The organism is Enterococcus sp. AZ015 (assembly GCF_050499225.1).
GTDB classification, from domain to species: domain Bacteria; phylum Bacillota; class Bacilli; order Lactobacillales; family Enterococcaceae; genus Enterococcus_D; species Enterococcus_D entomosocium.
Window position 1 is genome coordinate 905,686 of record NZ_JBMHEX010000001.1, and the last position, 57,671, is coordinate 963,356.

Annotated in this window: 57 protein-coding genes and 1 other annotated feature (2 of these 58 only partly in view); of the genes, 38 read left to right on the plus strand and 19 right to left on the minus strand. The window is 42.8% G+C overall.

Annotated elements, in window-relative coordinates; all coding sequences use genetic code 11:
• From IGK85_RS04115 to IGK85_RS04165, 11 genes are all read left to right on the plus strand, one after another.
• Positions 1-272, plus strand: partial view of a cell division protein FtsQ/DivIB gene (locus IGK85_RS04115; RefSeq protein WP_005237280.1) — the 3' end only. The gene continues 721 nt to the left of window position 1, outside the view; only the last 272 of its 993 coding nucleotides appear in the window; its start codon lies off the left edge, out of view; the stop codon is at positions 270-272.
• Positions 273-425: 153 nt separating this feature from the next.
• Positions 426-1,748, plus strand: a complete 1,323-nt coding sequence (gene ftsA / locus IGK85_RS04120) for a cell division protein FtsA (RefSeq protein ID WP_005237279.1) — start codon at positions 426-428, stop codon at positions 1,746-1,748.
• A 31-nt stretch (positions 1,749-1,779) separates the two neighbouring features.
• Positions 1,780-3,024: a cell division protein FtsZ gene (gene ftsZ / locus IGK85_RS04125; protein WP_005237278.1), complete on the plus strand. Its 1,245-nt coding sequence runs from the start codon at positions 1,780-1,782 to the stop codon at positions 3,022-3,024.
• A 12-nt stretch (positions 3,025-3,036) separates the two neighbouring features.
• Positions 3,037-3,708, plus strand: a complete 672-nt coding sequence (locus IGK85_RS04130; RefSeq protein ID WP_008377340.1) for a YggS family pyridoxal phosphate-dependent enzyme — start codon at positions 3,037-3,039, stop codon at positions 3,706-3,708.
• Positions 3,709-3,724: 16 nt separating this feature from the next.
• A complete protein-coding gene (locus tag IGK85_RS04135) occupies positions 3,725-4,378 on the plus strand; it encodes a cell division protein SepF (protein WP_008377341.1) in 654 nt (217 codons plus the stop codon).
• A 26-nt stretch (positions 4,379-4,404) separates the two neighbouring features.
• Positions 4,405-4,668 (plus strand): YggT family protein, encoded by a 264-nt coding sequence (locus tag IGK85_RS04140; protein WP_005228822.1) that lies wholly within the window; start codon positions 4,405-4,407, stop codon positions 4,666-4,668.
• An 18-nt stretch (positions 4,669-4,686) separates the two neighbouring features.
• Complete coding sequence (locus IGK85_RS04145; protein WP_005237275.1) at positions 4,687-5,469, plus strand: RNA-binding protein; 783 nt, start codon at positions 4,687-4,689, stop codon at positions 5,467-5,469.
• A gap of 20 nt (positions 5,470-5,489) precedes the next feature.
• Entirely contained in the window at positions 5,490-6,245 is a 756-nt protein-coding gene (locus IGK85_RS04150) for a DivIVA domain-containing protein (protein ID WP_005237274.1), read from the plus strand.
• Positions 6,241-6,469: a binding site (T-box leader), on the plus strand. Its footprint overlaps the gene before it by 5 nt.
• Before the next feature lie 444 nt (positions 6,470-6,913).
• Complete coding sequence (gene ileS / locus IGK85_RS04155; RefSeq protein ID WP_008377345.1) at positions 6,914-9,709, plus strand: isoleucine--tRNA ligase; 2,796 nt, start codon at positions 6,914-6,916, stop codon at positions 9,707-9,709.
• A 365-nt stretch (positions 9,710-10,074) separates the two neighbouring features.
• Positions 10,075-14,580, plus strand: a complete 4,506-nt coding sequence (gltB, locus tag IGK85_RS04160; protein ID WP_429972141.1) for a glutamate synthase large subunit — start codon at positions 10,075-10,077, stop codon at positions 14,578-14,580.
• Position 14,581: 1 nt separating this feature from the next.
• Positions 14,582-16,021, plus strand: coding sequence for a glutamate synthase subunit beta (locus IGK85_RS04165; RefSeq protein WP_008377350.1), 1,440 nt, complete (start codon positions 14,582-14,584; stop codon positions 16,019-16,021).
• Between the two features lie 83 nt (positions 16,022-16,104).
• On the opposite strand, the gene vanS is transcribed toward IGK85_RS04165, so the two are convergent.
• From vanS to IGK85_RS04220, 11 genes are all read right to left on the minus strand, one after another.
• Positions 16,105-17,235 carry a vancomycin resistance histidine kinase VanS gene (gene vanS, locus IGK85_RS04170; RefSeq protein ID WP_035006491.1) on the minus strand — a complete coding sequence of 377 codons (1,131 nt, stop codon included), beginning with the start codon at positions 17,233-17,235 and terminating at the stop codon, positions 16,105-16,107.
• Positions 17,225-17,920 (minus strand): vancomycin resistance response regulator transcription factor VanR-C, encoded by a 696-nt coding sequence (gene vanR-C / locus IGK85_RS04175; RefSeq protein ID WP_008377354.1) that lies wholly within the window; start codon positions 17,918-17,920, stop codon positions 17,225-17,227. The genes vanS and vanR-C overlap by 11 nt, the downstream gene beginning before the upstream one ends.
• A 97-nt stretch (positions 17,921-18,017) precedes the next feature.
• The gene (gene vanT / locus IGK85_RS04180) at positions 18,018-20,120 is read right to left on the minus strand and encodes a membrane-bound serine racemase VanT (RefSeq protein WP_008377356.1); all 2,103 of its coding nucleotides are present in this window, start codon (positions 20,118-20,120) and stop codon (positions 18,018-18,020) included.
• The gene (gene vanXY / locus IGK85_RS04185; protein ID WP_008377360.1) at positions 20,117-20,689 is read right to left on the minus strand and encodes a D,D-carboxypeptidase/D,D-dipeptidase VanXY; all 573 of its coding nucleotides are present in this window, start codon (positions 20,687-20,689) and stop codon (positions 20,117-20,119) included. Before vanXY ends, vanT begins: the two co-directional genes overlap by 4 nt.
• The gene (vanC, locus tag IGK85_RS04190) at positions 20,686-21,738 is read right to left on the minus strand and encodes a D-alanine--D-serine ligase VanC (RefSeq protein ID WP_008377362.1); all 1,053 of its coding nucleotides are present in this window, start codon (positions 21,736-21,738) and stop codon (positions 20,686-20,688) included. The genes vanXY and vanC overlap by 4 nt, the downstream gene beginning before the upstream one ends.
• A 345-nt stretch (positions 21,739-22,083) precedes the next feature.
• The gene (locus IGK85_RS04195) at positions 22,084-22,629 is read right to left on the minus strand and encodes a TIGR01440 family protein (protein ID WP_008377364.1); all 546 of its coding nucleotides are present in this window, start codon (positions 22,627-22,629) and stop codon (positions 22,084-22,086) included.
• A gap of 5 nt (positions 22,630-22,634) precedes the next feature.
• Positions 22,635-23,114, minus strand: coding sequence for an ECF transporter S component (locus IGK85_RS04200; RefSeq protein WP_005237264.1), 480 nt, complete (start codon positions 23,112-23,114; stop codon positions 22,635-22,637).
• Positions 23,111-23,899, minus strand: a complete 789-nt coding sequence (gene thiD / locus IGK85_RS04205; RefSeq protein ID WP_008377367.1) for a bifunctional hydroxymethylpyrimidine kinase/phosphomethylpyrimidine kinase — start codon at positions 23,897-23,899, stop codon at positions 23,111-23,113. The genes IGK85_RS04200 and thiD overlap by 4 nt, the downstream gene beginning before the upstream one ends.
• A gap of 103 nt (positions 23,900-24,002) precedes the next feature.
• Entirely contained in the window at positions 24,003-25,529 is a 1,527-nt protein-coding gene (gene zwf / locus IGK85_RS04210) for a glucose-6-phosphate dehydrogenase (RefSeq protein ID WP_008377369.1), read from the minus strand.
• A gap of 9 nt (positions 25,530-25,538) precedes the next feature.
• Positions 25,539-26,186: a metal-dependent transcriptional regulator gene (locus IGK85_RS04215; RefSeq protein WP_008377371.1), complete on the minus strand. Its 648-nt coding sequence runs from the start codon at positions 26,184-26,186 to the stop codon at positions 25,539-25,541.
• Positions 26,187-26,328: 142 nt separating this feature from the next.
• Positions 26,329-27,564 (minus strand): aminopeptidase, encoded by a 1,236-nt coding sequence (locus IGK85_RS04220; protein WP_008377373.1) that lies wholly within the window; start codon positions 27,562-27,564, stop codon positions 26,329-26,331.
• A gap of 231 nt (positions 27,565-27,795) precedes the next feature.
• Between IGK85_RS04220 and IGK85_RS04225 the strand changes: the two genes are divergently transcribed.
• Entirely contained in the window at positions 27,796-28,371 is a 576-nt protein-coding gene (locus IGK85_RS04225; RefSeq protein WP_005228861.1) for a TetR/AcrR family transcriptional regulator, read from the plus strand.
• Positions 28,372-28,425: 54 nt separating this feature from the next.
• Here IGK85_RS04225 and IGK85_RS04230 read toward each other — a convergent pair whose 3' ends face one another.
• Positions 28,426-28,872, minus strand: coding sequence for a flavodoxin (locus IGK85_RS04230; RefSeq protein ID WP_005237258.1), 447 nt, complete (start codon positions 28,870-28,872; stop codon positions 28,426-28,428).
• A 176-nt stretch (positions 28,873-29,048) separates the two neighbouring features.
• On the opposite strand from IGK85_RS04230, the gene map reads away from it, so the two are divergent.
• The 8 genes from map to IGK85_RS04270 all read left to right on the plus strand — a co-directional run bounded on the left by map (position 29,049) and on the right by IGK85_RS04270 (position 37,237).
• Positions 29,049-29,813, plus strand: coding sequence for a type I methionyl aminopeptidase (map, locus tag IGK85_RS04235; RefSeq protein ID WP_008377375.1), 765 nt, complete (start codon positions 29,049-29,051; stop codon positions 29,811-29,813).
• A gap of 80 nt (positions 29,814-29,893) precedes the next feature.
• Positions 29,894-30,817, plus strand: a complete 924-nt coding sequence (locus tag IGK85_RS04240) for a YihY/virulence factor BrkB family protein (RefSeq protein ID WP_005237256.1) — start codon at positions 29,894-29,896, stop codon at positions 30,815-30,817.
• A 19-nt stretch (positions 30,818-30,836) separates the two neighbouring features.
• A complete protein-coding gene (locus IGK85_RS04245; protein ID WP_008377378.1) occupies positions 30,837-32,057 on the plus strand; it encodes a glycosyltransferase family 4 protein in 1,221 nt (406 codons plus the stop codon).
• A 286-nt stretch (positions 32,058-32,343) separates the two neighbouring features.
• Positions 32,344-33,330, plus strand: coding sequence for an aldose epimerase family protein (locus tag IGK85_RS04250; RefSeq protein WP_008377381.1), 987 nt, complete (start codon positions 32,344-32,346; stop codon positions 33,328-33,330).
• Positions 33,331-33,471: 141 nt separating this feature from the next.
• Positions 33,472-33,918: a CopY/TcrY family copper transport repressor gene (locus tag IGK85_RS04255; RefSeq protein ID WP_008377382.1), complete on the plus strand. Its 447-nt coding sequence runs from the start codon at positions 33,472-33,474 to the stop codon at positions 33,916-33,918.
• A 37-nt stretch (positions 33,919-33,955) separates the two neighbouring features.
• Positions 33,956-34,165 (plus strand): copper chaperone CopZ, encoded by a 210-nt coding sequence (gene copZ, locus IGK85_RS04260; protein WP_005237251.1) that lies wholly within the window; start codon positions 33,956-33,958, stop codon positions 34,163-34,165.
• Between the two features lie 118 nt (positions 34,166-34,283).
• Positions 34,284-36,608, plus strand: a complete 2,325-nt coding sequence (locus tag IGK85_RS04265) for a heavy metal translocating P-type ATPase (RefSeq protein WP_008377385.1) — start codon at positions 34,284-34,286, stop codon at positions 36,606-36,608.
• Between the two features lie 101 nt (positions 36,609-36,709).
• Positions 36,710-37,237, plus strand: a complete 528-nt coding sequence (locus tag IGK85_RS04270) for a type II toxin-antitoxin system Phd/YefM family antitoxin (RefSeq protein ID WP_005237249.1) — start codon at positions 36,710-36,712, stop codon at positions 37,235-37,237.
• Positions 37,238-37,397: 160 nt separating this feature from the next.
• On the opposite strand, the gene IGK85_RS04275 is transcribed toward IGK85_RS04270, so the two are convergent.
• Complete coding sequence (locus IGK85_RS04275; protein WP_008377387.1) at positions 37,398-38,117, minus strand: DUF2087 domain-containing protein; 720 nt, start codon at positions 38,115-38,117, stop codon at positions 37,398-37,400.
• Positions 38,118-38,294: 177 nt separating this feature from the next.
• Here IGK85_RS04275 and IGK85_RS04280 point away from each other — a divergent pair, with 177 nt between their 5' ends.
• Both IGK85_RS04280 and IGK85_RS04285 read left to right on the plus strand, forming a co-directional pair.
• Positions 38,295-39,464, plus strand: a complete 1,170-nt coding sequence (locus IGK85_RS04280; protein ID WP_008377389.1) for a pyridoxal phosphate-dependent aminotransferase — start codon at positions 38,295-38,297, stop codon at positions 39,462-39,464.
• A 186-nt stretch (positions 39,465-39,650) separates the two neighbouring features.
• Entirely contained in the window at positions 39,651-40,559 is a 909-nt protein-coding gene (locus IGK85_RS04285; RefSeq protein ID WP_008377391.1) for a phosphate ABC transporter substrate-binding protein PstS family protein, read from the plus strand.
• Between the two features lie 166 nt (positions 40,560-40,725).
• On the opposite strand, the gene pnpS is transcribed toward IGK85_RS04285, so the two are convergent.
• Together pnpS and IGK85_RS04295 are read right to left on the minus strand one after the other, a co-directional pair.
• On the minus strand, positions 40,726-42,456 hold the full coding sequence (pnpS, locus tag IGK85_RS04290) for a two-component system histidine kinase PnpS (protein ID WP_008377393.1): 1,731 nt from the start codon (positions 42,454-42,456) through the stop codon (positions 40,726-40,728).
• Entirely contained in the window at positions 42,456-43,160 is a 705-nt protein-coding gene (locus IGK85_RS04295; RefSeq protein WP_005237242.1) for a response regulator transcription factor, read from the minus strand. Before IGK85_RS04295 ends, pnpS begins: the two co-directional genes overlap by 1 nt.
• A gap of 150 nt (positions 43,161-43,310) precedes the next feature.
• On the opposite strand from IGK85_RS04295, the gene IGK85_RS04300 reads away from it, so the two are divergent.
• The 4 genes from IGK85_RS04300 (at position 43,311) to IGK85_RS04315 (ending at position 46,132) form a co-directional block, all read left to right on the plus strand.
• Entirely contained in the window at positions 43,311-43,784 is a 474-nt protein-coding gene (locus IGK85_RS04300; RefSeq protein ID WP_005237241.1) for a DUF523 domain-containing protein, read from the plus strand.
• Positions 43,774-44,112 carry a putative DNA-binding protein gene (locus IGK85_RS04305; protein WP_005228897.1) on the plus strand — a complete coding sequence of 113 codons (339 nt, stop codon included), beginning with the start codon at positions 43,774-43,776 and terminating at the stop codon, positions 44,110-44,112. The genes IGK85_RS04300 and IGK85_RS04305 overlap by 11 nt, the downstream gene beginning before the upstream one ends.
• A gap of 14 nt (positions 44,113-44,126) precedes the next feature.
• Entirely contained in the window at positions 44,127-45,545 is a 1,419-nt protein-coding gene (ffh, locus tag IGK85_RS04310; protein ID WP_005228902.1) for a signal recognition particle protein, read from the plus strand.
• Positions 45,546-45,931: 386 nt separating this feature from the next.
• Positions 45,932-46,132 (plus strand): CsbD family protein, encoded by a 201-nt coding sequence (locus IGK85_RS04315; protein WP_008377398.1) that lies wholly within the window; start codon positions 45,932-45,934, stop codon positions 46,130-46,132.
• 46 nt (positions 46,133-46,178) lie between these two features.
• Here the strand turns inward: IGK85_RS04315 and IGK85_RS04320 are convergent, their stop codons facing one another.
• Genes IGK85_RS04320 through IGK85_RS04330 form a run of 3 tightly spaced genes read right to left on the minus strand, consistent with a single transcriptional unit; the run spans position 46,179 to position 48,616 of the window.
• Positions 46,179-47,339, minus strand: coding sequence for an ABC transporter permease (locus IGK85_RS04320; protein WP_008377401.1), 1,161 nt, complete (start codon positions 47,337-47,339; stop codon positions 46,179-46,181).
• A 12-nt stretch (positions 47,340-47,351) separates the two neighbouring features.
• A complete protein-coding gene (locus tag IGK85_RS04325) occupies positions 47,352-48,233 on the minus strand; it encodes an ABC transporter ATP-binding protein (RefSeq protein WP_005237238.1) in 882 nt (293 codons plus the stop codon).
• Positions 48,230-48,616 carry a GntR family transcriptional regulator gene (locus IGK85_RS04330; protein WP_008377404.1) on the minus strand — a complete coding sequence of 129 codons (387 nt, stop codon included), beginning with the start codon at positions 48,614-48,616 and terminating at the stop codon, positions 48,230-48,232. Before IGK85_RS04330 ends, IGK85_RS04325 begins: the two co-directional genes overlap by 4 nt.
• Positions 48,617-48,716: 100 nt before the next feature.
• On the opposite strand from IGK85_RS04330, the gene IGK85_RS04335 reads away from it, so the two are divergent.
• Both IGK85_RS04335 and IGK85_RS04340 read left to right on the plus strand, forming a co-directional pair.
• Positions 48,717-49,295, plus strand: a complete 579-nt coding sequence (locus tag IGK85_RS04335; RefSeq protein ID WP_008377406.1) for a DNA-3-methyladenine glycosylase I — start codon at positions 48,717-48,719, stop codon at positions 49,293-49,295.
• Between the two features lie 6 nt (positions 49,296-49,301).
• Entirely contained in the window at positions 49,302-49,835 is a 534-nt protein-coding gene (locus tag IGK85_RS04340; protein ID WP_005237235.1) for a dihydrofolate reductase family protein, read from the plus strand.
• 83 nt (positions 49,836-49,918) lie between these two features.
• On the opposite strand, the gene IGK85_RS04345 is transcribed toward IGK85_RS04340, so the two are convergent.
• The gene (locus IGK85_RS04345; protein WP_008377409.1) at positions 49,919-50,470 is read right to left on the minus strand and encodes an NADPH-dependent FMN reductase; all 552 of its coding nucleotides are present in this window, start codon (positions 50,468-50,470) and stop codon (positions 49,919-49,921) included.
• A gap of 254 nt (positions 50,471-50,724) precedes the next feature.
• On the opposite strand from IGK85_RS04345, the gene rpsP reads away from it, so the two are divergent.
• The 10 genes from rpsP to IGK85_RS04395 form a co-directional block, all read left to right on the plus strand.
• The gene (gene rpsP / locus IGK85_RS04350) at positions 50,725-51,000 is read left to right on the plus strand and encodes a 30S ribosomal protein S16 (protein ID WP_005228917.1); all 276 of its coding nucleotides are present in this window, start codon (positions 50,725-50,727) and stop codon (positions 50,998-51,000) included.
• 11 nt (positions 51,001-51,011) lie between these two features.
• On the plus strand, positions 51,012-51,257 hold the full coding sequence (locus IGK85_RS04355; RefSeq protein ID WP_005228918.1) for a KH domain-containing protein: 246 nt from the start codon (positions 51,012-51,014) through the stop codon (positions 51,255-51,257).
• A 112-nt stretch (positions 51,258-51,369) separates the two neighbouring features.
• Positions 51,370-51,627, plus strand: coding sequence for a hypothetical protein (locus IGK85_RS04360; protein ID WP_005228919.1), 258 nt, complete (start codon positions 51,370-51,372; stop codon positions 51,625-51,627).
• Positions 51,628-51,713: 86 nt separating this feature from the next.
• A complete protein-coding gene (locus tag IGK85_RS04365; RefSeq protein ID WP_008377413.1) occupies positions 51,714-52,538 on the plus strand; it encodes a hypothetical protein in 825 nt (274 codons plus the stop codon).
• A 155-nt stretch (positions 52,539-52,693) separates the two neighbouring features.
• On the plus strand, positions 52,694-53,218 hold the full coding sequence (rimM, locus tag IGK85_RS04370) for a ribosome maturation factor RimM (RefSeq protein ID WP_008377415.1): 525 nt from the start codon (positions 52,694-52,696) through the stop codon (positions 53,216-53,218).
• Complete coding sequence (trmD, locus tag IGK85_RS04375; protein WP_005237230.1) at positions 53,208-53,954, plus strand: tRNA (guanosine(37)-N1)-methyltransferase TrmD; 747 nt, start codon at positions 53,208-53,210, stop codon at positions 53,952-53,954. Before rimM ends, trmD begins: the two co-directional genes overlap by 11 nt.
• Before the next feature lie 166 nt (positions 53,955-54,120).
• Positions 54,121-54,468 carry a 50S ribosomal protein L19 gene (rplS, locus tag IGK85_RS04380; protein WP_002357176.1) on the plus strand — a complete coding sequence of 116 codons (348 nt, stop codon included), beginning with the start codon at positions 54,121-54,123 and terminating at the stop codon, positions 54,466-54,468.
• A gap of 773 nt (positions 54,469-55,241) precedes the next feature.
• The gene (gene adhP / locus IGK85_RS04385; protein ID WP_008377614.1) at positions 55,242-56,255 is read left to right on the plus strand and encodes an alcohol dehydrogenase AdhP; all 1,014 of its coding nucleotides are present in this window, start codon (positions 55,242-55,244) and stop codon (positions 56,253-56,255) included.
• A gap of 101 nt (positions 56,256-56,356) precedes the next feature.
• Positions 56,357-57,076, plus strand: a complete 720-nt coding sequence (locus IGK85_RS04390; RefSeq protein ID WP_176285408.1) for an AraC family transcriptional regulator — start codon at positions 56,357-56,359, stop codon at positions 57,074-57,076.
• Positions 57,077-57,343: 267 nt separating this feature from the next.
• Positions 57,344-57,671, plus strand: the 5' portion of a protein-coding gene (locus IGK85_RS04395) for a VOC family protein (protein WP_005237221.1). Its footprint extends 77 nt past the window's final position; only the first 328 of its 405 coding nucleotides appear in the window; the start codon lies at positions 57,344-57,346; its stop codon lies beyond the right edge, outside the window.

The window sequence follows — 57,671 nt, forward strand, 5'->3', positions numbered from 1 at the left end:
TAAGTTCAGAAATTCGAGATGGCATTTCTCAAATCAAATACACCCCCCGTGACAGCAATGATGAACTGTTAACTCTCTTTATGAATGATGGCAATCAAGTGATTGTCAATATCTCAAATATGGTGAGTCAAATGCAGTATTATCCGCAAATTGCCAAAGATTTGACCGAGGACAGTATTGTGGATATGGAAGTTGGGATCTTTACTTATCCAATTTCAAATACACAAGAAGACGATGCAGACGAAAATCAAACAGCTGATAGTGATTCTTAGGAAAAATTCAAGAGTTTTTTTCATTAACTTGTTTCTAAAAAGCGCCATTATATGGTAGAATTGGTAGCAGTGAACAAATTATTCGAATGAACTCTAAAAACGGACTGTGATGGTTCGCTATATATCCAATTTAAGTAGGAGGGAACCCCATCCATGGCAAAAACGGGAATGTATGTTGGCCTTGATATCGGTACGACATCTGTAAAAGTTGTAGTAGCCGAATACGTTGACAGCCAAATGAATATCATTGGTGTAGGAAATGCAAAATCAGAAGGAATCAACCGTGGCATCATTGTAGATATCGATAAAACGGTACAAGCCATTCAAAGAGCAGTAAGACAAGCAGAAGAAAAAGCAGGAATTCAAATTCGCAGTGTGAGTGTTGGTGTACCAGCCAATCTTCTTGAAGTGGAAAATTGTCAAGGGATGATCGCTGTCAACAGTGAATCAAAAGAGATCACCGACGAAGACGTCCGCAATGTTGCTTCCGCAGCACTTGTACGTTCAACCCCTCCTGAAAGACAGATCATTGCTATCTTACCGCAAGAATTTACAGTGGATGGTTTTGAAGGGATCAAAGATCCTCGTGGCATGATCGGTGTTCGCCTAGAGATGTTTGGTGTGGTTTATACAGGACCAAAAACCATCATTCACAACATTCGTAAATGTGTGGAAAAATCTGGTCTGATCGTTAATGAAGTAGTCATTACGCCATTAGCACTGACAGAATCGATTTTATCTGATGGTGAAAAAGATTTTGGTACGATCGTTATCGACATCGGCGGCGGCCAAACGACGACATCAGCGATGCACGACAAGCAATTGAAATTTACCCATGTGAACCAAGAGGGTGGCGAATTTGTCACAAAAGACATTTCGACAGTTTTAAATACCTCCTTCAACAATGCAGAAGCATTAAAAATCAATTATGGGGATGCGTATCCTGAACGGACGTCCGCTAGTGAAGAATTTCCAGTGGATGTGATTGGGAAATCAGAACCTGTGAAGATCGATGAACGCTATTTGTCAGAAATCATCGAAGCACGTATGGAACAGATTTTTACCAAATCAAAAGAAGTCTTAGATGAAATTGATGGACTTGATTTGCCAGGTGGCGTGATTTTGACTGGTGGTGCTGCAAGCCTGCCGGGTGTCGTAGATTTGGCTCAAGAAGTATTCGAAACAAACGTTAAGCTTTACGTTCCTAATCATATGGGACTTAGAAATCCTGTATTCACCAATGTAATCAGTATCGTTGACTATTCAGCAAACTTAAGCGAAGTCTATCAGCTTGCCAAAAGTGCGATCACTGGTGAAAAAACAGTCGCGCAACAGCCCGTTGCCATTCAACAACAAGAAGTGCATTACGAACAATATGAAGCTCCAGAAGAAACTTATGAAGAAACAGAAGAAGAGAAAAAAGGTGAGTCGATCACAAACCGAGTAAAAGATTTCTTCTCAAATATCTTTGAATAATCTAAAACGATTCTCAGGAGGAAGATAAACTATGGAATTTTCAATTGATAATAACATCAATGACGGCGCTGTGATCAAAGTCATCGGAGTCGGCGGTGGTGGCGGCAACGCAGTCAATCGTATGATCGAAGAAAATGTCAAAGGCGTAGAATTTATTGCAGCCAACACTGACGTTCAAGCATTAAAAAATTCAAAAGCAGAAACAGTCATTCAATTAGGCCCTAAATATACCCGTGGTCTTGGTGCTGGTTCACAACCAGAAGTTGGTCAAAAAGCAGCAGAAGAAAGTGAAGATTCTATTCGTGAATCATTAGAAGGCGCAGATATGATTTTCATTACCGCTGGTATGGGTGGCGGAACCGGGACCGGTGCTGCACCGATCGTAGCTAAAATTGCCAAAGAAATCGGGGCATTGACAGTCGGCGTCGTTACTCGTCCGTTTACATTTGAAGGACCAAAACGCGGCCGTTTTGCTGCTGAAGGAATCGCTAAATTAAAAGAGAATGTCGATACCTTATTGATCATCTCAAACAACCGTTTGTTAGAAGTTGTTGACAAGAAAACGCCAATGCTTGAAGCATTCCGTGAAGCAGACAATGTCTTGCGTCAAGGGGTTCAAGGGATCTCAGACTTGATCACTGCACCTGGCTATGTCAACTTAGACTTCGCTGATGTGAAAACAGTGATGGAAAATCAAGGCACCGCTTTGATGGGAATCGGTGTTGCTAGCGGCGAAGAACGCGTGATCGAAGCAACGAAAAAAGCAATCTCTTCACCATTGCTAGAAACATCGATCGATGGTGCTGAACAAGTGCTATTGAACATCACTGGCGGATTGGACATGACTTTATTTGAAGCACAAGATGCTTCTGATATCGTCGCTCATGCGGCAACAGGTGATGTAAATATTATTTTAGGTACATCAATCAATGAAGACTTAGGCGATGAAATCCGTGTGACTGTCATTGCAACTGGCATTGACCCTTCTAAAAAAGAACGTGGGTCTCGCTCTAGCAGACAAAGTCAAAGCCAAATTCATTCTATCCCACAAAAACCAACCTTAGATATGGACCAAGCGCGTCCTGCACAAGCAGAAGAAAGCAATGGTTTTGGTGATTGGGATATCCGTAAAGAACAAAATGTACGACCTAAAGTAGAAGAAAACACATTTGAAAATGTAGAAAAGAAAGAATTCGACACCTTCAGCCGTGATGAAGTACGCTCGAATGATGACGACGAATTAAGCACACCACCATTTTTCCGTCGTAAACGCTAGGGGGCAGAGCACATGATTTCTGAGAACTTGCACAAGATCCAGCAAGAGATACAGGACTCCTGTGCTCTTGTTTCTAGAAATGCCAGTGAGGTCTGTTTGACAGCTGTGACAAAATCCGTCGATACAGAAACGACAAGAGAACTTCTAGAAAATGGTGTGCGTGATTGTGCAGAAAATCGAGTAGAAAAGCTACTTGAAAAAAAGGCAGCATTAACTGATTACCCAGATGTCCGTTGGCATTTTATTGGTAATTTACAGCGCAGAAAGGTAAAATCAGTTATAAATGAGATTGATTTTTTCCATGCGTTGGATTCAATCAAACTGGCACAAGAAATTCAAAAACGAGCAGAGCATCCGATCAACTGCTTTGTGGAAGTGAATGTTTCGCAGGAAGCAACGAAACAAGGGATTTTCGTAGAAGAGGTGGTGGCTTTTATTGAAGCACTCGCTTCGTTCGACAAAATTCGTGTTGTTGGATTGATGACGATGGCCCCGCTCACTGCTTCCAAAGACGAGCAGCATCAGATTTTCAAAGAATTAAAAAGGATTCAACAACAGATCGCTGACCTGCATCTTACACATGCCCCTTGCTTAGAAACGAGTATGGGAATGAGTAATGACTTTCCCATTGCGATTCAAGAAGGCGCAACATTTATTCGTGTAGGAACAGCATTATTTCAATAAAAAAGGAGGTTGACCGATGTCGCTCAAAGAGAAACTGACCAATTTTTTTGGATTGACTGACGAAGAAGATTATTATGAAGAAACATTTGCCACTGAAGAACCTGCACGCACGGCAGCGAAACCAGCTGTGAACCAAGGAGGAGCTTTTACCGCCCCTAGAACAACAGCGAGTACGCGTGCTTCTAGCCAAGCGGCTTCTTATACAACAAGTCAACCACAAAATCAAGCCTATCAATACAGACAGCAGCCTCAAACTGCTACCTATCAACAATCCTCAGCGGCGGCTGAACGAGTAAGATCGGTGCCTAAGACGGAAGAAAAAGTCGTTCCAATGGCGCAACAAAGAACTAATACGAGAGTCAAAGACACAAAAGCAAAAGAAACCTCTCCACAAATGGCTGGAAAAATAACGATCGTAGAACCACGCGTTTATTCAGAAGCTATGGGGATTGCGAAGCAAGTCATCAATGGAGATGCTGTACTTGTTAATTTTCATTTAATTGAAGAGTACCAAGCTCGTCGAATAGTTGATTTTTTAACAGGAACAGTGTACGCTGAAGATGGTGATATCAAGCGTGTTGGCGATGAAATTTTTCTTTGCACGCCTAAGGGTATGGAAATTGAAGGCACTGCCCAAACATTAGCAGATACCAATTTTTTTGATATCTAAAGTGAGGAGGAACGCCAATTTTATTCTTGAGATTCGTTAAATTACTGAGTGATGCTGTTTATCTGTATACCATTTTATTAGTGATCTATGCACTTTTGTCTTGGTTTCCAGGAGGGTATCAGTCCGCTTTTGGCCGTTTCTTAGCAAAAGTGTGTGAACCGTATTTGAGTTTATTTGATCGATTGAAATTAAGTTTTGCTGGTATCGATTTTACGATTGCATTTGCAATTATTGTCTTACAGCTAGCATCACAAGCATTGATATTGATCCTACAATCAATTTTATTTTAACGTAAGGGGTGGTTATCGGTGAACGCAAATGTCTATCAACATTTTCGAAACGATGAACGCCCTTTTATTGATTCCGCTCAAGGATGGATCGAACAAGTGCAAATGCAGTATGCGCCTTACTTGACTGATTTTTTAGATCCGAGACAAGCGTATATCTTAGAAAGCTTGATTCGTCAATCAACGGATTTAAGTTTCCGCTTTTTTGGTGGATATGAAGCTGCTGAGAGACGACGTTGTTTGATTTATCCCGATTACTATGAGCCCACCACCGATGAGTTTGACATGACTTTATTTACGATTCAATACCCGAAAAAATTTACGGTGTTGAGTCATGGAAAAGTTTTAGGCACATTAATGGGGACTGGAGTCAAGAGGGAATACTTTGGAGACATTCTTTCCGATGGTGAAATATGGCAAGTATTCGTTGCCACTGAAGTCAGTCATTTTATTCAACTCCAAGTGGATAAAATCGGCAACGTATCCGTTCGATTGGAAGAAACAAAATATACCGATTTGATCGTGCCTAAAGATGGCTGGACCGAGGAAAGAGAAACGGTTAGCTCATTGCGTCTTGATACAGTGATCTCTGCCGTATACAACATCTCACGCCAGCGTTCGAAACAGTTGATCGAATCAGGAAAAGTAAAAGTAAACTGGACAGAAGCATTACGACCAGATTTTGTTCTGGATTTACTGGATATCATTTCGGTAAGAGGATTTGGTCGGATTCAAATACAGGGGTTAGAAGGAACCACGAAAAAAGAAAAAGTTAGATTGTTATTAGGTGTATTACGTAAATAAATCAAAGAGGTGTATAGAATATGGCATTAACTCCATTAGACATTCAAAATAAAAACTTTTCAGTAAAAATGAGAGGCTACAACCAAGATGAAGTCGATGACTTCTTGGATATGATCGTTCGTGATTATGAAGAAGCCGTTCAACGCAATCGTGAGTTAGAAAAATCGTTGAAACACGCAGAAGAAAAACTTGAATATTTCAATGAATTGAAAGATGCCTTGAATCAATCCATTATCGTGGCTCAAGATACGGCGGATAAAGTAAAAACAAGCGCAAGCAAAGAATCAGAAGTAATCGTTACTTCTGCTCAAAACCGTGCGGATGAAATGGTTGCTACTGCAGAAAAACATGCGCATGCCTTGATGACCTCAGCGGAAGAAAAAGCCAAAGAGATTTTGACGGATGCAACCGACAATGCCCGTCAATTGGCGACAGAAACAAATGACTTGAAGAAGAAAACCAGAGTCTTCCATAACAACTTATTAGTTATGTTGCAAACGCAATTAGAACAAGTGAAGAGTCCTGAGTGGGAAGAAATTTTGGCGCCATTTTCAAGCTATGTACAAGATTCCCACCAAGTGATCAGAGAAGTTTTGTCAAAAGAACTTGACAGTGAAAATGGTTCTGGAGTAAACTCAGAAGCAGTGGAAACATTTGATGTGGACATTGTTGAATCAGATGAAAAAATCGTTGATGTAAGTGAAAGCCCTGAAGTGAAAACATTAGATGATGCGAGAAACTTATTAGACGAATTGAACAAGACAGATAATAACTAAGACACAGAACAGAAAAATTTCTTATATTTTTCAAGCGAGTTTGGGAGAGTGGAAGCCAAATAAAACCCTGTAAGAAATCAGATCATCTGTGAGTTTCGTTCTTGAAAGAGCTGACTTTTCAAAGACTCGAGTAGAGAACGACGCCTGATCCCGTTACCGATCATCAAAGAATTGTCAACCGACAATAAAATTTGGGTGGTACCACGAACACGTTCGTCCCTTACCAGGGACGGACGTGTTTTTTGCTGTGAATCACTGCGATTGGTCCGCAAAGCGGAACAGAGCAGATGATGAACAGTACTAGGCGACCATAGGGAGCGTAGTAACCGTACTAAGAATCACTATGATTGGCTTGCGAAGCAAGACAGAATAGATGATGAACAGTACTAGGCGACCATAGGGAGCGTAGTAACCGTACTAAGAATCACTATGATTGGCTTACGAAGGAAGACAGAATAGATGATGAACAGTACTAGGCGACCGTAGGGAGCGTAGTAACCAAATTAGGAATCACGCTGATCAACTGTTAACAATCAGTGAATCCTAAATGCATTGAGTTTATGGCAACCAATCCATTTGACAGGTTCAATAGAAGCAATCGGTTGATCGAGTCGATGGATTTTGAAACTATACCAAAACGTTGAGAGACGAAAAGGAGCGAAACAAGAATGAAAATGAAAGAAACACTGCATCTTGGAAAAACCGCTTTTCCAATGCGAGGCAACTTGCCGAACCGCGAAGTGGATTGGCAAAAAGAATGGGAAGAAAATCAATTGTATCAACGTCGTCAAGAATTAAATGAAGGCAAGCCAACCTTTGTCTTACACGATGGCCCTCCCTACGCGAATGGAAACATCCATATTGGACACTCATTGAACAAAATCAGTAAAGACATCATCGTACGTTCCAAATCGATGTCAGGTTTCCGTTCACCTTATGTACCTGGTTGGGATACTCATGGTTTGCCGATCGAACAAGTACTGACCAATAAAGGGATCAAGCGCAAAGAAATGAGCTTGGCAGAATATCGGAAAAAATGTGAAGAATATGCTTTGACACAAGTGGATACACAAAGAGCTGATTTCAAACGTTTAGGCGTTTCTGGTGACTGGGATCATCCATATATCACATTGACACCAGACTATGAAGCAGCAGAAATCCGCGTGTTCGGAAAAATGGCAGAAAAAGGCTACATCTACAAAGGATTGAAACCAATTTACTGGTCACCATCTAGTGAATCATCATTAGCAGAAGCTGAGATCGAATACAAAGATGTGAAATCACCATCGATCTATGTGGCTTTCCCAGTAGCAGATGGCAAAGATTTGCTTGATTCAGATACATCTTTTGTTATCTGGACGACGACGCCATGGACCTTACCAGCGAATCTAGGAATCTCTGTGAATCCAACCTTTGCCTATGTTCAAATCTTGGCCGATGGCCGCAAATTCGTCGTGGCAAAAGATTTATTAGAAACCGTGACGAATGAGATCGGTTGGGAATCTGTCGAAGTATTACAAGAATTGGCTGGCGATCAATTGGAAAAAATGACGGCAAAACATCCTTTTTATGATCGTACGTCTCTATTGATGTTAGGGGACCATGTGACATTGGATGCCGGTACTGGTTTGGTCCACACTGCACCAGGACACGGGGAAGATGACTACATCGTCAGCAAAAAATATGGTCTAGATGTCTTATCACCAGTCGATAGCCGTGGGGTCTTCACAGAAGAAGCACCAGGATTTGAAGGGGTCTTTTATGACAAAGCCAATCCAATGATCACTGAGCTTTTAGAAGAAAAAGGAGCCCTACTAAAACTAAACTTCTTTACTCACAGCTATCCACATGATTGGCGGACGAAAAAACCAGTCATCTATCGGGCAACACCACAATGGTTTGCGTCTATTGATAAGTTCCGTCAAAATATTTTGGATGAAATCGAAAAAGTAGATTGGATCATTCCATGGGGCAAAACTCGTTTATACAATATGATTCGCGACCGCGGCGACTGGGTGATCTCTCGTCAACGTGCGTGGGGCGTTCCGTTGCCAATCTTTTATGCAGAAAACGGCGAAGCCATCATTACGCCTGAAACGATCGAGCATGTGGCAAACTTGTTTGCTGAACATGGTTCAACGATTTGGTTTGAAAAAGAAGCAGAAGAATTACTGCCAGCTGGCTTCACGCATCCGGGCTCACCAAATGGCAAATTCTCGAAAGAGACTGACATCATGGATGTTTGGTTTGATTCAGGTTCTTCTCACGAAGCCGTGTTACGTCAACGTCCAGAATTGACGTTCCCAGCTGACATGTACTTGGAAGGTTCTGACCAATATCGTGGGTGGTTCAACTCAAGTATCACGACTAGTGTTGCGATCAATGAAGTCGCACCATATAAAGCCGTCTTGTCTCAAGGTTTCACCTTAGATGGCGAAGGTCGCAAGATGAGTAAATCTCTTGGTAATACCATTGCACCAGAAAAAGTGATCAATCAAATGGGTGCGGATATTTTGCGACTTTGGGTCAGCAGTGTTGACTACGAAGCGGATGTCCGAGTGTCTATGGATATCTTGAATCAAGTGTCAGAAGTCTATCGGAAGATTCGCAATACCATGCGTTTCTTATTAGCGAACACGAGTGATTTTGATCCAGCAAAAGACAGCGTACCTTTTGAAAACTTGCGTTCTGTCGATAAATACATGATGGTTCGTTTGAATCAAACGATCAAAACGATTCGGGAAGATGGCTATGAAAAATATAACTTCTTGCATATTTACCGGACAGTCATCAACTTCTTGACAGTCGATATGTCTTCCTTCTATTTGGATTTTGCAAAAGATGTCGTTTATATCGAAGCTGAAAATGATTTCCAACGCCGTGCTATGCAAACTGTCTTTTATCAAACAGCGGTTGCATTGACGAAATTATTGACACCGATCATTCCGCATACCGCAGAAGAAATCTGGTCACACTTGAAAGAAGAAGAGGAATACGTACAGTTAGCGGAGTTCCCTGGCTATGATACATTTGCTAACCAAGAAGAACTGCTCGATCTTTGGCGGGCCTTCCTTGATTTCCGTGACAATGTCTTAAAAGCATTAGAAGAAGCGCGTAATGCAAAATTGATCGGAAAGTCCTTTGAAGCGAAAGTCACTGTTTATCCAACTGAGCCAGTTGCGGCATTGCTAAAAGCTATCGATTCAGATATTGCACAACTGCTGATCATTTCACCAGATTTCTTAACGATCAAAGAAGCCGGTGAAGCAGCTCCTGAAATGGCATATCAATTTGAGGATGTGGCGATCTTAGTTGAAAAAGCCGAAGGTGAAGTATGTGAACGTTGTCGCCAAGTCCGGGTAGATGTTGGTGTAGAAGAGCAACTGCCAACACTTTGTGGGCATTGTGCAACCATCGTCAAAGAAAACTATCCCGAAGCAGTTGCAGAAGGCTTTGAAAAATAAAAGAACGAAAAAAGATGACCCCATTGCGGGTCATCTTTTTTGCGCTTGCTCATTCTTATTCCTTGAGAATGGGAGAAAAACGCACGTTTCTGACATGAATATGAGAAAATAGGTGGCAATTGATAACGATTCTCATTTGTTTGCAATAATTTTTCGACAGTTTATTGTATAATAAAAAAACCTTACTAGACGAAGTTTCTTCCTTAAGGTCTGTAGGCAATTGTTTGTTCGAGATAGAGTATTTCACTGTCAACAGAAGAAACCAACGAGCTCGGATCAAGTAAAAAAAACTTGCCAGATAGAAAAACAGGTTGTAAACTGTTAAAAATCGGAATATTCAGAATATTGAAAGAAAGTGTGATTCCATGAGTGATTTAGAGATGATGAGGAAAACGAACCAAACGATGTACGATGCCGCTTTTGAAAAAGATGCTTGTGGGATGGGGTTTATTGCACAAAAAGATGGTCGCTATTCCCGAGAACTTGTGCAAAATGCCTTAACAATGTTAGAACGGATGAACCACCGAGGGGGAACTGGCGCTGAACCTGACACAGGTGACGGAGCTGGAATTTTGATGGCGATGCCTGACCCATTTTTTCAACAGCGAGCAAAAGAGGCCGAAATCTCATTGCCTGAAAAAGGCGCCTATGCTGTTGGGATGTTTTTTTTACCGAAAGAAAAGCTCCGAGCAGCACAGGTCCAAGAAGAAGTAGTCAAAGATATTCAACAAATGGGTTTTACCGTTTTATGGCAACGGGATGTGCCTTATGATTATTATCAGTGTGGACCGGGGGCGCAAAAACTCATGCCCTCATTTGTGCAAATCTTTATTGAAAAACCTGTCGATGTAGCTGCTGGCCGTCTCTTTGAAGATCAGCTTTACCGGCTACGACGTAAACTGGAAAAAACGTATCATACCGATGAGTTGTCTATCTGCAGCTTGTCCAGTAAGACAGTTGTTTATAAAGGAATGCTGCATGCCTATCAAGTTGGCTTATTTTTCAAAGATCTTCAAAGTGCAGAAATGACTTCGAGTATTGCTTTGACCCATTCTCGCTTTTCAACGAATACCTTTCCAAGCTGGAGTCGGGCGCAACCTTTTCGTTTCTTAGCCCATAATGGCGAAATCAACACGTTACGCGGGGCAGAAAATTGGATGCATGGACATCAAATCGAAGTCTATGATGATGAAAATTCTGATTCGGCGAAACTAGAAAATTGTATGGAATATTTGTACCGTCAAGGGCGAGATATTCCTCAAGCACTGTTGATGATGGTGCCAGAAGCGTGGTCCAAAGAAGCTGGATTGTCACCGGAGCTGACGGCTTTTAATGAGTACAACGCAAGCTTTATGGCTCCTTGGGATGGACCGGCAGCTTTATGTTTTACAGATGGGGATTTGGTAGGGGCTGCACTCGATCGAAATGGGTTACGGCCATCTCGCTACTCGATCACGAAAACTGGTTTTGTGGTCGTGGCATCTGAGTCAGGCGTTGTGGATCTTCCAGCATCGGAAGTGATTGAAAAAGGGGTGCTTGGACCAGCAAATATGTTTTTGGTGGATACCAAAAAAGGAGTGATCTTACGCAATCAAGAAATCAAAGCTCATTATGCGAATGCCCATCCTTACCAGGAGTGGCTAGCGGATCACTTATTGATACCAGAGCTGCTTCCTGAGACTGAGAAGCAGGAGGAAACAGCAGATGATGCGATCCAGACCCTTTGGAAACGAAATGGTTACACGGATGAGATCATTCGCACGTTGATTTTACCAATGGCTCAAACGGGAGAAGAACCAGTGATCTCCATGGGGTTTGATTCACCCTTAGCTATTTTGAGCGAACGTCCCCAATCCTTGTTTACGTACTTCAAGCAACAATTCGCCCAAGTGACCAATCCGCCAATCGATGCGATTCGCGAAAAATTGGTGATCGGTACCGAGCTGTTTTTAGGTAGAGATGGGGATGTTTCAAAGGACATTCGAATCAATTGTAATAAGCTGAAGATTGCTAGTCCGGTGTTAAAAACGAGTGAATATGAAAAAATCAAACAGTTAGATCAAAATGGTCAAAAAGCGGCTTTACAGTCGATTCTTTATGATTATGTACCAGAAAACGGGGCAGCTTTGCAACAAGCGTTAGAAGCGCTTTTTAAAGAGACGGAGCAAAAAATCGATTCTGGGGCAACGATCGTCATTTTAAGTGATCGGGAAGTCATCCAAGCGCAAGAAGGAAAAGTGGCGATTCCGATTCTCTTGGCGGTATCAGGTCTGCACAATTACTTGGTGCGAAAAGGCAAACGTTCCTTGGCATCAATCGTTGCGGATACTGCGGAAGTCTGTGAGGTCCATCATTATGCCATGTTAGTCGGCTACGGAGTAAGTGGGGTCCACCCTTATGGGGCTTACCAGACATTGGCGCATTTTGAGCTTTCAGAGAAGATCGAAAGTTACCGTAAAGCATGTGAAAAGGGCATTGTCAAAATCATGTCACGAATGGGGATTTCAACGATCGCCGGTTACCATGGGGCGCAATTGTTTGAAGCTGTTGGTATCTCTGAGAAAGTCATCTCCGAATACTTTACCGGCACGGTTACTCGTATCGGTGGACTTTCATTAGCGCAAATCGAGCAAGAATACTTAATGCGTTATGAAGCGGCGTATGGCGAGAAACGCGTGGATTATCTTGATTCGGGTGGTAGTTTCCAATATAAAGCCGACGGGGAACATCATCTGTTCAATCCAAAAACGATCTATGGGTTTCAAAAAGCTGTTCGTACAGGCAGCTATGCGCTTTATAAAGAATATGCGGCGGAGATGAACCAAGACGCGTTAGAGAATCCAACGACCCTCCGTTCTATGTGGACTTTTGGGAACACGAGACGCAGTATTCCTTTAGCTGAGGTGGAACCTGTTGAAACGATCGTCAAACGGTTTAAAGTCGGTGCGATGTCTTACGGCTCTCTAAGTGAAGAGGCGCATCGCTGTATTGCTGAAGGGATGAATGCGATCGGTGCAAAATCCAACAGTGGAGAAGGTGGAGAAAATCGGAATCGTTTCAAACCAGTGAAGGGCATTAACTATAACAGTCGTATCAAACAAGTTGCTTCTGGCCGTTTTGGTGTCAATGCCGAATATTTAATGAGTGCGGACGAACTCCAAATCAAAATGGCCCAAGGGGCAAAACCTGGTGAAGGTGGTCAATTGCCAGGCAACAAAGTCTTCCCATGGGTAGCGGAGATTCGTGGCTCAACACCTGGTGTCCGACTGATTTCGCCGCCACCACATCACGACATTTATTCGATTGAAGATCTAGCCCAGCTGATCTATGACTTAAAAGCAATCAACCCGTATGCCCGCATCAATGTCAAATTGGTTTCTAGTACAGGTGTGGGTACGATCGCTACCGGTGTCGTCAAAGCCGGCGCAGACGTAGTCGTGATCTCAGGCTATGACGGTGGGACCGGTGCTTCTCCGAGAAATTCGATTCGGGATGCTGGCTTGCCTTGGGAGATGGGGCTTGCAGAAGCCCATCAAACGTTAGCTATGAATCATTTGCGGCAGCGAATGACCTTAGAGACAGATGGAAAATTGATGACGGGGCGTGACATCGCCATTGCTGCTCTTTTAGGAGCAGAAGAATATAGCTTTGCCTCTTTAGCGCTAGTTGCGATTGGTTGTGTCATGATGCGAGTTTGCAGTATCAATACATGTCCTGTCGGCATTGCTACACAGAACCCAGCGTTGCGCAAATTTTTCGCAGGGAAACCTGAGCACATCATCAATACGATGTACTTTTTAGCAGAAGATTTACGGGAAACGATGGCCGAGCTAGGGTTTCGCACGATTGATGAGATGGTAGGACACGCGGAAGTGTTGACACCACGCTTCGTTGCCAAAGGCAAAGCAAAGTCGTTAGACTTTTCTAGAATGATTGGGACGACGATCCCAATCGAGCGCAAAGTGACCGACCCATTCCTTGAAAAACGACAATGGCCAGAATTAGACGCTTTTGCCCAAGCAGCTATCGACAATAATCAAGAAATCGTTATGAATCATACGATCAATAATGTTCAACGTTCAGTCGGCGCTCGTTTAGGGGGCTGGATCGCAGAACGCTTTGGCAATTACGAAGTAACACCAGGCTTGTTGCAGTTTACGTACCGCGGCATTGCTGGTCAAAGTTTTGGGGCGTTTGCCACCCAGGGCATCCAGTTGAAACTGATTGGCGAGGCCAACGATTATGTAGCCAAAGGATTGAGTGGTGCCCGTTTGATCATTGTGCCGCCTGAAGATGCTGCTTACGATGCAGAGCATTCACCGATTGTCGGTAATGTTGCTTGTTTCGGGGCGAATCGTGGTGAAGGCTATTTCCGCGGCATTGCTGGCGAACGCTTTTGTGTCCGTAACAGTGGAGCCAAAGTCGTTGTCGAAGGCGTTGGTGACCATGGCTGTGAGTACATGACTGGCGGTGTCGTGGTGATTTTAGGAAAAACCGGTCGCAACTTCGGTGCTGGAATGTCCGGCGGCGTGGCGTATGTTTACGATCCCGATCAAACCTTTGCTGATAAATGCAATCGGGAAATGGTTGATTTGTACCGGATTGGTGAAAGCGGTGATGACCACCAGTTGAAGGAGATGATCCAGCAACATTTTGCCTATACGGATTCATTGAAGGCGGCTGAGATTTTAGAAGATTGGGAAAATCAGCAACAACATTTCATCAAAGTCTATCCGACAGAATACCATCAGATGATCCAAGCGACGGAGACCTTGGCTGAGCAAGGATTTATCGGGGAGGAACTTGTGACGAAAGCCTTCGAAGCTGTCGTCGGTCCACAATTGACCATCCCAGGAAAGGAGCGTGACTAATATGGCAGATCCATTTGGTTTTTTAAAGTACCCAAGAGTAGAAAATCCTACCCGACCGGTTTCAGAACGTATCGAAGACTGGCAAGAATTACAGATGCCATTGCCTGAAAATGAGCGTCAAGAGCAAGCGGCACGCTGTATGAATTGCGGGATCCCATTTTGTCATACGGGTTCTTTTTACGGCGGTCAACGGGCGGTTTCCGGTTGTCCCAATGACAACCTGATTCCTGAATGGAATGATCTGGTTTATCAAGGGCGTTTCCAAGCCGCCTTTGAGCGTCTTGCCAAAACCAATCCATTACCGGAAATGACTGGACGTGTTTGTCCAGCTCCATGTGAAAAAGGCTGTACCGAGGCACTGAATGGCTCGGGCGTCACGATCCACGACAATGAACGCTTTATTATCGATACTGCTTTTGAAAACGATTGGGTCAAAGCCTCCGGGTTGCCTCAAGAAGCGACTGGTTTCAAGGTGGCGATCGTTGGTAGCGGACCGGCTGGTTTATCTGCTGCTTGGCGCTTGAATCAACTAGGACATCAAGTGACGGTCTATGAACGCAGTGATCGCTTTGGCGGTTTACTGATGTATGGTATTCCAAATATGAAATTAGATAAAGATGTTGTGCAGCGACGTATTGACTTGATGGCAGAGCTAGGCGTGACCTTTGTCGCAAATACGGAGATCGGTCGTGACTTGTCAGCAGAAGAATTGTCCGCTCAGTATGATCGGGTCATTTTGGCAACAGGAGCTAGTGTTCCTCGTGACTTGAAGATTCCAGGTCGTGAATTGACTGGGGTGCAATTTGCAGTCGATTATCTGACGGAAGCAACCAAAGATGTCTTAAAGCATGGCAAAGCGGCAACAAGTAAAAAACTTGCTGGCAAGCACGTCGTCGTGATTGGCGGCGGCGACACTGGAAATGACTGTATTGGTTCAGCGATTCGGCAAGGAGCCGCTTCTGTGCGTCAATTGGAGATCACGCCCCAACTGCCATTGACACGTACCGACAGCAATCCCTGGCCTGAATACCCAATGACAGCCCGCACAGGATATGGGCAAGAAGAAGCGGCTGAAGTCCTGCAAACACAAGTGACGTATCATGGGGTGTCCACAACAGCCTTTATCGGCGCCGAACGCGGCCAGTTGATCGCCATCGAAACGGTCTCAGTAGATCAACAGTTTCAGCCAATCCCTGGCACAGAGCAAGTGATCAAGGCGGATTTGGTTTTGTTGGCAATGGGCTTTGTTGGTGCAGAGACCCAACTCTTCGATGCCTTTGGTGTGCGAGAAGTGTACGATGATTACACGACGAACAATGAACGAGTGTTAGTCGCAGGAGATGCTAAAAGAGGACCAAGCTTAGTGATCTGGGGGATTCGTGAAGGACGCCTAGCGGCAGAAAAAGTCGACCAAGCGTTACGATCATTGGTGTATCAATAAGCAAACAATAAAAAACAACCTGAGCAGCTCTTCCTCCCTCTGAATTAGAAGGGGAACAGCGAAATGCTCAGGTTGTTTGCCTGTTAAGCAGTTGGTTCAGATGGATGGGGCTTTGACCGCTGTTCATTTTTTTCCATTGCTGCCTTCGGTAGGCGAATCGAAAAGACGATGGTTTCGTCACGGCTTTCCGCCCAGATTTTTCCACCTAATGCTTCAACGATTTCTTTGGCGATCGGCAGCCCCAGACCGGTTCCACCAGTCGCAGTCGCTCGTGAAGCGTCCATCCGATAAAAAGGCTCAAAAATCAAGCCAATCTTTTCAGCAGGGATCGTTTTTCCATGATTGGTCAAACGAATCAGGATATCATCAGAGGCACTGATGGCTAAATGCAAGGGGGAATCGGCATAACTATAATTGATGGCATTGCGAATCAAGTTATCAAAGACGCGTTCCATCTTCTCTGTATCGACAGTCGCATAGACTTTTTTCTGTAGCTGCAGTTGCCAATGAAGGTTCTTTTCTTCTAGCAGCGGTAAAAATTCGAACGTCAACTGTTCTAGCATCAAGCTAAGATCCGTGGTTTCGGTCTGTAAGGCGATCGTTGTAAGATTAAAACGAGTGATTTCGAAAAATTCGCTGATCAATAATTCTAGCCGCTGGGCTTTTTGCAAGGCGATCTTGGTATAGCGTGCGCGTAGTTCGGAAGAAAGCTGCGGTTCTTCTTCTAGAAGTGTCAAATAGCCGATCACACTGGTCAAAGGTGTGCGTAAATCATGTGCGAGATAGACGATCAAATCATTTTTCCGCTGCTCTGCTTCTTTGGCAGCTCGTTGATCCTGTAGATTTTTTTCCCGCAACTGGTTCATTTCTTCTTGCACGTCGATCAGATTACTGGAAAGAACGATTCGCTTCGTAGGTTCAGCAATCAATTGATTCGTGGCTTGAATCGTTTCATTCAAATAGCTGATGGCTTTACTCATATAATAAATCGTTGTGCTCACCCAAATCAGCAAGGCACCGATCGCTAGACAGACGAGCCAATAATCAGCAAAAAGCCGTAATATTAGATAAATGGGCTCATAGCCGTACCAAACCCTCAATCCTGCTACAAAGCGAACAGTTAAAGGGATCAGAATCAAAAGGAGCATTAAAACACCTGTGGTGATAAAGTATTGAGTCAAAAGTTTCCGGATCAATGGACTTCTATTTTTCAATGATATAGCCGACCCCCCATACAGTTTTGATTAATTTCGGTTTGCGGGGTTGTTCGTTTAGCTTTTCCCGCAGACGGGCAATGTGTGCCATCACTGTGTTATTGTTATCTAAATATTTTTCTTTCCAGACTGCTTCAAAAAGAGTTTCCGAGGCAACGACCGATCCTTGGTGTTCAAATAAGTTAAGCAGGATTTTAAATTCGATGGGGGTCAAGAAAACCTCTTTGCCATAAAGAAAACATTGGTGACTGTTGATTTTCAACAGTAAGCCTTCCTTTTCGTATTCTTCAATCTTCTGCGGAACAGCTGACTGATTGTATCGTTGGTATCGCCGTAGTTGCGTTTTGACCCGAGCAACAACTTCTAATGGATTGAAGGGTTTAGTCACATAATCATCTGCACCTAGACTTAGACCGGTAATTTTATCCAGATCTTCTCCTTTGGCAGTGAGCATCAGTACTGGAAAAAAGTGGGTTTTGCGAATGGTCTGTAACAGCTGAAAGCCGTCGATATCCGGCAGCATCACATCTAAAACTGCCACATCGACTGTTTCTTTTTCGAGATAAGCCAAAGCACTCGTTCCATCATAAAAAGGTTCCACTTGAAAGCCTTCATTCCTTAGAAACGTCGTGACTAACTCGGCGATTTCTTTTTCATCATCAACAACAATTATTTTTTCTGCCATCCTTGATTCACTCCAACTATCTACGATCATTTTCATTTACACTACCATTTACTCTACACCCATCATACCGTAATCGGTAAGCGAATGCATTCGTTTTCTACTTTGAACTAGAGGTGATGCGGGAACCTAGGCGGCTGATCAATTCATTGGTAATGGTTTGTGCTTGATCAGCGGTAGTCGTCCAATCGCTGATTACTTCGAGCGAACTTTCGACCGCCAGTTCTGGATAGTCCGTTAAATCGATCAAGAGCATATCCATACAAACCAACCCAATCTGCGGGAGTAAAGCACCTTGATAAGAAAGCTGGAACCCTTGGTTTGATAGGGCACGTGGAACCCCGTCGCAGTAGCCGATGCTAACGATCCCGATCGTGGCTGGTCGATCAAAAACAGTGCCTAATCCATAGCCGATCGCTTCACCAGCGGCAACTGTTTTTTTGTCTACCAGTAAGGCTTTGAGTGTCAAAATCGGCTGTATGTTTATCTTCTGCTTCGTTGGTTCGTTCGGGACGCTCAATGAACCAGTTAGAAGAATACCTGGACGTACATAATCATAGTGTTTCTCTGGGTAATTCAATATTCCGTAGCTGCTTTGCAGATGTGTCAGTCCATAGGCGATATTTTTAGCGGATAAGCCAGCCAACAGATCATCAAAACAAGTGATTTGGGCTTGTGTCCGCAAGATACTTGCCGTATCCAGCTGATCTGAAGAGCCTAGATGGGAAAAAATGCCCGTGATCTTGAGAGATGGCAAGGCGTAAAGTCCAGTAACTGTCTCAACATCAGGTGCAACGCCTAAGCGGTGCATACCAGTATCTACCGCTAAATGGCATTCGATCGGAATGCTTGTTTGGGCTAAAGCATGCCCATGGGCCTCACTAACGATGGTTGGAATCAAGGAATAATGTTTCAGCTCTTTGGCACGTTGGGCAGAAGTGTACCCTAAAATCAGTAAGCGACTTTTAATGCCAGCTCGCCGTAATTCGATGGCTTCTTCTATGGTGGCAACAGCAAAAAAATCGACGCCTACTCTTTCCAAGGTACGAGCGACCAATTGCGCATCGCAACCATAGGCATCTGCTTTAACCACCGCCATCACTTTTGTTGTGGATGGAATCACTCGTTTGATTTCCTGCAAGTTGTGCAACAGGGCGGGGGCTGAGAATTCTTTGGCTGCCCGCTGCAAGTGGAGCGGCGTTTTTTTCGGAAACGGCAACAGCTTTTGCAAAGCAAAGAGACCATGCACCACCCCAATGGTCAGTCCTAAGACCACCAAGAAATTGATCAGATTGTTTTGCAGCAAGGGTAGCTTTTGACTAAGAAAATGGGTTACTGCAATGGTATAAGGATGGAGCAAATAGAGCCAAAGGGACAGACGACCCGCTTGTTTCCAGATCATGGGTGCTTGCCATTGCTGAATGATCGGAAATAAAAACAAGAGAACGAAGGGCAAAAAGACATACATGCTGTCATGTTTAGGTGTAGTAAAGTGATGCAAGAGATAACTTTCCAAAAGCAAGCAAATAAGACTAATCATCAGATAACTATAGCGATGGGGAGAAGCAGGTTTTTTGGCAAATCTTCTGGCTAGTACCCCTAAGATCAAAAATAAGGGAGCAAAAAAAATGCCGTTGCGAGTTCCATCCAATAGTTGGAAAATCAGTGAATAGAGTGGCGTGATGGGTGTTTGTGCAGCCAGGCCAGACCAACTGTCCCCACCTAAACCAACCACATACAAACCGACAGCAATGAAAAACACCTGCTTGAAAGAAAGCCGTGTCAAGAGGCCCATCACTAGTAGACCGCCGGTAATGATCGCAGGAAAATACCAAAGATGGTAAAGAATGCCGTTGACTAGCAAAGTTTGAATAAAAGTGTCTAGTGGCATGTTCAATCCTAGTATGCCGCTGTACCAAGCAAGCGGCAAAAAGAGCAGTGTGGCAATGAGATAGACTTGCAGCTGTTTTTTGATAAATAACCAGATACGTTGTCTGGCAGGATAGCTGTTTTGGGTGGCTAAATCACTGAACACATAATACCCGCTGATCATAAAAAAGAAGGGGACGGCGATTCTGAAAAGAGTCAATGTGATCAGGATATCACCATTGGGCCACAATCGATGAAGGGGCAGACAGTGGATCGCCACCACCATCATCGCTAAAATCACCCGAAACTGCTCAATTCCTTGATTCTTCTTCATGCGAACTGCCTCGCGGTTTGTTCAAGATATTGATAGTATTCTTCCAATGTCCACTGTTGACTGGCGATGATTTGACTATGAGGCAGACCGACATAACGAAAATGCCATGGTTCATAGCCAATCCCTGTAATCTCCTGTTTGTCTGCGGGATAGCGTAAAATAAATCCGTAGTTCATCATTTCCTGTGTAAATAAATCCGCCGCTGCGCTGTCACGAAACCGTGGGCAGATCAAATCACCTTGCTGGCCTTTTAAACCAACATCGATCGCTAAGCCTAACTGATGCTCGCTGCAGCCGGGCAACGCCACAAATTGTTTCGTATAGGCTAATCCATTTTCTTTTAAGGAATATTCCCATAAATGCCGTTGCTGCTTTTCGGTTCGATAGCCGTCTAATAAGCAGATCTCGTTTTCAAGTTTTAAGGCTTTGACGAGGCGTTCCCATTGTTTGGCTGCTTCAGGCTGCAAGTAAACTTCTTCTTCACTAAAAGCAGCAAGGACGAGGTGGGGCGGCTCTTGGTTTTTTTCTAATGGAAACTCTTTGCTAACTAACTGTAGATAGGGATTCATTTGCCTTCCTCCTTTGCTAAGACAAGCAGTTTTTGTAGTAGTTCTTGATAGGATAAGCCGATTGCTGCCATCATGGCAGGATAGCGGGAGTGACTAGTAAAGCCCGGCATAGTATTGATTTCATTCAAGTATAGTTCTCCTTGATCCGTGACAAAAAAGTCGATGCGAGCAAGTCCTTTAAGACCAAGACTGTGATAGAGCAGCTGAGCTTGTTCTTTGACCTTGGTTTCAATCGTTTCAGGCAATGGTGCAGGAACGGTGATCTTGGCGCTAATCAACTGGTACTTTTCTTCAAAATCGAAAAAGCCTTCTACTAATGAAATAGCGTCACAAGCACCGACAGTCAAAGAGTCGTTGCCTAAGATACCGCAACCAATCTCAACGCCAGCTATATTTTTTTGTAAGAGCACTGCGGAACAATAAGCGAATGCTTCCTTCAAGGCAGGAGCGATTTCTTCAACACAAGTTACTTTTGTGATCCCTTTTGAGGAGCCCGCTTCATTAGGCTTAAAGAAAACTGGAAAGCCATGGGTCTGGATGAAGGCTTCGATTTGTTGCTGTTGGTTGTCTTGATTTGTCAAGAGAATCGTAGGGGCGCTTTGTACGCCAATGGCTGCTGCAGCTTGATGCAGCAGCCATTTGTTCATACATAAGGCAGAGGCTGCCACCCCGCAGCCTACATAAGGTAGCTTCATCAATTCAAACAATCCTTGGATACTGCCATCTTCCCCGTATTTGCCATGCATAATGGGAAATAAAACATCAGGTACCAACGTTTGCTGCGCTTCACTTAGCCAAAAGCCGTTTCCTTCAAAAAGTGGCTGGATTTTCTGTTTATGTTTCGTATCCAACAGCCACGTGTCTTGTCGGATGTTTTCCAGTTCTCCTGTATACAAATACCAATCCATAGCATCTGGGGCGATCCCGATCAAAGAGAGGTCATAGTCATCGGGAGATGATTGGAGTGCTTCGATTGCGCTAGTTGCTGAGGCTAAAGAAACGGCGTACTCCGGTGAATTGCCTCCAAAAATAATGGCGATTTTTTTCATATTTTTCTTCCTTCCACTTTTCGATTCTTGCTACATTCAGTCTATCAAGGAAAGAAAAAAGAAATTTACGGGCTTACTGGTATCTTTCTTTTCTTTTTGTGATGAAATTGTGACGAATTTATGACAAAAGGAAGGCGACAGCTGCCGCTCTTTTTACGCAAGAAAGGAAACAGAATTTGAAGTAGAAAAAGCTGCCATAAGATGGAGCGGAGAAAATAGTGAAAGGAGAGCACTTTTAAGGAAGGAAAGGAGAGGCAATAGCAGGAACGTTGACACAAAAAAAGCACGCCGAAGCATGCTTTTTCCTTTTGAAGATGGTTTTTCGCTTATTATACGATTCGCTTATTATGCGTAATGAGCACGAGGACCACCGATATATTTGGGCCGTGATCCCAGAGCTGTGACATGGGCAGCGCCAAGGGTCTTGATAGAGGGACGGATCGGGATTTGAACATGTTTGACATGCATACCGATCGCTGTGTCGCCGATATCGATACCCGCTTTGGCCACAATGTGCTCCACTTCGATAGGCTCATCGAACAACTGGAAAGCCGCAACTGAGCAAGCACCGCCTGCATGCAGCTGGGGCACTACTGCGACTTCTTCTAATTGATATAGTCGAGCCGTTTCACGCTCAACGGCTAAAGCCCGATTGAGATGTTCACAGCCTTGAACGGCTAAATGAATATTTTTGGGACGCAAGATCGCTCGTAGTGTTTCAACGATAACCATGCCTACTTCTTGACTGGAATTTTTGCCAATCAAGCCACCAACCACTTCACTTGTTGAACAGCCGAGAACAAAAAGATCATTTTCATCAACGTTCGCTGTCGTAATGACTTCTTCAACGATCGTAGTTAAATCCGTTTTTAATTGATTGATATCTGTCATGAGAATCACCTTTCATTTAAAGAAAACTTTTTCGTGCGGCGTAAGGCATGGGTCAGCGGTAAAGCAACGATGCTGCCAAAGACCGTTTGGATTAAATTACTTGGAACTGAGGCGATCCCTGCCCCTAAACCGAATAGTAAAACTGTTGCTGCTGCATAGCCGGCAATCATGATCAAGCTGCCAACAATAACGGCTGCTAGTGGTCGATGGTTCATTCTACCCACGATCCAGCCTTGTACACCATGGATCACAATGGAAAAGAAGGCCCATTCAGGATAGCCTGATAGAAAATCAATGATGCCACCGCTCATTCCGCCTACGAAGGCCCCGGCGCTAGGTCCGAACAAAAGGGCCGAGATATAGATCCCTGCTTCACATAAGGTCACAAAGCCCTTCGTTTGTGGAACAGGAATGATAAAGGTCAAAGAAAGTGCACAGGTAAGTGCCGTCAGCATAGCGATCATGGTTAGGTTTCTTACTTTCATAGGTGTTCCTCCTTTTTAAAATAGGCGAGCTGATTGACGTTGCCAGAGGTTCCTAAAGGCAGACCGTCTTCGATCCCTGCCCAAACAAATGCTTTTGCAGTTTGAACAGCTGTTTCCAATGAAGTGCCTTTGGCAAGTAAAGCGGCAATCGCCGATGAAAGGGTACACCCAGCACCGTTGGTAGTCGTTCGGGTACTTTTTTCTGCTTCGAAAACAGTATATTGCCCAGAGTGGTATAAAAGGTCGTAGGCTTTTTCTCCAGTTAGTCGACTGCCACCTTTGATCAGGACATTTGGGGCACCCAATGCATGGATTTTTTTCGCCGCGGTTTTCATTTCCGCCAACGTCGTAATGGTTTGACCAGAGAGGTGCTGAGCTTCGAGTAGATTAGGTGTTACTAATGCTGTGTAAGGAAACAATGAGATCAATCCTGCTTGATAGGAGTGGTTAAAGGCAGTATCTCCTTCTTTAAAGGCAAGAACTGGATCGAGCACGATCGGTCCGGTAAATGTTTGTAAAAAATCCCGCAGCAATTCAATGATGGCCGTTTGATGAAGCAGCCCGATTTTGATTGCATCCAAGGAAATGACCGAGCGCACGGAATCCAATTGTGCTTGAACCACAAATTCCGGGAGGTCATGGAACAAAAGATCATCATTGATGGCGACCACACACGTTAATAGGGCATGGCCAAACACCCCGAATTCCTCAAATGTTTTCAAATCAGCCGTCATGCCGCCACCTGCCAAACTGTCGAGACCGGCGATCGATAAGACTTGTTTCATGTCTGCTGCTCCTTTCGTTTCTCATTTCTTTCTATTATAAACAGTTGGTAAAAAAGAAAAACGGCCAATTGGATGTTTTTTCCTCATCCAATTGACCATTTGCTTATTTTTCATTTAGTAAATCTCGCTCACGATACCATTCATCGGGGCGCCAGATCCATTCAAAACCATCGGCAGCTAAGAGATCATAGGCAGCTTGGGGTCCCATCGTTCCTGCGGCATAGTTTGGAAAATCAGGTGTTTCTTGGTCCCAAGCGTGACGGATCACATCAACGATGCGCCAAGATTGGGCAACTTCATCCCAATGGGTAAAGTTAGTGCCATCCCCGTTCAAAGCATCTAAAATCAATTTTTCGTAGGCTTCAGGGGTGTTTTCGACGATTTCAGTACTATTCCGATAATCTAGCTTCACTGGCAATGTCTCAAACCCTTGGCCAATTTCTTTTCCATTCAAGGAAAGAGAGAAGCCTTCTGTCGGTTGAATGTAGATTGTCAGCACATTCGGTGCCAAACTCTCGTTTTGCTTTTGTTCATTTAGGTCTTGCTTAAAGACATTGACAGGGACTTGTTTAAAGACAATGTTGATGCGAGTGCCTTTTTCCGTCAAGCGTTTCCCGGTTCGTACATAGAAAGGTACGCCGGACCAGCGGAAGTTGTCGATCAAGAATTTTCCAGCAACGAAGGTTTCAGTTGCCGATTCTTCATCGACATTGGCTTCTTCTCGGTAGCCAGCAAATTCCTTATCTTCTAATTGCCCTTTGGCGTATTGACCACGAACGAAGTGTTGTTTCACTTCTTCTTCGGAGTAAATACGGATCGCATTTAAGGCTTTGATTTTTTCCGTCCGTAATTCTTTTTCAGAAAAAGCCACTGGCGGTTCCATGGCTAATAAGGAAAGGATCTGCAGAATATGGTTTTGGACCATATCTTTCAAGGCGCCGCTCTTATCATAATACCCACCGCGTTCTTCAACACCTAAGTTTTCTGCGATATTGATCTGAACATTGTCAATGTAGCGATTGTTCCACATCGACTCAAAAATGTTATTGGCAAAACGAATCGCAGAAATGTTTTGGATCATTTCTTTTCCTAAATAATGATCGATCCGGTAGATTTCTTGCTCTGTAAAGACTTGATTGATCTCTTCATTCAATTCTTTTGCTGAGTCGTAGTCGCTTCCAAATGGTTTTTCGATGATCACCCGATGGTAGCCGTCAGTATCCAGCATTCCTTGGGATTTCAAGTGAGAAACGATCGTCCCAAAGAAATTAGGGGACATTGCTAAGTAAAAGATCTGATTGCCTTCTAAATGGTATTTCTGATCTAAGGTTTCCGCCAAATCCTTTAATGAATCATAATGACTCGTATCTGTTACATCATGTGATTGGTAGTAGAAATGAGAAGCGAATGTCTCTGCTTGCTCTTGTGAGTCGCTCAATTCTTTGATCGTACCTATTACTACTTCACGATAGTGTTCATCCGACCAAGGACGGCGAGCAGTACCGATGACTGCAAAATCTTCTTTCAAATCGCCTTTTTTGTACAACCGAAACAAAGAAGGGTATAGTTTGCGTTGGGCAAGGTCGCCCGTACCGCCAAAAATCGTAAAAAGGACCTTTTTTTCCATCATCTTCACTCCTTACAGTTTATCAACAAAAATCGTGCTGGCGGCTTTGTAGCTGACAGCAATTTCCTTTGTGTCATTTTTGATCGTAATCGGACCCTCGTATGCTGCCGCATCGATGATCTCGTATTCTTCATGAATATTCAATTGGATCGAAACAAGGTAATCCAGCAGTTCTCGTTCATCAAGGACACGGGCGATACGAATCTTGGTTCCTACCGGGTAGGAACTCATGGTGTTTTTTTCGCCTTCGTGAATGAGTTCTCCTTGTTCGGGGATCATTCCGCCATGTGGGCAATACCGAGGATGATCAAGGTAGGCTTCTAAGCGGCTCGCCAGTGTTTCCGAGGTGACGTGTTCTAAAACTTCTGCGTCATCATGAACTTCATTCCATGAGTAATGCAGGTGCTCCACAAGAAAGACTTCCCATAAACGATGCTTGCGGATCAGAGCACTTGCAGAAGCTAAACCAGTTTCAGTCAACTGTACCCCTTGATAAGGTGAATGTTCCACTAAGCCTTCTTTTAATAATTTTGAAATCATTTCACTTACTGAAGCTGCTGAGACGTCCAGACCTGACACGATTTGTTTGTTATTGATTTTCTTTTGGTCACCACCAAGCTCCAAGATGAGCTTTAAATAATCTTCACGATTTGGTGTCATCGGATCCATCCTCTCTTATCAAAGACTATCAAAGTAGATTTTATCAAAAAAGCCGGCTGATTACTACGAAAAAACCCGCCGGTTTCCAATATTCTATGTAAAAGAAGGCCGAGGGGAGCAACTCCACCTCAGCCTTTTTTTATTAAGCCCAGTCACCATTGCGAAAGACAGGAATCGTGGTGCCATCTTCTTTGATGCCATCGATGGACATTTGGTCAGAGCCAACCATGAAATCTACGTGGGTTTGGCTGCGGTTCAAGCCAGCAGCTGCCAGTTCTTCTTCACTCATCTCAGTGCCGCCTTGCAAGCTGAAGGCATAAGCGGAGCCTAACGCTAAGTGGTTTGAGGCATTTTCATCGAACAACGTATTGAAGAAGATGATGCCGGATTGTGAGATAGGGGAAGGATCAGGAACTAATGCGACTTCACCTAAAGATTTTGCTCCTTCATCGATTGCTAGCAGTTTGCCTAACACTTCTTCGCCCTGTTCCGCAGAAAAGTCCACGACTTTGCCGTCTTTGAAGGTGAACTTCATCCCAGAGATGATGGTGCCTGCGTAGCTCAATGGTTTCGTACTTGAAATATAGCCATCGATGCGACGATTATCTGGGGCAGTAAAGACTTCTTCTGTTGGCATGTTCGCCATGAATTTTTCATTGCGGGTATTGTAACTGCCAGCACCTTCCCACAAGTGGTTTTTAGGCAAACCGATGATCAAATCGGTACCAGGTGCCGTATAGTGCAGAGCACTGAATTGTTCTTTGTTTAATTCTTCGGCTTTAACTTGCAAGGTTTCATCGTGTTTTTTCCAAGCTGCGACAGGATCTTCTTCATAGATACGCGTCGTTTTGAAAATTTGATCCCAAAGCTTGTCTTGTGCTTCTTCAGGGGAAGCATCAGGGAATACTTTTTGAGCCCAATCTTGACCAGCCGCCGCAACCACAGTCCAGCTGACTTTGTTGGCTTGTGTTGCTTGACGCAATTTCATCATCGCTTTACCAGAAGCAGCTTGGAAGGTTGCCACTCGGTCTGAGTCGACGCCCGCTAACGCATCGGGATTGGCAGAAACGACACTGATACGGCTGGCACCTTTTTCAACCCAGTCTTCCGTTTGATCAATTTTGTGCTGAGGAATCGTAGACAAACGATCTTCGGCCGCATGAGTCAGAAATTCTTTTTGGATCTCATCGTCGGTCCATTGGACGATTACTTCGTCTGCACCTAATTCATACGCTTTTTTCGTTAATAGGCGAGCTAAAGGTGCTTGGTCCACGGCGATTTGGATGACGATCGTGTGCCCTTTTTGGACATTTACGCCAACTTCAGTGATCAGTTGGGCATATTTTTCAAGGTTCTGATTAAAGTTTGGTAAAACCATTAAAATTCCTCCATTTATTCTAAATTTATAACTGTCTTCATGATAGCACTAAGTATTTTTGAAAACAAACGAAAAAGTGAGCAAAAAAACAGTGGCCTTCAAATTGAAAAACTGGAAACACTAAGGGCAATAAATTTAAAAGTTTTTTTGCAAACTTAAAAAAACATGATACAATAAGTAAAAGGTATTTCTGAAAGCGATGTATAGCAGAATTAAGGAGATTAAAAAATTATGGCAAGAAAGAAAACTATTACTAGAGACCAGATTTTAAAAGCTGCCTATGAAGTTGTCGCAACCGAAGGATTTACACGTTTTACCGCACGCAATATCGCAGCGAAGATGAAATGTTCAACGCAACCGATCTACTTAGAATTTAAAAATATGGATGACTTAAAAAATGCATTGATCAATCAGATTTACGACTACTTAGCGACAGAAGTTTTTCCAGTTGAAAGACGGGGAGATGTCATCGTTGACTTAACGCTAAATTATATTGGCTTTGCAAATAAAGAAAAACGATTATACCGAGCGCTATACTTAGAAGAGCATGGTGGTGGGGATTCCATGCAACAGTTTTCATTTGACCTTTTTGTGAAATCAGTGAAAAAAGAACCAAAATATCAAGATCTATCTGATGTAAAATTACAATCTTTGCACACCGGTGTCTGGATCGTCGCTACTGGCTTAGCGGCATTGATGTCTTCGGGAATCATTCATCCGACAGAAGATCAGATTGCTAAGCTGATGACGGAAACCACCGATAATATTTTAGCAAGAGAAACACCCATCGATATCAGTTATCATTAAGCAAACAATAAACCTCCGGCAGAATCAAGTGATTTTGTCAGAGGTTCTCTTGTTTTATTCAGCGAATGCTTCTGCTAGTTTTTTGGCAAAGGCTTCTAAGTTTTGAATATCGTCTTCTTCTGCAGCCAAGTCAACTTTGACGCTGTCAGCTCCTTTTGTCGCACCAGTTTTGCTAAAGGCGGCTTCAAAGTCGTCAACCGATTTACAAAAGTCATCATAAAAAGTATCACCGGAGCCGCAGACTCCAAAGATTTTGCCGCTTAAATCAAGTTCTTGCAAATCTTCATAAAAATCGACGATCTCATCCGGTAGCTCCCCGTCTCCATATGTATACGTTGCGACGATACAGATATCGGCATCTTCAAAGTCATCTGCATCCACTTGGGTACACTCATTCATTTCTACTTCCATGTCAAGATTTTCAAGGGCTTCAGAAACGATATCCGCAATTTCTTCCGTATTCCCCGTCATGCTTGCATAGACGATTTTTGCTAAAGCCATGGGCTTTTTCCTCCAATCTCATTCCTATTCTCAAGGAAAACTCTCTTACAGATTATAGCAAATGCACGAAAGTTTGAAAACAAAACTTGAAAAACTCTTTACAATGTCTGTGAATTTTGTAAAATAAGGGATTTCTATGGTAAAATAAGAGGAATTTAATTAAGGGAGACGAGAACATGATTACATTAAAATCTGCCAGAGAAATTGACCGCATGGCCGAATCCGGCGCGCTGTTAGCAGATGTCCACAAACAATTACGCAGTTTCATCAAACCAGGTATCACGAGTTGGGATATCGAAGTGTTTGTCAGAGATTATATTGAAAGCCACGGCGGCATCGCTGCCCAAATTGGTTTTGAAGATTACAAATATGCCACTTGCTGCAGTATCAATGATGAGATTTGTCACGGATTTCCTCGAAAAAAACCATTGAAAGACGGCGATCTGATCAAAGTCGATATGTGTATTGATTTAAAAGGTGCCATTTCTGATTCTTGCTGGAGTTATGTCGTAGGGAACTCGACGCCTGAGATTGATCGATTAATGGAAGTAACCAAAAAAGCGTTGTATCTAGGAATCGAACAAGCGCAAGTGGGCAACCGAATCGGTGACATCGGTCATGCCATTCAAACCTATGCGGAAAAAGAAGGGTACGGGGTTGTGCGTGATTTCGTAGGACACGGCATTGGCCCAACGATCCATGAAAGTCCGATGATCCCTCACTACGGAGAAGCCGGCAAAGGGTTACGTTTAAAAGAAGGAATGGTTATTACCATCGAACCTATGATCAATACAGGGACGTGGAAAATGAAAATGGATCCTAATGGCTGGACCGCCTATACATTAGATGGCGGCTTAAGCTGCCAATATGAACATAGTTTGGCGATCACCAAAGATGGTCCGAGAATTTTAACTTCTCAAGGAGAAGAAGGAACCTACTAAATTTTGGTGGTAGGAGACTTCTGATTGTTATGTATGACAAAGAAAAAAAAGGCAGATGATTCGCTGGCGGAGGAAGAAACATGAAAATCGTTGATAAAGTAAAAAGCAATCAAAAGCTGATGCGTTTCATCGAAACGACGCAAAATAGAATAACTGATTCAGAAATGGGGACCACTTCGGTCGTCGTGGCCTACTATTTATTGCTTTCACTTTTCCCGTTAATGATTGCGCTGGGGAATCTTTTGCCTTATTTATCAATTGATCCGAACACGGTTTTATCTTATGTACAGGAATTGATCCCGAATCAAATCTATGATTTTATCGGCCCAGCGATCGAAAATCTCCTCACCACAAGCTCTGGTGGATTGTTGTCGATCTCCGCTTTAGCGGCGTTGTGGTCCGCGAGTCAAAGTATCAATGCCTTGCAAATTGCGATGAACAAAGCCTTCGGTGTGGACCAGCGTTCCAATTTTATCGTGGTGCGCGCAGTATCATTTGTGATCATCCTGCTCTTTATGATTGCGATCGTTGGGGTTACGATGGTATTTGGGCTTGGAAAAATCATTCTTGATTTTTTGCAGCCGATTTTTAAGTTTCAAGACAATCTGATCGATACGTTCCAAACAGTCAAATGGCCAGTCACGATCGTTGCTTTGCTGTTTATCATGATGCTGATCTATTGGTTAGTGCCTAATGCAAAGGTCAAGTTGCGTTCGACTTTGCCGGGGGCGATCTTTGCAACGATTGGCTGGATGTTGCTGTCACAAGTGTTTGGCTTATACGCCCGTTACTTTGCTGCGAAAATCATTGGCTATCAAATTATTGGAAGTTTTATTGTTTTAATGATCTGGTTGAATCTTGCTGCGACGATTATTATCTTGGGTGGAATCATCAACGCAGTGGTAGAAGAGTATGTATCAGGACAAGAGATCAAAGAACGAACAGATCCTGTTCAGCGGATTTCTTCGAAAATCGAAGATACATTTACCAATAAAGAGAAATAACGGAAAGCGAGAATAAACGATGGATTTTGCATTCAAATTTGTAATGCGCTTATTTATAACAATGATCGTGTCTTTAATCCTAACACCGATCATTAAATTGATCTCTTTTAAGATCGGCGCAGTCGATCGACCAGGAGATCGCCGAATCAATACCAAAACAATGCCGACCGCAGGGGGATTAAGCATCTTCCTCTCCTTCTCTTTTGCATTGCTTTGGGAATTTCGCGCAATGATTCCCTTTGACTACGTCTGGCCGATGCTTTTAGGGGCAGCTATCGTCGTAGTTACTGGATTATTGGATGATATCTTCGAGTTGACTCCTATGCAAAAAACGCTAGGCTTGACGTTAGCGGCTTTGGAGATCTATTTTGTTGCCGGCATCAAAATCAGTACGGTTTCGATCCCTTATCTGGGGGTTTTTGATTTGGGCTGGCTTGGATTGCCTATGACGATCTTGTGGATTTTGGCGATCACAAATGCGGTCAACTTGATTGATGGTTTGGACGGTCTAGCGAGTGGGGTCTCCATTATCAGTCTGACGACCATTGGGATCATCAGTTATTTCTTTTTACCAAATTCAGTTGAAGTACCAATGGTGATCTTTACATTAATTGCCTCAATCGTTGGTTTTTTTCCTTACAATTTTTATCCAGCTACGATTTTTTTAGGGGATACTGGGGCACTTTTTCTAGGTTTTATGATCTCCGTCTTATCGTTGCAAGGGTTAAAAAATGCGACCTTCATTACAGTGATCACCCCGATGTTGATTTTAGGGGTACCGATCACTGATACCGTCTATGCCATGATTCGTAGAAAATTCAATAAGCAAAAGATCTCATCAGCGGATAAAATGCACTTGCATCACCGCTTACTTTCCTTAGGGTTTACCCATCGAGGAACAGTTTTGACGATCTATGCCTTGGCAATGGTATTTTCATTTATTGCATTATTGATGAATTATGCCAGCAACACAGCAATCATTTTACTGATCATCAGTACAGGCTTCGGCATTGAATTGTTTATCGAATTGATTGGTTTGGTTGGAGAAAATCGTCAACCATTGATGTGCGCACTGAAATTCCTTGGAAACCGTCGATTCAGGCAAAAAGTCCTCATGGCACGTGCGGAAAAAAGACAAGACAAGCAAGAAGAGGAAAGCGAGGATTTGGCTTCCAGTGCTTCTCAAATCAAAGAAAAGCGACGAAAGAGAAAACATTACCAAGCAAAACACAAAAAATAAACGATACAATTGCGGCATAGGAGCCCAACAGGCGAAGCGAATGTGATTGATTATTGAAGAAAAGACAGGAGCAGCCAGCGCTTCTCCTAGTACTTTCTCTCACGATCAGCTGACCATGATTCAATCAACCAGTTGGGCATTCTTGCCGCTTTTTATTTGTGTGAAGACGGCCCGGCATAAAATGAATGCCTACTGAATCCGTCCGTCTTGAATTGACGGATCTAGCCCTTAACGGCTATACTTAAAAAGAGTAGCAGACTAAACAAAGAAAGAAGGATATGAACGAATGCCAAATGTGAAACAAACGACCTCAGAAAAAATGGGAACGATTTATGAGCTTTCCAATGATAGCGGTACCATCGTAAGGCTGAGTCCCGAAGGCGCACGCTTATTGGATTGGGTCGTTCCAGTAGAAGAAGGCCGCGACATTGTGGTCGGTTATGATACGATCGAAGGACATCGCCAAGCACGCTATTATGGTGCAACGATCGGTCCAGTAGCGGGAAGGATCGCAGGTACCCGCTTTGAGGTTGAGGGGCAAGAATACCAAACGGAGGACAATGATGGCGGCAATACGCTTCATGGTGGTTCAAAGGGGCTTGACACGGATATCTGGATCGCTGAAACTTTTGAGGAAGCAGACAGAGCCGGCGTGATTTTTACTACCTCACGACAAGATGGCGACGGCGGCTTTCCAGGAAATGTTCGTTATCAAGTCACCTATACGTTGACTAATGACAATGAACTATTGCTTGCATATGACGCTAACACAGACAAAGCGACTTTATTTAACCCAACGAACCACGGTTATTTCAATTTGACAGGTGATACCCAACAGCCGATCGATGACCACTTGGTTCAAATCAATGCCGAACATGTGGCTGAAACGAACGATGACGTGACGACCACCGGTGAAAAAACGCCTGTCACAGGCACAAAGTTTGATTTTAGACAAGAACGCCCAATGGGAACGACCATGTTGGATGATCCATTCTTATTGGATCATGAGCAAGAGTGGGATCTGAAAGTAACCAGTCCCGATCAAAAAGTGCAGCTGACTGTAACTACTGACCGTCCTGCTGTTGTTATTTACACAACAGGTGAGGGAGAAGCTGGGGCCCCAATGAAGACCGGTCCTTTTGCCAAACATGGCGGGATGGCGATCGAAACACAAGGTGTTCCTGGCTCTGAGAAATTCACCCACTTTGGTGAGATCGTGCTGCGCCCAGAAGAACCCTTCCACTCTGTGACGACGTATCAGGTCCACTTTTAAACGTTGGAACCAAACCATTTTTAACGAAATAGAAAAAAGCATTGCCAAAATGCAGAAAGTTTGGCGATGCTTTTTTTTGACAAAATACGATTACAGATGTAAACTTAAAAATGTGAATCAGTTATGAAAGGAAGTGGACAAATGCAATCAGTGGTCGAACCAATCAAAATCAGCGATTCTGAATGGGAAGTCATGCGTGTGATTTGGACATTGGGACAATCCGATGCGAAAGAGATCACCGCTTTGTTAAGCGAAAATAAAAATTGGAAAGCAGCGACAGTCAAAACGCTTTTAGGACGACTTGTTAAAAAAGGCGTATTGAAAACAGAAAGCCAAGGGAAAAAGTTTGTTTACTCGCCACTTGTTTCAGAAGAAGCCACTGTTCGCAGTGCAGCTGAGAATCTTTTTTCTCATATTTGTGCCAAAAAAGTCGGACAAACATTAGCAGAAATGATCCAAGAAGCAGCATTGACGGCAGAAGATTTGGCGATGCTCCAAGCAGCAGTCGACCAAAAAGTGCCAGTAGCAGCGATTTCGTGTAATTGTATTCCTGGTCAGTGCCAATGCAAAACCCATGCAACAAAATAAGTAGCCAACAAACTGTTAAAAGAAATGAGGAATAGTAATGAAAAAAAATATGCAAATCAGCGGAATGAATTGCGCCCATTGTGCCGCAAAAGTTGAAAAAGCCTTAAATGAAGTACCGGGTGTGAAAAAAGCTAAAGTCGACTTGAAAAAAGCTCGTGGGACGGTCAAATTTGACGAGTCGCAAGTGACAGAAACAGCCTTAATCAGTGCAATAACTGAAGCTGGTTATCAAGGTGTTTTTGAATAAGCGATGCAAACGCTAAAGTGATAAGGAGAAAAATCTAGAAAGTCCAGCCGCTTGAAGCTTTTGTATGAAGGCGCAAGACTGTACGGATATTCAGTGAAATAGGAAGGGGAATACTAGGATGAATCAGAAAAAAACGTCACCTGCAGACAATCGTCAGACGTCAAGCCATCATAGGCATGAACCTAGGAATGAGCAGGATAATAAAGGGCAAGAAGGACTCACACACCCACAGGCGGAGGAAGTCCCTGAGCCCCGAAGCCATGAGATGAATGGGGTGGATCATCAAGGGGCGACATCAAAACTGCAGGAGCATGAAAGCGCCGATAGTAACCATGCTCACATGGATCATGAGGTTTCCAGTATGGACCATAGCCACATGGATCATGAGATGTCTGGCATGGATCATAGCCACATGGATCATGAGATGTCTGGCATGGATCACAGTCATATGGATCATGAGATGTCTGGTATGGATCATAGTATGCATATGGGAAATTTTAAGCAAAAGTTTTGGCTATCCTTGGTTTTGGCGATTCCAATCGTCATTTTATCACCAATGATGGGTATCGAATTGCCCTTTCAGTTCACGTTTCCCGGCTCAGATTGGGTTGTATTGATTTTAGGAACGATCCTGTTTTTCTATGGGGGGCAGCCGTTTTTAAGTGGTGCAAAAATGGAATTGAAACAAAAAAGCCCAGCCATGATGACTTTGATTGCTATGGGGATTACGGTTTCTTATTTTTATAGTCTTTACGCGTTTATCGCCAATCATTTTCTTGCTGTTCCTCATGTAATGGATTTCTTCTGGGAACTAGCGACTCTGATCGTGATCATGTTGTTGGGGCATTGGATCGAGATGAATGCAGTTTCTAATGCCGGCAATGCATTACAGAAATTAGCAGAACTGTTGCCAAAAGAAGTGATTCGGAAAAATGCAGATGGATCAGAAGAACAGATTCCATTAGAAGAAGTGACCAACAAAACACAGCTGATCGTTCGCTCAGGAGATAAGATTCCTACAGACGGAACGATTCTTGAAGGGGAAACAACGATCGATGAGTCGGCAGTTACCGGTGAATCCAGACGGGTACCTAAAACCATCGGCAGTACTGTCATTGGAGGATCTGTCAACGGCAATGGTACTATTACGATGGAAGTCACAGGGACTGGCGAAGACAGCTATTTGGCAAAAGTCATGGAAATGGTACGAAAAGCCCAAGCTGATAAATCCCGCTTAGAAGCACTTTCGGACAAAGTGGCGAAATGGTTGTTCTATATCGCCTTAGTTGCTGGTGTTTTGGCCTTTGCTGTATGGCTGTTTGTTGCTGACCTACCGACTGCTCTTGATCGAATGGTCACGGTATTCGTCATTGCCTGTCCCCATGCGTTAGGCCTAGCAATTCCCCTCGTCGTGGCTCGTTCAACATCGATCGCTGCCAAAAACGGCTTGCTCTTAAAAAATCGCAACGCATTGGAGAATGCGCATCATGTTGATTATCTGATCCTCGATAAGACCGGTACGTTAACAGAAGGAACGTTTACCGTAACTGGCATCGAGGCGACGGGCAGCCTTTCTGCATCAGAAGTACTAGCTTACCTAGCAGGTCTTGAGAAAACCGCCAATCATCCGATCGCAGAAGGCATTTTGGCCCAAGCAGAAAAGGAAAACATCACAGCCAAAAAGGCGACTGATGTTCAAACAAGGACGGGTATTGGTCTGGAAGGCGTAATCGATGGACAGAAGTGGTTGATCGTCAATCAAAAAGGATTGGAGCAATTTACCATCCAGTATCAAGGGAAATCCTTGAAAAATTATCAAGAGCAGGGCAATACCATTAGTTATTTGGTTCATGACGGCAAAGTGGAAGGAATCGTCGCATTAGGGGATAAGGTGAAACCAGAAGCGAGTCAATTTATTCAAAAAGTGAAAGACTTAGGCATCACGCCAGTTATGGCTACTGGGGACAACCAAGAAGCGGCGCAAGCCGTAGCCGATTACCTAGGAATCGAAGCCTTCCATGCGGCAATGTTACCAGACGATAAAGAACGTCTAGTCAGTGACTATGTCAAAGAGGGCAAGCGCGTCGTAATGGTAGGCGATGGGATCAATGACGCCCCAAGTCTTGCAAGAGCGACGATCGGGATTGCGATCGGAGCTGGAACCGATGTAGCGATCGATTCAGCCGATGTCGTTTTGACGAATAGCGAACCTCAAGACATCTTGCACTTCTTGACTTTGGCGAAAAAAACAAGGCGCAAGATGATTCAAAATCTCTGGTGGGGCGCAGGATACAATATTTTTGCTATTCCTTTGGCAGCTGGCGTGCTCGCACCAATCGGGATCATTTTGAACCCAGCAGTCGGAGCTGTCTTGATGTCTATGAGTACGATCATCGTTGCCATCAATGCAATGACCTTATCAATCGAAAAAAGCGGCGATTAGCCGCTTTTTTGTTTCTTTTCCTAGGAGCAGTGAAATACCTCTATAATCTGCTTCTGGATTTATGCTATAATGTGTTCGTTGAGACAAGGAGGACGTTGATTATGGAACTGAAGAAGTTGGATGTTCCCACTACTTCAATTACTGAAGTAAAAAAATCTCCGATGGATGTATTTAATCAAGCGCGAGAAGCAGGAACAGCAGTATATGTATTCAATCGTGAAAAAGTGGCGGGGGTCATGTTGACACAAGAGCAGTACGAAACGTTATTGCAGGAATTAGATTATTTGCGTCAGCGACCGCTGATGGAAGAAGAGCCTGAACAGCCGCCAGTGGCAGGGCTAGAAGAATTCTTACAAATCATGCGGCAAGCACTGATCACCGGTGCCAGCATCTCGGCAAAAAATTTAGATGAGCGGATGGTGGCGTTAGGCTTCATCACTCGTAAAACAGGTTTTGGCGGTGTCGTCGACATGGTGAACGAATTGAAAGAAACAGGTAAGATTGTTTATCAGTTGCGCAAAAAACAAGACGGCAAATCAGTGACTGCTGAAGTCATTGGGGAACAAGACAATCAAACGCAATTATTTGATAAATTGATCATCAAAAAAATCTTTCTAAAAGAAAAATAAACGCTGGAACTTGTCCCAGCGTTTCAGACAGTAGACAAAGTACGGGTGTTTTCGTACTTTGTCTTTTTTTGTAAAAAACTGGAGCTTGTTAACTTTTCAAAACTGTGAAAGATACTGTCCATCCAACCAACAATAATTCCATCCAACTACAGACTGGGTTTTAAGTCAGCCAGTAAGTTTTTCCGTCTTTCGTCCGTTGCATAAATCCATACTCGATCAAATATCGTCGGACAGTGACATAATCGGTGATCGCTTGTTTTAATACATCGTTTACGGCAGCTTCTGAATAATTTTTCTTCGGATCAAATTTTTGTGCCAGCACACTTAAGACAACGATCTTGCGCTTTTCTTTGCTCGGAAACTGTTTGATAAACCCCGCTTCATCAAAATAAGTAGCAATGATCTTTTCTCTTTCACTAGCCGTAATGGCATAGCGATCATCAAGCATCGTCGCCCCTTTGTGAGGCGGCAGCAACGGGGTTTCTTGCAACAAGGACATGATACTTATAAAAACAGTCGCTTGTCGCTGCTTTTCTTTTAGCTTAAAGCGATGATTCCTGACAGTCGAAGAAGAGATACCTAAGCGCTGGGCAATCACAGTATCGCTAACATCTTGGGCAAACAGTTGTAAAATCTCCTGTTGGCTTTCTGATAAGCCTGTTTGTTCTTTGGGTAAAGCCAATAATGCGGATAAAACGGTTCCGTGATGCTCAGTGATATGCTGTATCATTCGTTTTTTTGCCGTAAAAAAGGCGCCATCAACGGGATAGATTTCTTCTTTGTCGAAGGTCTCCTGACAAAATACGCAACAATAATCCGTTGTTGTTTCGACATATCCTTGCTGATAATCAGAAATGGTAAACTCTTGATAAAGTTTCATTTTGGGTTCTCCTTTTTTGTTTGATTATATACTAACATAAAATGTTTTTGTTTGTAAATAAGCAAACGGAATTGTGGTTATTAGATTAATTTCATCCGTTGCTTAAAATTGTCGCCTTTTTGTGTTAGGATTAACAACAATAGCGAATGAATTTGCTTAATTCAAAGGAGTGATACTATGGCAGACGTAAGCCAACGCTTCAATCACGAAGTGTACAATATAGCTGTTTCATTGATTCGTAAATTTGATGAACGGGTTTCTTCAATTCCTGATATTTTAAAGTTAACGTTAGGCGAGCCGGATTTTAACACACCAGAGCACGTGAAAAAATCGGGTGTCCAAGCAATCGAACAAAATTTTAGCCACTATTCTGGAATGGCCGGCTTAGCAGATGTTCGGCAAGCAGCCAGCCTCTTTTTGAAAAATAAATATCAGCTTGATTACGACTTTCAATCAGAAGTATTAGTGACGATCGGTGCAACGGAAGCAATCTCAGCTTCTTTATTAGCCACGTTGGAACCTGGCGATAAAGTTCTCCTACCGGCACCAATTTATCCAGGCTATGAACCAGTCATCCATTTAGCCCATGCCCAACCGATCTATCTTGATACGACGGACAATGACTTTGTTTTAGCGCCAGAAGTTTTGGAAGCAGCCTTAAAAGAGCATGGGGAGCAAGTCAAGGCAGTCATTTTGAATTATCCTAGCAATCCAACAGGGGTCGTTTATACCCGAGAACAAGTCAAAGCATTGGCGGAGGTTTTAGAAAAATACCCCGTTTTTGTTATTAGCGATGAAATTTATAGTGAGTTGACTTATGATGAAACCCATGTGTCCATTGCCGAATACTTGCGGGATCAAACGATCGTGATCAATGGCTTGTCGAAATCTCACGCGATGACTGGGTGGCGCGTCGGCTTCATTTTTGCACCAAAAGCGTTGACTGCTCAGATCATTAAGGTCCACCAATACTTAGTGACTGCGGCATCAACGATTTCTCAAAAAGCAGCTGTGCGGGCATTGATCGAAGGCATCAATGATGCAGAAGTCATGAAAGCCGATTACCGTGAACGTCGAGATTACTTGTTTGAAAAGATGACTGCCCTTGGTTTTGACATGGCGAAGCCCTCTGGTGCATTCTACATTTTTGCCAAAATACCAGCAGGTTTCAACCAAGATTCAATGGCTTTTTGTGTCGACTTAGCGGAAAAGAATCAATTAGCAATCATCCCGGGTATCGCCTTTGGTCCCGAAGCAGAAGGCTATGTTCGTTTAAGCTATGCGGCAAGTATGGAAAACTTGGTGGAAGCGATGGATCGCTTGACACGCTATATGCAAAGCAATTGATTCTACAGAAATTTCTTTCGTTTTTAGATAAAGTAAGCCCCCTCTGATGGATTCAGCGGGGGCTTTTTGGGCAATCGACAAACTTTACAAAAGATTTACATCGCTTTATCGATTCTTTACATGAAATCCATCAAGGGTTTACACCGCCTTGCTAAACTAAGCATATAACGAAAGGAGATTTACTAAATGAAAAAATTGGGACTTTTATTTTTTGTAACTGGATTATTATTAGCTGGCTGTGGGAGCGGTGGTACAAGCACTGATAGCAGTCAAGCATCAGGCGGATCTTCATCAGGTGCCGCATCAAATGAAAATGTAGAAATTTTAGCGGTAGGCTCAACTGCTTTGCAACCCTTGGTTGAAGCAGCAGGTGAAAGCTTCTCAGCGGACAATCCCAATTATACAATTACTGTTCAAGGTGGCGGTAGCGGAACTGGCTTAAGTCAAGTAGAAACAGGCGCTGTGACGATCGGCAATTCCGATGTTTTTGCGGATGAAAAAGATGGTGTGGACGCCAGCAAATTAGTTGACCATAAAGTAGCCGTAGTTGGTATGGCACCAGTAGTGAATAAAGACGCAGGCGTTACGGATCTTAGCCAACAAGATTTAATCGATATCTTTACAGGCAAAGTGAAGAATTGGTCTGAACTCGGTGGAGCAGATCAAGAAATCTCTGTAATCAACCGTGCGTCAGGCAGCGGTACGAGAGCGACCTTTGAAAAATGGGGCTTAGATGGTGCAGAGACGATCCAAACACAAGAGCAAGATTCTTCTGGAACAGTCCGTAAAATCGTTGCTGAAACACCAGGAGCAATCAGCTACCTTGCTTTATCTTATTTAGATGATTCAATCCAAGCGCTATCTCTTGATGGGGTAGAAGCGACCCCTGAAAATATTGCAGATAACAAATGGCCAATCTGGTCTTACGAGCATATGTACACGAATGGTGAACCAGATGCTAACGTCAAAGCCTTTCTTGATTACATCATGACAGACGATGTCCAACAAGGAATCGTTATCGAATTAGGATACTTGCCAATCACTGATATGAAAGTAGAACGCAGTGTAGACGGCGAAGTAACGAATGTTGAATAGTGAAATGAATGGACGAAGAAGGAGGAATCTCCTTCTTTTTTTGTTTAAACAATCAAGAAGATACTATCTGATGGCACTTCATCTAGTGGGGAATACCAACTAAAAATGATTACAAAAACAGCCGATAACCTTTATTCACCTGTTATCGGCTGTTTTTTATCAATAATCATCTTTTTTCATGAAGCGGCAAAGTCACCGTAAAGGTAGAACCAATTTTAGGGAAACTGTCAACCTTGATGCTGCCGCCTAATAATTTGGTATAGTCTTTGACGATAGCCAGCCCAAGTCCAGTGCCACCAGAATTGCGAGCACGGGCTTTGTCCACCCGATAAAACCGCTCAAAAATCCGTTCTTGATCTTCTTCATCGATGCCGATGCCTTGATCCTGCACTTGAAAAAGCAGCTGGTCATCTTGCTCGGAATAGGAAAATGTGATGACACCACCAGGTTTTGAATAGGTGACCGCATTTTCAACTAGATTTTTTACGATGGGCTGCAGCAGCTCTTTTTTGGTAGATAAAATGAAGGGTTCGGGTCCTTCAAATTGAAAGGTCAATTGCTTCTTAACAGCTGCGGGACCATAGGTTTGAACGACTTGTTGCAGCAGCTCAGAAAAGTTGATCGGTTGGTCGACATACTGGAAAGAATCACTGTCTTGAGACAATTGGATGATATCTTGTATTAGATTTTTCAAGCGATAAGCATCTTTTTGTATGATCTCTAAGAAGGTCTGCAACGTTTCAGGGTCTTCTTTGGCGCCATCCAGCAGTGTTTCAGTAAACCCAATCAAGGAAGTTACCGGCGTTTTTAATTCATGGGAAACATTGCCGACAAAATCTTTTTGCATCTTTTCTAATTGTCGGATGCGTGTCAAGTCATAAGAAATACCAATCAACTGGTTTTCTTGGAAGCTTCGCAAGGTAACATCTAAGACTTTTGAACGTTCCCCGCTAAGGGTGGTTTCCGCATGGAAAATAGGGGTCTCGTCATTAAATTGATAGATCAACTGGATCAATTGTGTGTCATGGATCACTTCAGTAAAAGGTTGCGGTAAGATCGGTGCGGTTCCCATCCCTAGCTGTTCTTGCATCGTCGGATTCAACAGCAGCAGTTGATTTTCTTCATTGATGATAAAGACACCGATCATCAGTTCACTGAGCAAGCCGTACAGTTGCTGTTCAGAAGCCGCATAGGCACGATAGGTCTGGCTCATTTGCTCGCTCAGCTGATTAATCAGTTGATACAACTCATCATGTTCAGGGGTTTCTTGCATAATGATTGCTTGTTGATCGGGCGAGGTGATCATTTTTTTTACGACGGGCAGAATCGTTTGGATCGGCCGATTTCGCTGGCGCAAGGTATGGAAAATCAATAGGCTGATCAAAAAGCAAAAAACAAGATAGACAATCAAGATCGACTGCTTGATTCCTTCATTTTTTGCAAAAAAAGCCGCGGTCGGTTCGGCGATTCGCAAGATTTGAGTCAAGTTTCCATCCTCTTTGACAGGAATCGCCACGTAAAGCAATTCTTCATGCAAGGTGTCGCTTTCCCGCAGCGATTGACCGACGGAGCTTCCGCGCAAAACGGCTTGGACTTCTGGACGATTGGAGCGGTTTTCATGCAGTGTATGATCATAGGTATCGAAAATGATCTGACCTTGGTCATCTAACAAAGTGATGCGACTATTGCTATCTTCAACATAGGTATCCGCAAACTGTTCTAAGGCCGCGGTTTGATTATCTGATAGATTCAAAAATACGGTGGCTTTCTCTTGGAGAAAAGCCACTTGCTGGGCAATGACTTGCTGACGGTAAAAACTGCTTAGAACTTGCCAGCACAGGAAAAAAATCAGCAATAGACCGATCGACCATAAACCATAGCCATAGCGTTTTTTCATTAGACTGGCTCCTGAAATTTATACCCGAATCCCCGAACCGTTACTAAGTATTCCGGCCGTTTTGGATCAGCTTCCAATTTTTCTCTTAAATGACTGATGTGAACATCCACGATTCGACTTTGTCCATCAAAGTCGAAGTTCCAAATGCGATTGAGCAAGGTATCGCGATCGATTACGCGGCCTTTTCGTTTCATAAAGTAAACTAGCAGCTCGAATTCTTTTGGCGTTAGGAAGATTTTCTCACCATCCACACTGACTTGGAAATTCGTCAGGTCTGCTTGGATCCCACCGACTTGCAGAATCTCTGCAGGTTGATCTTCTTCTCGTGTTTGTTGACGGGGTTCTAAACGACGGAAGATGGCTTTCATTCTAGCTAATACCTCTCTAGGACTGAAAGGCTTCGTCAAATAGTCATCGGCGCCGATCTCTAAGCCTAAGATCCGATCGATTGGATCATCTTTTGCGGTCAAGACGAGGATCGGGGTCTCGATTTTTTCTTGACGCAATTTCTTCGTGATCTCGATGCCGTCCATATTCGGCAGCATGACATCTAAGATGATAAAGTCAAAAGGCTTAGACAAGGCTAATTCGTAGGCTTTTTGACCATCTGAGGCGGAAACGACTTGATAGCCCTCTTTTTCTAGATTAAAGGTTAAAAGTGTGACGATGGAAGGTTCATCATCGACAACGAGTATTTTTTTCATGGCAAACTCCTTTAGCTTCTTTTTTTCAAGAAACGATTAAATTTCAACGAACAAGTCCTATTTTAGCATGAATAGACAATTGGTACTATTGCAACCACTAAATAAATGCTATAATAAAGGACGATTTCATAGGAAAGCTGAGGGTGCTATATGATCGGAATCAGTGCGTGTCTAGGCGGTGTACTTTGCCGTTATGATGGAAAACACCAAGCAGTGCCACCATTGATCGAACTGGTAAGAGCAGGTCAAGCAATGATGGTTTGTCCAGAAGTTCTTGGCGGCTTGCCGATCCCACGGGAACCGGCCGAAATCGTTGGTGGCGATGGGGTGGACGTTTGGGCGCAACGAGCGAAGGTCGTCACCATCTCAGGGGAAGACGTGACCGAACAGTTTACTACCGGCGCGAAAATTGCTTATCAAAAATTACAAGAGCAAGGCATCACCCAACTGATCCTAAAAGAGAAAAGTCCCTCTTGTGGCAGTCAGATGATTTATGATGGCAATTTTTCTGGAATCAAAAGAAGAGGGATCGGTGTCGCTTGTGCGTATTTTCGGCAACAAGGCATGACTGTTTTGTCCGATGTCGAATGGCTTGCAAAACAGGAGGAAGCAAATGGAAATTGAAAAGACCAATCGCATGAATGCGTTGTTTGAGTTTTATTCCACGTTATTGACAGAAAAACAGATGAATTACATGGAATTGTATTACGCAGATGATTTTTCTCTAGGAGAAATCGCTGAAGAGTATCAAGTAAGCCGTCAAGCAGTCTATGACAACATCAAACGCACCGAACGTATTTTAGAAGACTATGAAAAAAAACTACATATGTTTTCGGACTATATCATGCGGGAAGACTTGCTGGATCAGCTAAGCGAGTATACGAAAACTCACTATCCAAAAGACGAAACCTTACAGGGGTTTATTCAACAGCTCCAAGAAATTGAAGAATAAAGGAATGAAAAAAAATGGCATTTGAAAGTTTAACTGAACGCCTCCAGCAGGCAATGAGCAAACTGCGCAGAAAAGGAAAAGTATCTGAAGCAGATGTAAAAGAAATGATGCGTGAGATTCGTCTAGCTTTATTAGAAGCCGACGTCAATCTGCAAGTTGTGAAAGAGTTTACCAAAAATGTCCGTGAACGGGCAGTTGGGGTAGAAGTATTAGAAAGCTTATCTCCAGCGCAACAGATCGTTAAAATCGTTGACGAAGAATTAACCAAAACGTTAGGATCAGAAACAGTTGGGATTGAAAAATCACCAAAGATCCCAACGATTATCATGATGGCTGGTCTGCAAGGGGCAGGGAAAACCACCTTTGCTGGGAAATTAGCCAATCACTTGATCAAAACCGAAAACGCACGTCCATTAATGATTGCCGGTGACGTGTACCGTCCAGCCGCGATCGACCAATTGAAAGTATTAGGTCAGCAATTGGATGTACCTGTTTTCGATATGGGAACTGATGTCAGTCCAGTTGAAATCGTACGCCAAGGATTGGCTTTGGCTCGGGAAAAGAAAAATGACTATGTCTTGATCGATACAGCAGGTCGTTTGCATATCGATGAAAACTTGATGGAAGAGCTAAAACAAATCAAGGACTTGGCACAGCCAAATGAAATTTTACTGGTAGTGGATGCGATGACAGGACAAGATGCTGTCAACGTGGCAGAAAGCTTCAATCAACAATTGGGGATCACAGGGGTAGTCATCACCAAACTAGATGGCGATACACGTGGCGGTGCGGCATTGTCAATTCGTCAAGTTACAGGCGCTCCAATCAAGTTCACTGGTACCGGTGAAAAATTGACCGACCTTGAAGTATTCCATCCTGATCGGATGTCTAGTCGGATTCTCGGTATGGGTGATATGCTGACTTTGATCGAAAAAGCACAGCAAGATTACGACGAGAAAAAAGCAGAAGAACTTGCTCAAAAAATGAAGGAAAACTCCTTCGACTTCAATGACTTTGTTGAACAGATCGATCAAGTCATGGGCATGGGCCCCATTGAAGATCTTTTGAAAATGATTCCGGGAATGAGCCAAATGCCTGGCATCGAGAACGTCAAAGTTGATCCAAAACAAATTGCCCGTCAAAAAGCCATGGTTTATTCCATGACACCAGCAGAACGTGAAAATCCTGATTTGTTAAATCCAAGCCGTCGTCGCCGGATTGCCGCCGGTTCTGGCAACAGTGTCGTCGAAGTCAACCGCATGATCAAACAATTTAAAGAATCCCGCAAAATGATGCAGCAAATGAGCAAAGGGAATATGAACATTCCTGGCATGGATCAAATGTTTGGCGGCGGTGTCAAAGGGAAACTTGGAAAAATGGCCATGAATCGTATGGTCAAAAAACAAAAGAAGAAAAAGAAAAAACGCAAATAATCGTTTAACACTGATAGGAACTAAGAACCGAACCTTCTCTTAGGGTACAATTAAAAAAAACATGACCTGAAAAGACACCAAATCGAGAATCTGTACCTCCTGATTCTAGCAGCTGCAGCTCCTCAGATTGCCTTCTTTTAGGTCATGGTTTTTTTATGTTCACAGTGTCCTCTTTAAATGAACTCCTTCAAAGAACATCTAAAGAACATCCCTTTTTATAGAGAAAGCCAGCTTTCTACTGAATATCCTAAATCGTCCAAGAGTCAAAAATAGCGAAGAACTATCGTTGCGGACAACTCAAAGGATAAGATAGAAGCAGAACATTCGTGCTTTCTGGCAAATGATGCTACTATTAATTTATAGCAAGTATGAAAGGAGTTTTTACGATGACAAACAAAGATCGCATTGAAGGAAAAGTAACCGAAACAAAAGGGAAACTTACAGGAGATGACTCCGAGGAGTTAAAAGGGAAAACCCAAAATAAATATGGGAAAGCCAAAGATAAGGTTGAAGATTTTGCGGATGATGTTTCTCGCAAAGTAAATGACTTCTTTGACAAAAAAGACGACGACAAACCTAAACATTAAACATAAAAGCGTCCCGGCAACAATTTCTTGTTGTAGGGACGCTTTTTTAAATATTGCTGACCTGTTTGTTTTTTCGTTTGTACCACCAATTCATCAGTGCTTTAGGATAGACAAGCAATAAACTGATGAATAAGCAAGCAACCAGCAACAAGCCAAGCCGAAGGATGATGTTCCAAAGACTGACATCATACCCCTCATAGAGATCACGGTAAAAAATTTCTAGCGGGTAATAAGAAATCATGGATAGATAGAACCAGGTTCCCAAAGAAAGCAGCCAATAAACCGGGGCGCGCAATTTAGGGATCGTTAAATAATCACCGTCATTTTCTAAAGAAATTTTCGAGAACACTTTTTCGGCAGCAAGAATCAGCAAGCCGCTCAAACCGAGGTAAAGGAGCAGTAGCCACCAAGGATAGACATATCCTTGCGGCCAATCGATCCACGTTTGAAAAGGAAGCAGAAAATCCCCATGACCAAGAAATACAAAACTAAAAAACTCGCGGGTACATTGGAAAAAGCTATACCCCATTGTTCCTAGAGAAAGAGTGAAGAACACCGACAGCACGCCAGTAAACAGATTCCCCAGTAAAACGCCCAACAAGATGCCGACAGCAAATACTAGTAGATTCGTTGCCAAAGTACTAAGGGCGGAAAGCAGCACGTCTTGAAGCGACACAGCGAGATAGCGAGCCGGGATCATTGTGTATTCGATCAGGATATGACCTAACAGGCCCAACACTAAACAAGCGGTCAAGGGTAAGCCGATAAAAAGCAGTTTCTTGCGAAAGACGTGCTTTCTGCTAAAGGGTAAAGCAAATAAAAAGCGATTGAAATTGGTGCGGCCATCGACAAAAAAGGACAAAAAGCCCCAAATAAACAGGAAGACAATCACAAATTGATTCATGGTGGTCATATACGGGCGATTGTAATAAAAATCATCTGAGTACTCTTTGTTGATTGTCAATACCGCATCGCGGTACTCTGCTGCCGAATCAAAGTAAACCGGGGTTTCACCGTTGTAGCTTTTGACATAGTATTCTCGATTTTCGTTAAAATCTTTGATAAATTCCTCAGATGCCAAATAACGTTCTTGCTGGTGCCAAGAATTTTGTGATTGCCAGCCAGCACTAAGATACATGAAGAGCACGACAAAACAAAAACCGATCAACAGCTTACCGTAGCGTTCTTTAAATATATTGCTTAACATCGTTTTCCACCTCTATCCTTCCACCAATGCTTCTTGTCGTAAATTTGCTTCAAACAGATCTTCCAAAGTCAAAGGTAATTCTTCGAAAACCAAAGGATCAAGTTGCTGGATCTCAGCCGCCAGCTCCTCTGTGTAATTGTCAAACAAAGCAGTCAAGACTCGACCTTGTTTTTGAATCAGCTTGGAGTGCTGCTTGATAAGGGGAGGAATCTGTTTGCTGCGAAAGACGAGTTGGAGTTTGCGAGATTGTTCGCGAATCGTTTCCAAACGGTAGTCTCCTTCAATCGTTTTCCCTTTGATCAACAAGGCACGATCAATAATATGTTCTAATTCATTTAGATTATGAGAAGCGATTAAGGCGGTACGATTCGACTCGCTGAGGCTTTCCAGCAATAATCCAATCACTTTTTTACGGACGATCACATCAAGCCCATCAAAAGGTTCGTCTAACAGTAAGAACGTCGCATTTGAGGCGATCGCAAGAATCATTTTATAAAGACCTTGCATACCTTTTGACATCCGTCGGTAGGAAAGCGTCAGAGGAAGACCGTGACTTTGCATCAATTCTAAGTAAAGATTCTGATCGAAATTTGGATAAGCAAGCCGATAAAATTGATTGAGCTTTTTCAAAGAGTAGGCCGAAAGAAAGTTTTCTTTTTCATCAATATAAAAAAGTTGTTCTTTTAATTGCGGATGCTGATCCAGGCGTTGGTTATCGATGGAAATCTCCCCATCATCTAGTAAATAATGCCCAGCAATCGTCCGAAACAACGTGGTTTTCCCAGAACCATTGCGGCCGATTAATCCTACGAGCTCTCCTTTTTCCAAAGAGAAGTTCACGTTTTCTAAGACAATTGTTTGTTCCATTTTCTTGGTCACATGCTCGATCTTCACTGTGGATCGCCTCCTAACTCTTGTTCAAAGCCATTCATCCAATCGCTCAGCTCACGCATGCTGATCTGTAAATGGCGTGCTTCGATCACCAATTCTTTCAAACGTTCTTTCACTTGTAAGATCCGAATCTCATCGCGTGGCAGATCCTCAGTAACTTTCACAAAGGTGCCTTTTCCTTTGATGGTGACAAGTACTTGCTCATTTTCCAATACTTTGTAGGCTTTGCTGACGGTATTTGGATTCATCAACAGGCGCTTGGCCATTTCACGAACCGAAGGTACTTGGTCTCCGGCGGTTAGAACACCGTTCAGAATATCTTCTTTGATACTTAAAACCAATTGCTCATAGTAAGGTTTGCTGCTGGCTTTGTTAATGCGAACCACAAAATCAGCTCCTTTCATTTATGTGTACTAGTATACGTAGTACACTGGTGGAAGTAAAGTCATTTATGATAAAATAAACAAAAAGGAGCTGATGAGGACAATGGAGCGATGTGAATGGGCCAACAGTACACCAGCAATGCAGGAGTATCATGATACGGTATGGGGAAAACCTGAGTATGAGGATCAGCAATTGTTTCGAAAACTGGTGTTAGATATGAATCAAGCAGGATTGAGCTGGCAAACGATTTTAAACAAGATGGCGAATTTCGATGCAGCATACGATCAGTTTAATATCATAAAAGTAGCGAACTATACGGAAGAAAAAGTGGAAGAACTGATGATGAATCCAGGAATCATTCGCAATCGACGAAAGATTGAAGCAGCGATCATCAATGCCCAAGAAGTTTTAAAAATCCAACAAGAATACGGCAGTTTCTCCGCATTCTTGTGGCGATATATCAATCATGAGCCAGTCATCAATGAATTTCAGCAGCAATCCGATGTACCGACCCATTCGGAAATTTCCGATCAGCTAGCAAAAGACTTGAAAAAGCGAGGCTTTAAATTTGTCGGAACGACAACTATTTACGCGTTTATGGAAGCGGTCGGCATGGTTAATGATCACTTAGTCACTTGTGTTTGTCGAAGGTCAGAAGCAATCGTAAAAATAAAGGAGTGAGCCTAATTGGGAAAAGTGGTATTTTATGGTGCAATCAGCCTCGATGGCTATTTAGCAGGTATGGAGGATCAATTGGACTGGCTGTTTCAAACTGATACCGGTGTTGCAACGACCTATGAAGCATTTTTTGCAACCATCGACGCGACCGTGATGGGAAGAAAGACCTATCAAGAAGCAAAAAAACTGATGGATGATGGACTGCTATATCCTGAAAAGACCAACTATGTTTTTTCTCGTACCCGAAAAGAGCCGCTGCCGGATGCAACCCTAGTGTCAACGGATCCAGTTGCATTTGTTTCAGCATTAAAACAAGAGGAAAACGTATGGGTAGTAGGTGGGGGTTCCTTATTAAAACCATTGCTGGAAGCTGATTTGATCGATGAATGGTTTATTCAAATCGCGCCGGTGTTTTTAGGAGAGGGCAAGCGACTGTTTGAACCGGGGGATTATGCGAGACGCTTGACGTTTGTTGAAACAAAACAGATGGGGGAACTGACAGAACTTCATTTTGTCCGAAAGTCTGTGTCAGGCAGCGAGTAAAAAGCGCAAACGATTATTCTTCACAGTAAAAAGACCAAGAAACTCAGTGCCGAGTTTCTTGGTCTTTTTGTTTGGATTCTTAATTAGTTGAATCGTTGAAAGAGTTCAACATATTTTGCAATGATCGTTTCAAAGAAGCTTACTGTATCTGGGTTGATTTCGTTGTTTTCATCAATCAAGTTGGTGATTCCACCGATATAGGCTTCTGGTTGTTGTAGAGTAGGCATATCCAAAAAGACTAATGATTGACGTAGGTGATGGTTTGCACCAAACCCAGCGATCGCTCCTGGAGAAACGCTGACAACCAAAGCTGGTTTGCCACCCCAACTGCTAGCACCGTAAGGACGAGAACCAACATCTAATGCATTTTTCAATGCTGCAGGAACAGAACGATTGTATTCTGGTGTAAAGAAGAAGACCCCGTCAACGGCGCTTAATGCTTCCCGAAATGCTGTCCATTCAGCAGGAACTTTTCCTTCAACTTCCAAATCTTCATTGTAAAAAGGCAAGTTGCCGATTTCGATGAAAGATGCTTCAAAACCTTCTGGTAATAATGATGCGAATTTTTTCGCTACGAGTTTATTAAATGATCCTTCCCGTAAACTGCCGACGATAAAACCAATTTTTTTTGTCATGTAAATTTCCTCCTTGTTGTTTTCTACTCATTAAGCTTACCAAAAGTAAGTGGATGGTGCAAATAAAACGATTTGACTTTAAAAAGTTTCTCTATTACTAATGATACGCGTCCTGATTCATTCTGGCAAAAGATAACCATGCTTAGAAAATAAGAAAGAAGAAACTTTTTTTAGCTGTAAAGAAAAAACTCTTTACACCATCGAAAAAACCTGTTAAACTAGTTCTTGTGATTAAATCAATGGAGGTGTAAATAATGGCAGTAAAAATTCGTTTAAAACGCATGGGTTCTAAAAAGAAACCTTTTTACCGTATCGTCGTAGCAGATTCACGTTCTCCTCGTGACGGACGTTTCATCGAAACAGTTGGTACTTACAATCCTTTACTAGACCCAGCTGAAGTGACAATCAAAGAAGATTTAGTTCTTGATTGGTTATCTAAAGGTGCGCAACCTTCAGATACAGTTCGTAACATCCTTTCTAAAGAAGGCGTTATGAAAAAACACCACGAAGCAAAATTCACTAAGAAATAAGGTGACTTTGGATGAAAGATTTGCAAGAATTAGTCTTAACGATCGTTTCACCACTTGTTACCAAACCTGAGGATATCAAGCTTGAGCTAGTAGAGTCAGATGATTTCTTGGAATATAATCTTACTGTGGCACCAGAGGATATTGGTCGTATCATCGGTAAACAAGGTCGGGTTGCCAAAGCAATTCGAACAATCGTTTACAGTGTACGGACAAATGGACCAAAAAAAGTTCGTTTGAATATCATTGATGGTAAATAAGCAAGAATGAAAAGCATTTCTCTTTGAGGAATGCTTTTTTTGTAAAATTCATGCTTAAGATGGAGGACAAAAAAAGGTGGTTTTGAGATAATCAAAAGGAGGAGGTGCTTGTATGTCTCAACTAATCGCATGGATCGTCGTTCTTTTGATCCTCGTCTTTATTTATAAAATTGGTTCTTTTCTTTGGCGAACGCTAGGGATCTTGTTGTTGCTCTTTTTAATTTGGGTCTATCGTGAGGAGATCATGACGCAATTGAACCAATGGACACAAAACTTTCGTTGGGGCGACCTATCGACGATCGCCAATCAAGTTTGGCAATGGATCAAGGATGGCTTTCAATCACTGCAAAATTGGGTGACAAATCTTTAAAAAATCAACAAAAAAATGACAGACAATCTGACTTGTTTGTCATTTTTTTTATTGAGGGGTATTCTTTGTATAAGGAGGGGAACATCATGAAAAAAGAACTAGGATTATTCGTTACGCTGCTGACGATGGGCGCCTTAACTGGCTGCAATAATCAACAGGAACCAGAAACCAGTCAAGCCAGTAGTGCCGAAACAACAGCCACGAGTATGGTGGAAAGTACCCAAACGCAAGCAAGTAGTCAATCAGAAACCAGTCAATCAAGTACGTCTTCTAGTCAGGCGGCTTCTAGGGATTCTTCAAACGCGAATAGTACTGCAGATATCTACGCTCAAATACAAGCGGCATTCCCTGATCTTGTCTTGCCCAAGGACATTCCACTTGCTTCAGGTAAAGTGTTGAATGCGGCCACAGCTGGCAGTCAGTCCGATGCTTCGATTCTTTATTATGGACTTGATAAGCAGCTGCCTCTCAATGACAAGGCTTTGAACGAGGAAACACCGATTGCTGCTTTTCAATCAAAAGACTATCAATCAGCGGATGAAGCTGCTGCAGCGGTCAATGTAACAGCTGATGATGGCGGACAAGCCGTTGATCTCGGATATGGCATTACTGGGCATATGCAAGGAGCTGCTGGCTCCAGTTATTTGAGCTGGCAAGAAGGAAATTGGTCATTGACTGTTCGAGCAGTCAATCAAGAGGAACAAGATCCAGTTCCGGTTGCCAAAGAAGTGGTAGCGTATCTGGAAGAAGCTATGCTCCCAGCGCCTGAGGTCGGTCAAATCACTATCGATATGGGAAAAAATGACCATACAGCAACTACAGTGGTTTGGCAACAAGAAAAGACCCTTCGAACGGTGCAACATCAAGATGCACGTTCAGCATTGAAAATGGCCGTTTCTATGAATCAATAAGGTTCATATTAGGACAATGCCCCTTTGATCAAGCGTCGAAGGGGCATTTTTCGCGCGATGATTTTGAGGAAAACATGGGGCGCTAGGAAACGGCTAGAATTCGCTACTTTGCTATGCTAAAATAGAACAGAAGTTAGAAGAAATGGGGAACGAACGTGACAGAATATTTAAACGTAGGAAAAATCGTCAATACACATGGAATCCGTGGAGAAGTACGTGTGATATCACAAACGGATTTTCCAGAAGAACGCTACCGTAAAGGGGCCGAATTGACACTTTTTCGTGAAAATAAAGAGCCAATAACATTGATTGTTTCAGGTCATCGCAAACACAAAAACTTTGATTTAGTGACGTTTGAGGGCTATTCCAATATTAACGATGTTGAACCGTTTCGTAACGGCATTTTAAAAGTTACCAAGGATGATTTGGTGGATTTAGCAGAAAATGAGTTTTACTACCATGAAATTATTGGTCTGGAAGTCGTCGAAGAAGATGGCACAATCATTGGTAAAGTCAAAGAGATCCTTTCACCAGGTGCCAATGACGTTTGGGTCGTTCAACGAAAAGGGAAGAAGGATGCCTTGATTCCTTATATCGAGTCGGTTGTCCACACGATCGATCTTGAAAATGGTCAGGTCATTGTGGAAATCCCAGAGGGGTTGTTAGACGATGAGAATTGATGTATTGACACTATTTCCGCGAATGTTCGAAGGTCCTCTAGGAGAATCGATCATTGGCAAAGCAAGGGAAAAGGGACTGTTAGAAATCAACGTCTCAAATTTCCGTGACTATTCCGACAACAAACATCAAACAGTGGACGACTATCCTTATGGTGGCGGAGCAGGAATGTTATTAAAAGTCCAACCTGTCTATGACAATATCAAAGCGATCGAAGAAGCAGCACCAGAAACGAAGAAACGCGTGATCCTTTTAGACCCAGCGGGGAAACCTTTTGATCAAAAGATGGCAGAAGAATTTTCTACCGAAGAGCACCTCGTCTTCATTTGTGGTCATTATGAAGGATACGATGAACGAATCCGTTCATTGGTCACTGATGAAGTGTCACTGGGAGATTACGTCTTGACTGGCGGCGAATTGGGTGCAATGGTCATGATCGATGCGACGGTCAGACTATTACCAGAAGTTTTAGGCAATCAAACCTCCGCACAAACCGATTCTCATTCCACTGGTTTATTAGAACATCCGCAATATACACGCCCAGCAGAGTTTAAAGGCATGAAAGTACCAGAAGTTTTGATGAATGGCAATCATAAATTGATCGAGCAGTGGCAATTAAAAGAATCATTGCGCCGCACCTTTCAGCGCCGACCTGATATGCTAGAAAATTATCCGTTGACGGAAGAAATGCAGAAGCTTTTAAAAGAAATTGAAGAAGAAGCGAAAGCTGGCAACTAAAATAGTGCCAGTTTTTTTGATATTCTGCGCGATGACAAGAAAATTCTCTTTACAGCCTGTGGTCGACTGTGGTAAGATGTTTCAGTGAGTGTAAACTCAACTATTACGATGTTCCGCTGGAGCTTTCATGCTTTAAGAATGTTTGGGAATAAGGAGAATGATAAACATGAATCCATTGATTCAAGAACTAACTCAAGAACAATTACGTACTGACATCCCAGCTTTCCGTCCTGGGGACACTGTTCGCGTTCACGCGAAAGTTGTCGAAGGAACTCGCGAACGTATCCAGTTATTTGAAGGTGTTGTCATCAAACGCCGCGGTGCTGGTATCAGCGAAACTTATACAGTTCGTAAAGTATCAAACGGTGTAGGTGTTGAACGTACCTTCCCATTGCACACACCACGTGTTGCACAAATCGAAGTTGTTCGTTACGGTAAAGTACGTCGTGCAAAATTGTACTACTTACGTGCATTACACGGAAAAGCAGCTCGTATCAAAGAAATTCGTCGTTAATCATTTATTATCAGATGAAGCAAAAGCCCTTGTTTTCAAGGGCTTTTTTCTTTTGTCTGAGGTGAAAAAAACTTTCTATTCGTTGTGATAAAATCATGAAACGACTATAAGAACAGGAGGGGATCATTGCTGCATACCGCTGGGTACCCTTGTATTTTGATGGGAACAGTCGTCTGAGTGAAACACAATGCCATCGACTGAAACTTTTTGTGGACATTTATCCGCTATCCGATAGTGACAGATTGCAGGTTGTCGATTGTTTGATCGATCACCTTTCAGCACTAGTTGCTTTTATGTGTAGAGAAGGAGAAAAAGGGAGTGAAAATTGTTAGAAAAACACTGATGAGGGACATCACGTTAAATACCAATATGACATTCAGCGCTGAAAGAAAATAAATCGCAAATCACCAAATTGATAAAAAAAGGATTAGAGAATAACGGTGAAGACCAAGATTACATGTTTATGTAATTTCCTCTTGATAGGTTTTATTAAAACTTTTGTTATTTATCTGATGATTTTTTTCGTTTTTTTAGTCCTTGTAGTTTATGGAATTTGAAATCTAAGAAAAAAACTTGAATTATTTCATTATTTTTTTCTCATAAATGATTACAGAAAAAAAGCAATATATTCCCCTTTTTTTGATGGTTTCTATGGTAACCTTCTCGATAGGGAACTTTCTTTTATCTAGCTATTACTGACCTCTTCGTGTTAGTTAATTACTTCACAAATAAAAGAAAGTTCTTTATTTAAATGAACTGAAAGAGGTGTCTTTATGAAAGCAGCTGTAGTATCAAACGATAAGGTTGTAAAAATTGAGGAAAAAGAATTGAGAGCGCTTCGTCCGAATGAAGCATTATTGAAAATGGAGTGTTGTGGTGTCTGCCATACGGACTTGCATGTAAAAGATGGTGACTTCGGAGATGCATCTGGAATCGTACTTGGACACGAGGGAATCGGTAGAGTGGTCGCGATCGGTGATGATGTTACTTCTCTAGCAATCGGTGACCGTGCAAGTGTCGCTTGGTTATATGAAAGCTGTGGATCATGCGAATACTGTGTGAACGGGAATGAATCATTATGCCGTTCCGTTAGAAACGCCGGATATTCTGTAGATGGCGGTATGGCTGAAGAGTGTATCGTTGTAGCTGACTATGCAGTGAAGGTACCAGAGGGCTTAGGTTCTGCTGAAGCCAGCAGCATTACTTGTGCAGGTGTAACCACATATAAAGCGGTAAAAGTTTCTGACATTAAACCAGGTCAATGGATCGCGATTTATGGTTTAGGAGGATTAGGAAACCTAGCCTTGCAATATGCAAAAAATGTCTTTAATGCAAAAGTGATTGGGATTGATATCAACGAGAAACAATTGGACTTTGCAAGAGATCATGGCGCTGACCTTGTGATCAATCCTGCGAAAGAAGATGCGGCAAAAATTATTCAAGAAGCAACCGGCGGCGCACATGCAGCTGTAGTAACAGCTGTTTCAAAAGCAGCCTTCAATTCTGCTGTCGATGCCGTTCGTGCGGGTGGTACGATTGTAGCGGTTGGTCTTCCACCAGAAAGCATGGACTTGAACATTCCTCGACTTGTATTGGACGGTATTAAAATCGTCGGTTCCCTTGTTGGAACACGGACTGATTTAGCAGAAGCTTTCCAATTCGCAGCCGAAGGAAAAGTCGTTCCAAAAGTTGTCATGCGTCAGTTAGAAGAGATCAATGATATTTTTGATGAAATGCTTTCAGGAAAAATCAAAGGGCGAATGGTCATTGATTTTCAAGAGAAATAAATAGAAATAGAAAAACCAACGGGTGAATATTAAACGAAGGAGAAGATTTCGTGTGTAACTTATTGATCATTGATAGCAAAGAGCATGGAGCAGTTAACGATATGATTCGTTTGATCGATCGTCATTTTCCAAATGTCATCTTGCTTCCGACTGTTTGTTCAAAAAAAGCGCTTCAGCGTACCTGTCTTGAGCAGCCGGTTGAAATTGCAGTGATTAATGCGGATGGCGAAGAGGACTCTTTTGAATTATATAAAGTATTGCTTTCATTTTGCCCTAATGCAAAAGCAATTTTGTATTCTGCTGTAGAAAGTTTTGCTACCGCTCAAAAAGCGTTGCGTTACGGCTTGATTGATTACTTGGTCGAACCGATCACAAATGATTTTGTTTATGCATTGGATCGGGGAATTCAATCCATCAATCAGATTTCCTTGCTACACATCGAGAAAAATAATGAGGCTTCTCCTTCGCTTTCTTTAAGACATAAGATATTGCGCTATATTCATGAAAATTATAGAGAACATATTACGTTAGATACTTTAGCAGATCACCTGCATTTAAGCCGGTATCACACCAGTCGTTTGATCAAGAATACATTAGGAATGACCTTTTCATTGTACTTGATGATTTATCGTATTGAAGTTGCCAAAAAAGAACTATCAACAAGTGATCGATCAATCAGTGAAATCTCTGTCAGAGCAGGATTCAATGATCCAAATTATTTTAGTAAGAAATTTAAAAAAGCAACTACTTATACTCCAAAAGAGTATCGAAAAATTTATCGTGGGAAAGCTACCGTGATCGATTCAAGACTTGAGCTTTAAGTATTGAAAAAAACAGATCAGCTTGCAGTTGAATTGATTAGCGAAAAAATGGCTTCTATGCGATGCGTATCTGGTTACTTTTCCATAGATGATAAAAGCAAAAGGCCTTTCATGCAAAGGTTTTTTTGCTTGGAAAAACGAGTTTTGAATGAGCTGATAGAAACCAACGGCGTAGGATAAGGTCTGATGTTTTTGTGAATCCAACGATAGATGCTATAATGAGAGCGGATTCATCAATACAACTTATCAAAGAAAAGAGGCAAGAAAATGGCGAATAAAATGGTGTTTATAAATTTGCCTGTCACTGATATCAAACGCGCAACCTCCTTTTATGAAGCGTTGGGATTTGTCAAAAATGAAGAGTTCTCAAACGAGACTAGCAGCGGAATGGTTTGGAGTGAATCGATTTGGATAATGTTGTTAGAACATGAGTTTTATCAACAGTTTCTGAATGGCAGACGTATTGGGGATACGAAGAACACGAGTAGTGCATTGATCGCGTTTAGCTTTGATACGCCAGAAGAAGCGAAGAATTTTGCAAAGATTGCAGAAGCAAATGGTGGCCAATCGTTCCAAGTTGATATGGGGATTCCAG

Coding starts and splice junctions, on each gene's coding strand:
- IGK85_RS04300 (WP_005237241.1), top strand. CDS start 43,311: ATGATCGGAATCAGTGCGTGTCTAGGCGGTGTACTTTGCCGTTATGAT.
- IGK85_RS04200 (WP_005237264.1), bottom strand. CDS start 23,114: ATGAAAGTAAGAAACCTAACCATGATCGCTATGCTGACGGCACTTACC.
- IGK85_RS04220 (WP_008377373.1), bottom strand. CDS start 27,564: ATGGTTTTACCAAACTTTAATCAGAACCTTGAAAAATATGCCCAACTG.
- IGK85_RS04345 (WP_008377409.1), bottom strand. CDS start 50,470: ATGACAAAAAAAATTGGTTTTATCGTCGGCAGTTTACGGGAAGGATCA.
- ftsZ (WP_005237278.1), top strand. CDS start 1,780: ATGGAATTTTCAATTGATAATAACATCAATGACGGCGCTGTGATCAAA.
- thiD (WP_008377367.1), bottom strand. CDS start 23,899: ATGAAACAAGTCTTATCGATCGCCGGTCTCGACAGTTTGGCAGGTGGC.
- pnpS (WP_008377393.1), bottom strand. CDS start 42,456: ATGAAAAAACGCTATGGCTATGGTTTATGGTCGATCGGTCTATTGCTG.
- IGK85_RS04315 (WP_008377398.1), top strand. CDS start 45,932: ATGACAAACAAAGATCGCATTGAAGGAAAAGTAACCGAAACAAAAGGG.
- IGK85_RS04280 (WP_008377389.1), top strand. CDS start 38,295: ATGGCAGACGTAAGCCAACGCTTCAATCACGAAGTGTACAATATAGCT.
- IGK85_RS04215 (WP_008377371.1), bottom strand. CDS start 26,186: ATGACACCAAATCGTGAAGATTATTTAAAGCTCATCTTGGAGCTTGGT.
- IGK85_RS04265 (WP_008377385.1), top strand. CDS start 34,284: ATGAATCAGAAAAAAACGTCACCTGCAGACAATCGTCAGACGTCAAGC.
- IGK85_RS04250 (WP_008377381.1), top strand. CDS start 32,344: ATGCCAAATGTGAAACAAACGACCTCAGAAAAAATGGGAACGATTTAT.
- IGK85_RS04270 (WP_005237249.1), top strand. CDS start 36,710: ATGGAACTGAAGAAGTTGGATGTTCCCACTACTTCAATTACTGAAGTA.
- IGK85_RS04295 (WP_005237242.1), bottom strand. CDS start 43,160: ATGAAAAAAATACTCGTTGTCGATGATGAACCTTCCATCGTCACACTT.
- trmD (WP_005237230.1), top strand. CDS start 53,208: ATGAGAATTGATGTATTGACACTATTTCCGCGAATGTTCGAAGGTCCT.
- IGK85_RS04255 (WP_008377382.1), top strand. CDS start 33,472: ATGCAATCAGTGGTCGAACCAATCAAAATCAGCGATTCTGAATGGGAA.
- IGK85_RS04225 (WP_005228861.1), top strand. CDS start 27,796: ATGGCAAGAAAGAAAACTATTACTAGAGACCAGATTTTAAAAGCTGCC.
- IGK85_RS04165 (WP_008377350.1), top strand. CDS start 14,582: ATGGCAGATCCATTTGGTTTTTTAAAGTACCCAAGAGTAGAAAATCCT.
- vanR-C (WP_008377354.1), bottom strand. CDS start 17,920: ATGGCAGAAAAAATAATTGTTGTTGATGATGAAAAAGAAATCGCCGAG.
- IGK85_RS04360 (WP_005228919.1), top strand. CDS start 51,370: ATGTCTCAACTAATCGCATGGATCGTCGTTCTTTTGATCCTCGTCTTT.
- ffh (WP_005228902.1), top strand. CDS start 44,127: ATGGCATTTGAAAGTTTAACTGAACGCCTCCAGCAGGCAATGAGCAAA.
- rpsP (WP_005228917.1), top strand. CDS start 50,725: ATGGCAGTAAAAATTCGTTTAAAACGCATGGGTTCTAAAAAGAAACCT.
- IGK85_RS04390 (WP_176285408.1), top strand. CDS start 56,357: ATGATTCGTTTGATCGATCGTCATTTTCCAAATGTCATCTTGCTTCCG.
- gltB (WP_429972141.1), top strand. CDS start 10,075: ATGAGTGATTTAGAGATGATGAGGAAAACGAACCAAACGATGTACGAT.
- IGK85_RS04335 (WP_008377406.1), top strand. CDS start 48,717: ATGGAGCGATGTGAATGGGCCAACAGTACACCAGCAATGCAGGAGTAT.
- IGK85_RS04245 (WP_008377378.1), top strand. CDS start 30,837: ATGGATTTTGCATTCAAATTTGTAATGCGCTTATTTATAACAATGATC.
- adhP (WP_008377614.1), top strand. CDS start 55,242: ATGAAAGCAGCTGTAGTATCAAACGATAAGGTTGTAAAAATTGAGGAA.
- IGK85_RS04195 (WP_008377364.1), bottom strand. CDS start 22,629: ATGACAGATATCAATCAATTAAAAACGGATTTAACTACGATCGTTGAA.
- copZ (WP_005237251.1), top strand. CDS start 33,956: ATGAAAAAAAATATGCAAATCAGCGGAATGAATTGCGCCCATTGTGCC.
- IGK85_RS04135 (WP_008377341.1), top strand. CDS start 3,725: ATGTCGCTCAAAGAGAAACTGACCAATTTTTTTGGATTGACTGACGAA.
- ileS (WP_008377345.1), top strand. CDS start 6,914: ATGAAAATGAAAGAAACACTGCATCTTGGAAAAACCGCTTTTCCAATG.
- rplS (WP_002357176.1), top strand. CDS start 54,121: ATGAATCCATTGATTCAAGAACTAACTCAAGAACAATTACGTACTGAC.
- IGK85_RS04355 (WP_005228918.1), top strand. CDS start 51,012: ATGAAAGATTTGCAAGAATTAGTCTTAACGATCGTTTCACCACTTGTT.
- IGK85_RS04305 (WP_005228897.1), top strand. CDS start 43,774: ATGGAAATTGAAAAGACCAATCGCATGAATGCGTTGTTTGAGTTTTAT.
- IGK85_RS04150 (WP_005237274.1), top strand. CDS start 5,490: ATGGCATTAACTCCATTAGACATTCAAAATAAAAACTTTTCAGTAAAA.
- IGK85_RS04230 (WP_005237258.1), bottom strand. CDS start 28,872: ATGGCTTTAGCAAAAATCGTCTATGCAAGCATGACGGGGAATACGGAA.
- vanXY (WP_008377360.1), bottom strand. CDS start 20,689: ATGAATCCCTATCTACAGTTAGTTAGCAAAGAGTTTCCATTAGAAAAA.
- map (WP_008377375.1), top strand. CDS start 29,049: ATGATTACATTAAAATCTGCCAGAGAAATTGACCGCATGGCCGAATCC.
- vanC (WP_008377362.1), bottom strand. CDS start 21,738: ATGAAAAAAATCGCCATTATTTTTGGAGGCAATTCACCGGAGTACGCC.
- IGK85_RS04365 (WP_008377413.1), top strand. CDS start 51,714: ATGAAAAAAGAACTAGGATTATTCGTTACGCTGCTGACGATGGGCGCC.
- IGK85_RS04275 (WP_008377387.1), bottom strand. CDS start 38,117: ATGAAACTTTATCAAGAGTTTACCATTTCTGATTATCAGCAAGGATAT.
- IGK85_RS04285 (WP_008377391.1), top strand. CDS start 39,651: ATGAAAAAATTGGGACTTTTATTTTTTGTAACTGGATTATTATTAGCT.
- ftsA (WP_005237279.1), top strand. CDS start 426: ATGGCAAAAACGGGAATGTATGTTGGCCTTGATATCGGTACGACATCT.
- IGK85_RS04320 (WP_008377401.1), bottom strand. CDS start 47,339: ATGTTAAGCAATATATTTAAAGAACGCTACGGTAAGCTGTTGATCGGT.
- IGK85_RS04240 (WP_005237256.1), top strand. CDS start 29,894: ATGAAAATCGTTGATAAAGTAAAAAGCAATCAAAAGCTGATGCGTTTC.
- zwf (WP_008377369.1), bottom strand. CDS start 25,529: ATGATGGAAAAAAAGGTCCTTTTTACGATTTTTGGCGGTACGGGCGAC.
- vanT (WP_008377356.1), bottom strand. CDS start 20,120: ATGAAGAAGAATCAAGGAATTGAGCAGTTTCGGGTGATTTTAGCGATG.
- IGK85_RS04130 (WP_008377340.1), top strand. CDS start 3,037: ATGATTTCTGAGAACTTGCACAAGATCCAGCAAGAGATACAGGACTCC.